Annotated in this window: 43 protein-coding genes and 3 tRNA genes (1 of these 46 running past the window's edge); 34 read left to right on the top strand and 12 right to left on the bottom strand. The window is 74.8% G+C overall.

Features of this window, described 5'->3' with window-relative positions; all coding sequences use genetic code 11:
- The 3 genes from ACFVFR_RS14475 to ACFVFR_RS14465 form a co-directional block, all read left to right on the top strand.
- A protein-coding gene (locus ACFVFR_RS14475; RefSeq protein ID WP_383701157.1) for a TauD/TfdA family dioxygenase crosses the window boundary here: on the top strand, positions 1 to 981 show its 3' portion. The gene continues 114 nt to the left of window position 1, outside the view; the window shows 981 of its 1095 coding nt (coding positions 115-1095); its start codon lies off the left edge, out of view; the stop codon is at positions 979 to 981.
- 70 nt (positions 982 to 1051) lie between these two features.
- Complete coding sequence (locus ACFVFR_RS14470; protein WP_383701155.1) at positions 1052 to 1831, top strand: sulfite exporter TauE/SafE family protein; 780 nt, start codon at positions 1052 to 1054, stop codon at positions 1829 to 1831.
- 473 nt (positions 1832 to 2304) lie between these two features.
- Positions 2305 to 2667, top strand: a complete 363-nt coding sequence (locus ACFVFR_RS14465; RefSeq protein WP_383701153.1) for an ATP-binding protein — start codon at positions 2305 to 2307, stop codon at positions 2665 to 2667.
- A gap of 262 nt (positions 2668 to 2929) precedes the next feature.
- On the opposite strand, the gene ACFVFR_RS14460 is transcribed toward ACFVFR_RS14465, so the two are convergent.
- Positions 2930 to 3793 (bottom strand): NAD(P)H-binding protein, encoded by an 864-nt coding sequence (locus tag ACFVFR_RS14460; RefSeq protein WP_383701151.1) that lies wholly within the window; start codon positions 3791 to 3793, stop codon positions 2930 to 2932.
- A 149-nt stretch (positions 3794 to 3942) separates the two neighbouring features.
- Here ACFVFR_RS14460 and ACFVFR_RS14455 point away from each other — a divergent pair, with 149 nt between their 5' ends.
- Entirely contained in the window at positions 3943 to 5025 is a 1083-nt protein-coding gene (locus tag ACFVFR_RS14455; RefSeq protein ID WP_383701149.1) for an AraC family transcriptional regulator, read from the top strand.
- Positions 5026 to 5236: 211 nt separating this feature from the next.
- Here the strand turns inward: ACFVFR_RS14455 and ACFVFR_RS14450 are convergent, their stop codons facing one another.
- Positions 5237 to 6205, bottom strand: a complete 969-nt coding sequence (locus ACFVFR_RS14450) for a helix-turn-helix domain-containing protein (protein WP_383701147.1) — start codon at positions 6203 to 6205, stop codon at positions 5237 to 5239.
- A 331-nt stretch (positions 6206 to 6536) separates the two neighbouring features.
- On the opposite strand from ACFVFR_RS14450, the gene ACFVFR_RS14445 reads away from it, so the two are divergent.
- Entirely contained in the window at positions 6537 to 6971 is a 435-nt protein-coding gene (locus ACFVFR_RS14445) for an ATP-binding protein (RefSeq protein WP_383701145.1), read from the top strand.
- A gap of 730 nt (positions 6972 to 7701) precedes the next feature.
- On the opposite strand, the gene ACFVFR_RS14440 is transcribed toward ACFVFR_RS14445, so the two are convergent.
- On the bottom strand, positions 7702 to 8070 hold the full coding sequence (locus ACFVFR_RS14440) for a DUF4259 domain-containing protein (RefSeq protein ID WP_383701358.1): 369 nt from the start codon (positions 8068 to 8070) through the stop codon (positions 7702 to 7704).
- A gap of 171 nt (positions 8071 to 8241) precedes the next feature.
- The gene (locus ACFVFR_RS14435; RefSeq protein ID WP_383701143.1) at positions 8242 to 8604 is read right to left on the bottom strand and encodes a cupin; all 363 of its coding nucleotides are present in this window, start codon (positions 8602 to 8604) and stop codon (positions 8242 to 8244) included.
- Between the two features lie 283 nt (positions 8605 to 8887).
- Between ACFVFR_RS14435 and cutA the strand changes: the two genes are divergently transcribed.
- The 8 genes from cutA to ACFVFR_RS14395 all read left to right on the top strand — a co-directional run bounded on the left by cutA (position 8888) and on the right by ACFVFR_RS14395 (position 18568).
- Positions 8888 to 9214: a divalent-cation tolerance protein CutA gene (gene cutA, locus ACFVFR_RS14430; protein ID WP_383701355.1), complete on the top strand. Its 327-nt coding sequence runs from the start codon at positions 8888 to 8890 to the stop codon at positions 9212 to 9214.
- Between the two features lie 574 nt (positions 9215 to 9788).
- Positions 9789 to 10844 carry an adenosine deaminase gene (locus ACFVFR_RS14425; RefSeq protein ID WP_383701141.1) on the top strand — a complete coding sequence of 352 codons (1056 nt, stop codon included), beginning with the start codon at positions 9789 to 9791 and terminating at the stop codon, positions 10842 to 10844.
- A gap of 62 nt (positions 10845 to 10906) precedes the next feature.
- On the top strand, positions 10907 to 11362 hold the full coding sequence (locus ACFVFR_RS14420; protein ID WP_383701139.1) for a MarR family winged helix-turn-helix transcriptional regulator: 456 nt from the start codon (positions 10907 to 10909) through the stop codon (positions 11360 to 11362).
- A 206-nt stretch (positions 11363 to 11568) separates the two neighbouring features.
- Positions 11569 to 12987 (top strand): deoxyguanosinetriphosphate triphosphohydrolase, encoded by a 1419-nt coding sequence (locus ACFVFR_RS14415; RefSeq protein WP_383701137.1) that lies wholly within the window; start codon positions 11569 to 11571, stop codon positions 12985 to 12987.
- 276 nt (positions 12988 to 13263) lie between these two features.
- Positions 13264 to 14553, top strand: coding sequence for an NAD(P)/FAD-dependent oxidoreductase (locus tag ACFVFR_RS14410; protein ID WP_383701135.1), 1290 nt, complete (start codon positions 13264 to 13266; stop codon positions 14551 to 14553).
- A gap of 65 nt (positions 14554 to 14618) precedes the next feature.
- Positions 14619 to 15146 (top strand): GNAT family N-acetyltransferase, encoded by a 528-nt coding sequence (locus ACFVFR_RS14405; protein WP_383701133.1) that lies wholly within the window; start codon positions 14619 to 14621, stop codon positions 15144 to 15146.
- A gap of 45 nt (positions 15147 to 15191) precedes the next feature.
- Positions 15192 to 17135, top strand: coding sequence for a DNA primase (gene dnaG, locus ACFVFR_RS14400; protein WP_383701131.1), 1944 nt, complete (start codon positions 15192 to 15194; stop codon positions 17133 to 17135).
- A gap of 80 nt (positions 17136 to 17215) precedes the next feature.
- Positions 17216 to 18568, top strand: coding sequence for an RNA polymerase sigma factor (locus ACFVFR_RS14395; RefSeq protein WP_383701129.1), 1353 nt, complete (start codon positions 17216 to 17218; stop codon positions 18566 to 18568).
- Positions 18569 to 18602: 34 nt separating this feature from the next.
- On the opposite strand, the gene ACFVFR_RS14390 is transcribed toward ACFVFR_RS14395, so the two are convergent.
- Both ACFVFR_RS14390 and ACFVFR_RS14385 read right to left on the bottom strand, forming a co-directional pair.
- On the bottom strand, positions 18603 to 20045 hold the full coding sequence (locus tag ACFVFR_RS14390) for an FGGY family carbohydrate kinase (RefSeq protein ID WP_383701127.1): 1443 nt from the start codon (positions 20043 to 20045) through the stop codon (positions 18603 to 18605).
- A 675-nt stretch (positions 20046 to 20720) separates the two neighbouring features.
- Positions 20721 to 21020: a YtxH domain-containing protein gene (locus ACFVFR_RS14385; RefSeq protein WP_383701125.1), complete on the bottom strand. Its 300-nt coding sequence runs from the start codon at positions 21018 to 21020 to the stop codon at positions 20721 to 20723.
- Between the two features lie 236 nt (positions 21021 to 21256).
- Between ACFVFR_RS14385 and ACFVFR_RS14380 the strand changes: the two genes are divergently transcribed.
- The 3 genes from ACFVFR_RS14380 to ACFVFR_RS14370 all read left to right on the top strand — a co-directional run bounded on the left by ACFVFR_RS14380 (position 21257) and on the right by ACFVFR_RS14370 (position 21667).
- A tRNA-Asn gene (locus ACFVFR_RS14380) sits at positions 21257 to 21329 on the top strand.
- 5 nt (positions 21330 to 21334) lie between these two features.
- A tRNA-Asn gene (locus ACFVFR_RS14375) sits at positions 21335 to 21407 on the top strand.
- A gap of 186 nt (positions 21408 to 21593) precedes the next feature.
- Positions 21594 to 21667: transfer RNA gene (locus tag ACFVFR_RS14370), tRNA-Ile, on the top strand.
- 931 nt (positions 21668 to 22598) lie between these two features.
- Here ACFVFR_RS14370 and ACFVFR_RS14365 read toward each other — a convergent pair.
- Positions 22599 to 22964: a winged helix-turn-helix transcriptional regulator gene (locus ACFVFR_RS14365; RefSeq protein WP_383701352.1), complete on the bottom strand. Its 366-nt coding sequence runs from the start codon at positions 22962 to 22964 to the stop codon at positions 22599 to 22601.
- Between the two features lie 50 nt (positions 22965 to 23014).
- Between ACFVFR_RS14365 and ACFVFR_RS14360 the strand changes: the two genes are divergently transcribed.
- The gene (locus tag ACFVFR_RS14360; RefSeq protein WP_383701123.1) at positions 23015 to 23920 is read left to right on the top strand and encodes an NAD(P)-dependent oxidoreductase; all 906 of its coding nucleotides are present in this window, start codon (positions 23015 to 23017) and stop codon (positions 23918 to 23920) included.
- 221 nt (positions 23921 to 24141) lie between these two features.
- On the opposite strand, the gene ACFVFR_RS14355 is transcribed toward ACFVFR_RS14360, so the two are convergent.
- Entirely contained in the window at positions 24142 to 24999 is an 858-nt protein-coding gene (locus ACFVFR_RS14355) for an aminoglycoside phosphotransferase family protein (RefSeq protein WP_383701122.1), read from the bottom strand.
- A gap of 336 nt (positions 25000 to 25335) precedes the next feature.
- Between ACFVFR_RS14355 and ACFVFR_RS14350 the strand changes: the two genes are divergently transcribed.
- Positions 25336 to 25515 carry a hypothetical protein gene (locus tag ACFVFR_RS14350; RefSeq protein ID WP_383701120.1) on the top strand — a complete coding sequence of 60 codons (180 nt, stop codon included), beginning with the start codon at positions 25336 to 25338 and terminating at the stop codon, positions 25513 to 25515.
- Positions 25516 to 25691: 176 nt separating this feature from the next.
- Here ACFVFR_RS14350 and ACFVFR_RS14345 read toward each other — a convergent pair whose 3' ends face one another.
- From ACFVFR_RS14345 to ACFVFR_RS14335, 3 genes are all read right to left on the bottom strand, one after another.
- Positions 25692 to 25889 carry a hypothetical protein gene (locus ACFVFR_RS14345; RefSeq protein WP_383701118.1) on the bottom strand — a complete coding sequence of 66 codons (198 nt, stop codon included), beginning with the start codon at positions 25887 to 25889 and terminating at the stop codon, positions 25692 to 25694.
- A gap of 166 nt (positions 25890 to 26055) precedes the next feature.
- Positions 26056 to 26508, bottom strand: a complete 453-nt coding sequence (locus ACFVFR_RS14340) for a MarR family winged helix-turn-helix transcriptional regulator (RefSeq protein ID WP_383701116.1) — start codon at positions 26506 to 26508, stop codon at positions 26056 to 26058.
- Complete coding sequence (locus tag ACFVFR_RS14335; RefSeq protein WP_383701114.1) at positions 26505 to 27983, bottom strand: MFS transporter; 1479 nt, start codon at positions 27981 to 27983, stop codon at positions 26505 to 26507. Before ACFVFR_RS14335 ends, ACFVFR_RS14340 begins: the two co-directional genes overlap by 4 nt.
- A 564-nt stretch (positions 27984 to 28547) precedes the next feature.
- Here ACFVFR_RS14335 and ACFVFR_RS14330 point away from each other — a divergent pair.
- The gene (locus ACFVFR_RS14330; RefSeq protein WP_383701112.1) at positions 28548 to 29036 is read left to right on the top strand and encodes a MarR family winged helix-turn-helix transcriptional regulator; all 489 of its coding nucleotides are present in this window, start codon (positions 28548 to 28550) and stop codon (positions 29034 to 29036) included.
- A 191-nt stretch (positions 29037 to 29227) separates the two neighbouring features.
- On the opposite strand, the gene ACFVFR_RS14325 is transcribed toward ACFVFR_RS14330, so the two are convergent.
- A complete protein-coding gene (locus ACFVFR_RS14325; protein WP_383701110.1) occupies positions 29228 to 29962 on the bottom strand; it encodes a D-Ala-D-Ala carboxypeptidase family metallohydrolase in 735 nt (244 codons plus the stop codon).
- Between the two features lie 606 nt (positions 29963 to 30568).
- On the opposite strand from ACFVFR_RS14325, the gene ACFVFR_RS14320 reads away from it, so the two are divergent.
- The 15 genes from ACFVFR_RS14320 to ACFVFR_RS14250 all read left to right on the top strand — a co-directional run bounded on the left by ACFVFR_RS14320 (position 30569) and on the right by ACFVFR_RS14250 (position 57532).
- Positions 30569 to 33931: a hypothetical protein gene (locus ACFVFR_RS14320; RefSeq protein ID WP_383701108.1), complete on the top strand. Its 3363-nt coding sequence runs from the start codon at positions 30569 to 30571 to the stop codon at positions 33929 to 33931.
- Between the two features lie 2437 nt (positions 33932 to 36368).
- Positions 36369 to 38426 (top strand): BTAD domain-containing putative transcriptional regulator, encoded by a 2058-nt coding sequence (locus ACFVFR_RS14315; protein WP_383701107.1) that lies wholly within the window; start codon positions 36369 to 36371, stop codon positions 38424 to 38426.
- A gap of 181 nt (positions 38427 to 38607) precedes the next feature.
- The gene (locus tag ACFVFR_RS14310; protein ID WP_383701105.1) at positions 38608 to 38793 is read left to right on the top strand and encodes a hypothetical protein; all 186 of its coding nucleotides are present in this window, start codon (positions 38608 to 38610) and stop codon (positions 38791 to 38793) included.
- A gap of 163 nt (positions 38794 to 38956) precedes the next feature.
- Complete coding sequence (locus tag ACFVFR_RS14305) at positions 38957 to 39832, top strand: alpha/beta fold hydrolase (RefSeq protein ID WP_383701103.1); 876 nt, start codon at positions 38957 to 38959, stop codon at positions 39830 to 39832.
- 208 nt (positions 39833 to 40040) lie between these two features.
- A complete protein-coding gene (locus ACFVFR_RS14300; RefSeq protein WP_383701101.1) occupies positions 40041 to 41204 on the top strand; it encodes an SDR family oxidoreductase in 1164 nt (387 codons plus the stop codon).
- 99 nt (positions 41205 to 41303) lie between these two features.
- A complete protein-coding gene (locus tag ACFVFR_RS14295) occupies positions 41304 to 41591 on the top strand; it encodes a hypothetical protein (protein ID WP_383701098.1) in 288 nt (95 codons plus the stop codon).
- A complete protein-coding gene (locus ACFVFR_RS14290; RefSeq protein WP_383701095.1) occupies positions 41588 to 43138 on the top strand; it encodes an AMP-binding protein in 1551 nt (516 codons plus the stop codon). The genes ACFVFR_RS14295 and ACFVFR_RS14290 overlap by 4 nt, the downstream gene beginning before the upstream one ends.
- 22 nt (positions 43139 to 43160) lie before the next feature.
- Complete coding sequence (locus ACFVFR_RS14285; RefSeq protein ID WP_383701093.1) at positions 43161 to 44147, top strand: transglutaminase domain-containing protein; 987 nt, start codon at positions 43161 to 43163, stop codon at positions 44145 to 44147.
- A gap of 74 nt (positions 44148 to 44221) precedes the next feature.
- Positions 44222 to 46450, top strand: coding sequence for an MMPL family transporter (locus tag ACFVFR_RS14280; RefSeq protein WP_383701090.1), 2229 nt, complete (start codon positions 44222 to 44224; stop codon positions 46448 to 46450).
- 263 nt (positions 46451 to 46713) lie between these two features.
- The gene (locus ACFVFR_RS14275; RefSeq protein ID WP_383701087.1) at positions 46714 to 48591 is read left to right on the top strand and encodes a class I adenylate-forming enzyme family protein; all 1878 of its coding nucleotides are present in this window, start codon (positions 46714 to 46716) and stop codon (positions 48589 to 48591) included.
- Between the two features lie 5 nt (positions 48592 to 48596).
- Positions 48597 to 50234, top strand: coding sequence for an FAD-dependent monooxygenase (locus tag ACFVFR_RS14270; protein WP_383701085.1), 1638 nt, complete (start codon positions 48597 to 48599; stop codon positions 50232 to 50234).
- Between the two features lie 56 nt (positions 50235 to 50290).
- Entirely contained in the window at positions 50291 to 52513 is a 2223-nt protein-coding gene (locus ACFVFR_RS14265; RefSeq protein ID WP_383701082.1) for an anthranilate synthase component I, read from the top strand.
- A 157-nt stretch (positions 52514 to 52670) separates the two neighbouring features.
- Entirely contained in the window at positions 52671 to 54677 is a 2007-nt protein-coding gene (locus ACFVFR_RS14260) for an FAD/NAD(P)-binding protein (protein ID WP_383701080.1), read from the top strand.
- A gap of 93 nt (positions 54678 to 54770) precedes the next feature.
- Entirely contained in the window at positions 54771 to 56267 is a 1497-nt protein-coding gene (gene pcaB / locus ACFVFR_RS14255) for a 3-carboxy-cis,cis-muconate cycloisomerase (protein WP_383701077.1), read from the top strand.
- Positions 56264 to 57532, top strand: coding sequence for an acyltransferase family protein (locus ACFVFR_RS14250; protein ID WP_383701074.1), 1269 nt, complete (start codon positions 56264 to 56266; stop codon positions 57530 to 57532). The genes pcaB and ACFVFR_RS14250 overlap by 4 nt, the downstream gene beginning before the upstream one ends.
- Positions 57533 to 57671: the final 139 nt, after the last annotated feature.

The raw sequence follows: 57671 nt of genomic DNA, 5'->3' as shown, positions 1-57671 counted from the left end.
TCGGCCACCTCCCGCGTACCGCTGCCCGACGAGGACCCGCGCTACTACCTGGAGCGGGGCGCCACCCTGCTGCGGGCCCGGCTGCCCGCCGCCACCCTGGAGCGCCTGGCGCGCTGGCGGGAGGCGCCCACCCCGTGGCTGGAGCTGACCGGCCTGCCCCAGGCCGAGGACGAGGTGCCGACCCCGCGCACCGGGTTCTGCGACGAGTCGCTGCTGACCGTCCCCAACCTGGTCCACTTCGGGCTGCTGCGGCTGCTCGGCCTGGACCCGGTCGCCTACCGCTGGGAGAACGAGGGCCGTCTCGTGCGCAACGTCGCACCGAGCCCCGACGCCGCCCACAGCCAGACCTCCTGGGGATACGCCGCCGGCCTGGACTGGCACACCGACGACTCGGTCCTGGACCACCGGGCGGACGGCGCGGCTGAAGAATCCATTCCGCACTTCCTGTCCTTCTACGGCATGCGCAACACCGAACGCGTCCCCACCTGGCTGTTGTCCGTGGACGAGGCCCTGTCCGGCCTGTCCGCCACCACGGTGGCCGCGCTGCGCCGACCGGACTTCGACGTGACGGCGCCCGAGTCGTACGCGGCGGCTCCCGTGGCGGGCGCGCGGCGCGCCGTCGACCAGGGCGCCGACGCGGATGCCGGGGGCGCGGCCCACGACGGCGGGCGGGCCGCCGCCGCCGACCGGCCGCCGCTGCGTACCGGAGTGCCCCTGCTGTGGACGCTGCCGGGCGGCGCGATGGGCCTGCGGTACGGGCCGGGCCGGATCACCGGCCGCACCGGGGCGGCCCGGGAGGCGCTGGCCCGGTTCGCGGAGCGGGTCGCCGGCTGCGAGGGCGAACCGATCATGGTGGAGGCCGGCGGCTTCCACGTTTTCGACAACCGTAGGGTGATGCACCGGCGGCTCCCGTTCGAGCCCGCCGCCGCGGACCACGCGCGCTGGCTGCGCCGCTGCTACGCGCGATCCGGCGCGGCCTGAGCGAGGCGCGCGAGGGGAGCGGGGGCGGACCGTGGCCCGACGCGACGGCTCGACGGCCTGAGAGGCGACCATGCACGACATATCCCTGCTGACGCTGGTCCTGCTGTGTCTGGCGGCGGCCATGGCCGGCTGGATCGACGCGGTGGTGGGCGGCGGCGGCCTGCTGCAACTGCCGGCCCTGCTGGTGGGGCTGCCGCACGTACCGGCCGCGCACGTCCTCGGCACCAACAAGGCGGTCGCCGTCGTCGGCACGACGGCCGCCGCGATCACCTACACCCGCAAGGCGCCGGTGGACGTCCGCACCGCCATCCGCATCGGCGTGGCCGCCGTCGCGGGCTCCTTCGGCGGCGCGTTCTTCGCCGCCGGCATCAACAGCGCGGTCCTCCGCCCCCTGATCATGGTGGTGCTGTTGGCGGTGCTGGCCTTCGTGCTGCTGCGCCCCACGTTCGGCGCGAGCTCCGGCGCGGGCCCGGTCACCCGCCGCCGCGTCCTGGTGGCCATCCTCGTCGCCGGCCTCGGCATCGGCTTCTACGACGGTCTGATCGGCCCCGGCACCGGCACGTTCCTGGTCATCGCCTTCGCCGCGATCCTGCACATGGACCTGGTCACGGCGTCGGCCACCACCAAGGTGGTCAACACCTGCACCAATCTGGGCGCCCTGGCCATGTTCACCGCCCAGGGCGCGGTCCTGTGGTCCATCGCCGCCCCCATGGCCCTGTTCAACCTGGGCGGCGGCCTGCTCGGCGCCCGCATGGCCCTCAAGCGCGGCAGCGGCTTCGTCCGCGTGGTCCTCGTCGTGGTCGTCGTCACCCTCGTGTGCAAACTCGCCTACGACCAGTGGCTGGCCTGACCCCACGCTGGACCACCGCCCCGCACACCGTCGCAAATCGGGCCCGACACCCTCGTGTTGGGGCCGGCCTCCACGCCCTCGGCCCACCGCGTTGACCAGGGACGCGAGCGTCGCGCGACGGGGCGCGGGCCGGGCCCGCCGCGCGGTGCCGGTCGCGCCGGGTCAACCTCGTCGTAGCGAGCGGAAGTAGCACGACAGAGGGGCACACTCCGCCACTAGCGGCTGAAACGGAGGTAATCGCTCCGTGCGCGAGTAAAAGGATCAATCGCGTGGCACTACTTTCCGTAGTTGATCGCTGGCGCGGTGGCCGGCCCGGCAGGAACGTCGGGCGGCCGTGCCGGCGTGCGCAAGACGGTTCTTCCTGGAGGTGTGTGGTGACCTTGGCGCCCCAAGGCCCGTCCGGTCTAGACAGCGATACGGATCAATCCGCCGTCGCATACGACCGATTTGATTACACGCCGTATCCGAAAAGCGTGTCGCAGGCCCGCAGGCGCGCCGCGCGCGTCGTCGCGGACTGGGGGCAACCCGCCCTCGCCGACGACGTGGCGTTGATCGTCTCGGAGCTGGCCAGCAACGCCGTGCTGCACGGGGCGCTGCGTGGACGCCTGTTCCGCGTGCAACTCACCCTGAGCCGGGCGGCGCTCCGGGTCGCCGTCAGCGACCCGAAGGGCGAGCGGCTGCCACGCACCCGGGAGCCGGGACCCGACGACAAGTTCGGCCGCGGACTGCTCATCGTGGACGCCGTGGCGGCGCGGTGGGGCGTGCGGGAGCGCACCGTCGGCAAGGACGTGTGGGCCGAACTCGACCTGGAGCGGGCCGCGCACTCCCGCCCTTGACCGGCAACGGGCCCCCGCCGTGTGGCGGGGGCCCGCCCGTTTCCGTGCCCGTCTCGTCCGTTCCGCGCCACCGGCCAGGGGGCACGCGGGCCGCCCCGCGTGAGGCGTACCGCGCGGGCCGCCCCGCGCGCGGCGTCGATCCGTGCGGGTCGGCGTACGCGCGACGTCGTCCGCACGCGGCGCACGCGCCGTGTGGCGGCGCGAGCTCCTCCGCCGCCACACCGCGCGGCCCCGTCCGCTCACGCGACGCGGGCCGCCCCGCTCACGCGGTGGGGGCCGCCCACACGCCGGTCGCCGCCGTCGCGTTGACGTAGTCGGTGATGTCGCGCGGCTCGCGGCCGAGGACGCGCTGGACGCCGTCGGACAGGTGGGCGTTCTTGCCTTCCCTGATCAGGGCGAACAGTCGACGCAGCACCTCGACGAGGTGCGGCGGCACGCCCGCGGCCGTCCACTCGGCGACGAACTGCTCCTCGTCGAGCGGGGTGTAGGTGATGTCCCGGCCGGTGGCCCGGGCGATCTCCGCGACGGCCTCGCCGAACGTCAGCAGCCGGGGCCCCGACAACGCGTACGTCTGCCCCGCGTGACCGTCCTCGGTCAGCGCCACCACCGCCACGTCGGCGATGTCCTCGACGTCGATGAACGGCTCCTGGCCCGCTCCGGTGGACAGCCGCAGGTGGCCGCCCACGACGGCCGGGTGGAAGAAGTCCTCGCTGAAGTTCTGCGCGAACCAACTCGGCCGCAGCACCGTCCACTCGGCCACCCCGGAATCGCGGACCGCCCGCTCCCCGTCGAGCAACTCCGCTTCCTCGCGCGCCGACAGCAGCACGATGCGCCGCACCCCGGCGGCCACCGCGCGGGCCGCGAACGCCTCGACCGCGCGCGCCGACTCCGGGCTGGTCAGCTCGCCCGGCGGCACCAGGTACACCGCGCCCACGCCCGCCAACGCCGGGCCCCAGGTCTCCTCTTCCTCCCACACGAAGCGCTGCCGCCCGCCCTCGGCGGACCGCGAGGCCACCCGCACCCTCAGGCCGCGCTCCCGCAGCCGCTCCACCACGCGGCGACCGGTCTTGCCGGTACCGCCCAACACCAGAAAGTCGCTGTCCCGCAGGGGGCCGTTCTCTGTCATGACTCCAGTCAAGCGGTACGCACGCCGGCCGACCATGGTCGAAAGGCTCGCCGGCATGTCCGTTCGTCCACCCCGCGCGCCCCACCCGCCACCTCCGGCGTCCGAATATCCCGCCGCCCCACGCACGGATGTCCGTTTACGCTGGCGCCATGGACGCGCTCGCCGATCTCCTGAACGGGGCACGGGCCCGCGGGGCCCTCTTCCACCAGTCCGTTCTGGCCCCGCCCTGGTCGCTGCGCTTTCTGCACGGCACGCCGCTCGCGCTGGTCACGATGGTGCGCGGGGACGCGTGGATCGCGGTCGGCGGCGCGGCCCCGGTGCCGCTGCGGGCCGGTGACATCGCGATCGTGCGCGGCCCGCAGCCGTACACGATCTCGGACCGGCCCGGGCTCGCGCCCCAGGTGCTGGTCCACGGCGGTGACGCCTGCACCTCGCCGACCGGGGAGGACCTGAGCCAGTCGCTGACGCTGGGGGTGCGGACCTACGGGCGCAGCCGCGCCGGCTCGGCGTTGCTGCTCAGCGGGGAGTACCCGCTCTCCAGCGACGTGGGTGAACGGCTGCTGGCCGCGCTGCCACCGCTGGTCGTGCTCACCGAGGAGTGCTGGGACTGCCCGCTGATGCCGTTCGTCGCGGAGGAGGTCGAGCGCGACGCCCCGGGCCAACAGGTCGTCCTGGACCGGCTGCTGGACCTGCTGCTCATCTCGACGCTGCGGGCCTGGTTCGCCCGCCCGGAGGCGCAGGCCCCCGCCTGGTACCGGGCATACGACGACCCTGTGGTGGGCAGGGCGCTGCACCTGTTGCACGACGATCCGGCGCACCCGTGGACCGTGGCCGCGCTCGCCGCCAGGACGGGCGTCTCCCGTGCCGCGCTCGCCCGGCGCTTCACACAGCTGGTCGGCGAGCCGCCGATGACGTATCTGACCGGCTGGCGGATGGCGCTCGCCGCGGACCTGCTGCGCGAGCCCGACATGACGGTGGAGCGCGCGGCGCGCCGGGTCGGGTACGCCAACGCCTTCGCGCTGAGCGTGGCGTTCAAACGGGTCCGTGGTGTCAGCCCGAGCGCCCACCGCGCCCGCGCCCAGCGCTCCCGCCCCGCCCCGCCGTCCACCCCGACTCCCGCCCCGGCCCCGACCCTCGCCCCGGCCCCGCCACTGCCCCCGGCACCGCTCGTGCCCGTCGGGCCGGCCCGGCCGCCCGCGACCCGCCGCGCCGCGCCCGCGACCAGGAGCTGACGGCCCTGGCAGCCGAGCCGCGCGGGCCCGGGCTGGCCGGGCCGCGGCCAGGGTCGTACGGCGAGGGCGAGGGCGTGGGCGACGGCGGCGGCGCGCGGCGGCGCGCGGCGCGTGCCGGGGAGGTACAGCGGGGGCGGGGCGCACGCCGGCGGCGGCGTACGGGTGGCGGGTGGTGCGCCGGGGGGAAGCGCGGGCGGGCCTCGTCCGCGTGCTACAGCCAGCCGCGGCGGGCCGCCTGCAGGCCGGCCTGGAAGCGGGTCTGGGCGCCCAGCAGCGTCATGAGCTGGGCGACCCGGCGGGTCATGGTGCGCTGGGTGATGCCGAGTGAGCGGATGATCGTCGCGTCCTTCATGCCGCTGGCCAGCATGCTCAGCAACTCGCGGTCACGCTCGTCCAACGGGCTGTCGGACGGGGCGCTGACGCCGATCGGCGCGGCCCGCTCCCACATCAGGTCGAAGCAGGTGACGATGGCCGTCAGCAGGGGCGAGGGGCGTACGGCGATCGCGGCGGAGGTCTCGCTGGCCTCCAGCACCAGCGGGATCACGGCGCTGGAACGGTCCGCGATGAGCATCTTGAGCCGGGCCGACGGCAGACTCCGCGCCTGCTCGCCCTTGGCCACGCACGCCCACACGAAGTCCATCCGACCAGGCATCTCCAGGGCCGCGGCGTCGTAGATGACCCGGCACTCCACGCCGCGCCGCAACAACTGGTCCTCGATCGGGTTGTCGTTGGCCGTCGAGCTGAAGTACGGCGGGGCGTCGACCACGAGCATCTCCCGCTCCGCGCCCAGTTGCAGCTGCTCCACCCGGTCCCGCATCGCGAGCGGGCCCTCGATCAGCTCGATCAGGTCCCCGGGACTGCTGGCCGTCGCCCCCTGGTACCGCACGGCCAGCTCCCGCAGGTGCTCCCGGAGTGCTTCGAGTTCCTGGTGGCGCCGCTCGGCGAGCACGTCGAAGGCGGCGCCGGGCGGGGCGGCGGTGTAGCGGGCGGGTCGGCCCGCGATGCGGGCGATCAGGCCCGACTCCACGAGCCGGCGCAGCGCGGGGCGCACCTGGGCGGGGGTCGCGCCGACGGCCTCGGCGAGCTGGGCCGTCGTACAGCGGGGAGTGGACAGCACGTGCGGATACAGGGCGCTCTCGGTAGCGCCGAGACCCACGGGTTCCAGCAGCGCATCCGGCATCGGCCCAGCATAGGAAGGGCGGACGCCGGCGGCTAGTTGTGGCCATCGTCTAGCTTTCGGCATTCCGGGCGAGGGGCATCCGCGCTACGGTGCACCCGAATCCAGCTGCCCGATTCATCCTGGCCGACGAAGTCTGAGCCAACCATTCGGTGACTGGTCTGGACCGCCGGAAGCGCCGCACCGTCCGACCGACGTGTACCGCGCAGTGCGGGCCCCGGGCCCGGCGCCCGTCACCGCCTGACGGACGCCGGCCGTACGCAGGAAGGGACGCGTGAGGTACGTGATGCCGACGTGGACGACGGGGGGACGTGAAGGACGTGAACCCGGCGTGATGACCGTCGCGACGACGCCCGTCCTCGCGCGACGCCGCCTCACCCTGCCCACGGTGGCCGCCTCCGTGCCCGCCGCGCGGCGGGCGGCGCGCGTCCTGCTGGCCGACTGGCTGGCGGAGGAGGAGCGGGACCTGGCCGACGCCGCGCTGCTCGTCCTCAGCGAGCTGGTGACCAACACCGTCCGACACGCCGCCCCGCGTTCGCCGTTCTCCGACGTCGCGCTCACCCTGACCCGTGAAGCGCTGGTCATCGCCGTGCACGACCGGCATCCGGTCATCCCCGCCCCCCGGTCCGTGGCGCACGCCGACGGTTGCGGCGGCCGGGGGCTGGCCATCGTCGCCGCCCTCGCCGACGAGGCGGGCGGCGAGTTGCGCGTGGTCGCCGACGCGGACGCGCTGGGCAAGACGAGCACGGTCCGCCTACCCCGCCCCTGACGCGCGACCCGGCCACTCCCATGGCCTCATCGCCGTCTGGCCACCACCTTCGTGGCCTGCCGTCCCCGCGGCCTCCCCGCCCCGACGGCCCCGCTCGACCACCTCGTAGGGCCACCCCCCCGCCCGCCCTCGACGCGCACCGGCACGCCTCGCCCGCACCCGACCCCCCGGCCCGGCGGGCGGTCACGGACCGCCCCATCCGGCCCACCCGCCCCCGGCCCCACCTGATCCGGCCGCGTCACCTCGCCCGACCTTGTCCAGTCCAATGGCGCTCGCCGCTCGCCGCTCGCCGCTCGCCGCCCGCCGCGCGCCGCAGCGCCGGCCCGCCAGCGGCACCGGCGGTCACCACGGCGAGCCCGCGCCCGACCGACGCCGCCGACCGATGCCCCCCCGCCCGACGCCCACGCCCGACGCTCCCCACGGACCACCCGCCCCGGTCGCCCCGGCGGGGGCGACCGCCGCCCACCAGCACCCGCCAGGCCCGGCCCGACCCCTCGCCCTGGTCCAGCTCACCGCGCGGACTCCGACCCCGACCGGACGGTGCCCCGGCCCCGCGCCCCGCCGCACCTCACCGTGCCAGCTCCAGCCCCGCCCAGCTCCAGCCCGCCCAGCTCCAGCCCGCCCAGCTCCAGCCCCGCCCAGCGCCGACCCCACGCTCCCGCCTCCGGCGGCCCCCACCCGCCCCCGGCGATCCGCCCGGCACGGCACCCCGCCACCGCGGGGCGCGCGGTCAGTGCCGCGTGGCGACCTCGGCCAACTGGTCGAAGGTGCGCACCAGCACCGCCCGCCGCTCCTCCCGGAACTCCGCCGACGGCTCCAGGTCGTCGATCGTGCGCTCCCATATCGCCAGGAAGTCGGCCTTCCAGCTCGCGATCACGCCGGGCTCCGGGAGGTGGTGGGTGGCGTACCCCGCGCGTGCCAGGGCGTACAACAGCTCCAGGTGGCAGGGCACGGCGTTGCCCCAGTACTCGTCCGCCTCCAGCTCCACGGGGTCACCGGACATCGCGTCGGCGACCTCGGCGACGAGCCGGCCGATGACGTCCGCGAGATGATCGGCCGCCGTGTCGCTGTCGAAGTTGCCGCTGCCCCACGTGCCCATGACGCTCCCCGCTCCCGTGCCCTCGCCCGCGTACGTGTCCACCTCACCACAGGGGTCTGACAACGGCCCCGACCGGCCGAGGCGGCGTCGCGGCGGAGAGGGCCACGGGGGGAGACGGGCCGGGGCGGGCGCGCGGGAGACGGGGCCGGCGCGGGAGGGGCGGGCCCTTGGTCAGGGGGCGGCGGTCGGGCGGGGCGCGGGCTCGCAGTCGGGGGTCGCGGTCACCGCCGTGAGGAGGACCACCGAGTCCTCGACGGCCAGCAGCGAGTTCCGCTCGTGCGGGATGGCCTGCATCTGGCCGGCGATCAGGTCACGGGCGCCGCTCTCGTTGCCGATCAGCCGTACATGGCCGTGCAGGACCTGGAGGCTCGCCGCCGGCGGGGCGTTGTGCTCGTCCAGTTCCGTGCCGGTGACCAGCGCGATCAGGCTCTGCCGCAGGGGTCCGTCGTGCAGGAACAGATGGGCGCTGCGTCCGTGCGACTCCATCCGTGCCGCGTCCAGATGCTCACGGGCCAGTGCGGTGAGGTCGTCCATGGGCCGTCCTTTCGCTGCGCTCCACGTGACCGCTTCGCAGCTTTTAGTGGGGTTTGACGGTACCGCGGGCCCGGGTGGCCCGCGCGGCTACCGTGGTACCCCGTGTGTGCGTCCGCATGCCGCGTTCCCGACCGGGCCCTCGGGGCGTACGGGCGGTGGACGGCGGGTAGTCGGACGGCCAGCCCGAGCCGAAGGAGCCGTAGCCGTGGTCCCCGACCCGTCAGACGCAGTCGCCCCCACCACCCCCGTCGAGCGACCCGGCGCCACCGCCGCCGTCCTCACGGTGCTGACCACCACCGACGCCGGCGAGAAGGCCGACGCGCTGGCGCGCGGCGCGGTCGCGGCCCGGGTGGCGGCCTGCGCGCAGATCAGCGGTCCGGTGTCCTCGGTCTACCGGTGGCGGGGCGAGGTGGTCGCCGAGCGGGAGTGGCAGGTGCTGTTCAAGACGACGGCCGCCCGGTTCGAGGCGCTGGCCGCCCATCTGCGGGCCGCGCACGGCTACGACACGCCGGAGATCGTCGCGACCCCCGTCACCCACGGCGATCCGGCGTACCTGGCCTGGGTCGTCGAGGAGACCACCCCCGAGCCGCCCGCGCCCCCCGCCGCGTAACCCCGGATCGGCCAGCCCCGCTCGCGCCGCCCCCGCGACCACCGCGCCCGCGTGCCCCGCCCGCGCCCTGGGCACGCACACGGCCGGGCCGGGGAAGCGGCTGCCGTACCCACGGCACGCCGCTCGCCCGGTGACCGCCGCCACGCCTGGGCGCCGCGTGGCCACGCGCGCGCACGCGCCGGGCCCGCCGTCGCACGCGGAACCGGCCCCCCGCGCGCCGTCCAGGTCGACGCCACGCACGCGCCGAGGCGCCCCGCCGGCCACGCCGCGCGCGAGCCCCGCTGGGCCCACGGCGACCCGGTGCCCCCCACCGACGCGGCGCACGCGGACACGACCCGCCCCGGACGGGCTGGCGCAGCACCGGCCAGGCCACCCCGACAGCCTCCGCGAGCGAGGCCGCGCGCCGCGCCCGACGCGCCGGCGGCGCGCCCACGCGGGCCCGGGGCCGCCTGCCCGGCGCCCGCCTCGCGGCCCGGTCACGGGCGCGCGTCGCGCTGGTCATCGGAGCCGACCGGCACCGGCACGGCGTTACGCTGGGAGCTTCTTTCCGCAGCTCAGAGCGAGACTAGGTGTCATGTCCGACCAGCTCCACCGGCCCGCCCCCGCCGACCGGCCCACCCCCACCGACCGGCCGGACCGGCCCGCGCCCGCCCTGCCCACGGCCGAGCTCCACCTGCACATCGAGGGCACGTTGGAGCCGGAGCTGGCCTTCGCGCTCGCCCGGCGCAACGGCGTCGCGCTGCCGTACGCCTCCGAGGACGAGCTGCGCGCCGCGTACTCCTTCACCGACCTCCAGTCCTTCCTCAACCTGTACTACGCGCTGATGGCCGTCCTGCGCACCGAGGAGGACTTCGCCGAGCTGGCGCACGCCTACCTCGCGCGGGCGCGGGCGCAGGGCGTGCGGCATGCCGAGATCTTCTTCGACCCGCAGGCCCACACCGCGCGCGGGGTGCCGATCGGGACGGTCATCGACGGCCTCACCCGCGCGCTGGACCAGGCGCCCGAGACCTACGGCATCACCACCCGCCTCATCATGTGCTTCCTGCGCGACGAGAGCGCCGAGTCGGCCCTGGTCACATTCGAGGCGGCCCGCCCCTGGCTGGACCGGATCACCGCCGTCGGGCTCGACTCGGCCGAGGTGGGCAACCCGCCGGCCAAGTTCCGCGAGGTCTTCGAGCGGGCCCGCGCGGCCGGCCTGCGGTGCGTGGCGCACGCGGGCGAGGAGGGCCCGCCCGGATACGTCTGGGAGGCGCTCGACGTCCTGCGCGTGGACCGGATCGACCACGGCGTGCGCTGCCTGGAGGACGAGGCGCTGGTCGCGCGGCTGGTCGCGGAGCAGGTGCCGCTGACCGTGTGCCCGCTGTCCAACGTGCGCCTGCGGGTGTACGAGGACCTCGCCGACCACCCGTTGCCGGCCATGCTCGCCGCCGGGCTGCGGGTCACGATCAACTCCGACGACCCCGCGTACTTCGGCGGCTACGTCGGCGACAACTACACCGCCGTACGGGACGCCCTCGGGTTGGACGCGGAGGCGCTGCGCACGCTCGCGCGCAACTCCTTCCTCGCCGCCTTCCTCGACGAACCCACCCGGGCCGGCTACCTCGCCGAGGTGGACGCGTACCCGGGCTGAGGCCCCCGGGTCGAGGCCACCGGCTTGACCTCACCATTGGTTCAACTTCTAGCGTCCTCGTCATGAGCTACTCACACAGCGACGAGGACCTGGTCAAGCAGCCCATCGGCTACTGGGGTTGGGCCGCGAGCAAGGCGGTGGTCGACTTCATCCGGGCCGGCCTGCGCGACGTCGGCCTCACCCAGCCGCAGTGGTGGACGCTGCACCAGGTGGCCGAGCACCCGACGGGCCGCACGCGCGCGGAGATCACCGCCGTGCTCGGCGGCTACCTGGACGTCGGCGACGACCTGGCGACGGAGATCGACGCGACGCTGGAGCGGGGGCTGCTGGCCCCCGACGCGTCCGGGCGGCTGCGGTTCACCGAGGCCGGCGAGGCGCTGTACGCGCGGGCCGCGGCGGTCCAGCGGGCGAACCGGGCGACCATTCACGAGGGCGTCAGCGACGCGGAGTTCCTGACCACGATGAAGGTGCTCCAGCGGATGATCCACAACACCGGCGGCACGGCCTGGCACCACTGACCACCGGTAGGGCGGGGCCGGCGCCCCGCCCGGCCGCCGCCCGCCGCGCCCGGCCGCCGCGCCGCCGCCCCGCCGACGAGGCGGGCCCGGTCGGCGTACGGCGCCGTCCCCGTCGCCAGGCGGAGGCCGTCCCCGTGCCCCGCCCCATCCGGCCGCCGCCCGCGCCCGCTCCGACCCGTCCGTGGTCCGGCGGTTACCGTCGGGGTATGAACGGCACACCACCGCCTTCCCCCGGTCAGTCCGGACAGTTCGCCCCCACCGGCCGACCCGACCGGCTCGGCGACGGGGACCAGCCCGGCCACGGCGACCGGCACCGCCAGCCCGGCCAGGGCGCCCCGCGCGACCAGCCCGACGTGCCCGGCTACTCCGCCGCCGACCTGGAGCGGTGGGAGCCCGAGCCCGACAAGCGCCCCGGGCGCACCGCCTTCCAGCGCGACCGGGCCCGGCTGCTGCACTCCGCCGCGCTGCGCCGGCTCGCCGGCAAGACCCAGGTGGTGACCCCCGACACGAGCCCCCAGGCGTGGGACGCCAGCCCCCGCACCCGGCTCACGCACTCCCTGGAGTGCGCCCAGGTCGGCCGGGAGCTGGGCGCCGCGCTCGGCTGCGACCCGGACCTGGTCGAGGTGGCCTGCCTCGCCCACGACCTGGGCCACCCGCCGTTCGGTCACAACGGCGAGCGCGCCCTGGACGAGGTCGCCCGGGAGTGCGGCGGCTTCGAGGGCAACGCCCAGTCGCTGCGCCTGCTCACCCGCGTCGAGCCCAAGCGCTTCCGTACCGACGCGGAGTCGGGCGAACCCGTCAGCGTCGGACTCAACCTCACCCGCGCCGCCCTGGACGCCGCCACCAAGTACCCCTGGCCGCGCGGCGCGCACCCCACCGACCCGGCCTCGCCCAAGTTCGGCGCGTACGCGGACGACCTGCCCGTCTTCCACTGGCTGCGCCAGGACGCGCCGGCGGGCGGCACCTGCTTCGAGGCCCAGGTCATGGACTGGTCCGACGACGTCGCCTACTCCGTCCACGACGTCGAGGACGGCCTGCACGCCGGCCACCTGGACCCGGGCGTGCTGCTCGCCGAGCCCGAGCGGCGCGAGGTCTTCGCCGTGGCCGCCCGCCGCTACGCCCCCGGCGCCGACCCCGAGGAGCTGGCCGCCGCCCTGGACCGGCTGCTCGACCAGGAGTGGTGGCCGCACGGGTACGACGGCTCCGCCCTGGCCCAGGCCCGCCTCAAGGACGCCACCAGCCAACTCATCGGCCGCTTCTGCCAGGCCGCCGAGGACGCCACCCGCACCGCCCACGGGCCGGGGCGCCTCACCCGCTACCGGGCCACGCTGGTCGTCCCGCGCCCCATACGCCTGGAGTGCGCCGTCCTGAAGGCCGTGGCCGACCGGTACGTCATGCAGCGCGCGGACCAGGAACGGCTGCGCGCCGACCAGCGCGTGGTCATCGCCGAACTGGCGCAGGCGCTGCTCGCGCGCGCCCCGCACGGCCTCGACCCGCAGTTCCGCGCGCTGTTCGCGGCGGCCCACGACGACACCGAGCGGCTGCGCGTCGTCGTCGACCAGATCGCCTCGCTCACCGACGCCTCCGCCCGCTCCCTGCACGCCCGCCTGACCGCCCCCCGGTGACCCGCGCCCCGGCGCCCGCCCCGCGCCCGCGCGCCCCGGGCCACGGGGCGCGCGGGCCGGTCCGGCAACTGGACCGTCCGGCGTAGTGCCCCTTCCCGCGGGCCGCTGGTTGCGGGACCCTCCCTGTGGCTGAGCTGGACCGAACTGGACCGACGTGGGCGGTTGGGCGTACACCAGACGTTCACGGGGGGTGCCCGCATGGGCATACACCCGCACAGGCGTACCGGGGTACCCCCCGGGGCGCGGGCGTACCGCGCGTGAGCGAGGAGGCGACAAGTGGTCGACGCACATCAAACGTTCGTCATCGTCGGAGGAGGGCTCGCGGGGGCGAAGGCCGCCGAGACACTCCGGGCCGAGGGCTTCACCGGCCGAGTGATCCTCATCTGCGACGAACGCGACCACCCCTACGAACGCCCGCCCCTGTCCAAGGGGTTCCTCAGCGGCAGCCAGGAGCGCGACAGCGTCTTCGTCCACGAGCCGAGCTGGTACGCGCAGGCCCACATCGAACTCCACCTCGGCCAGCCCGCCGTCCACCTCGACCCGGCGGCCCGGTGCGTACGCCTGGGCGACGGCACCCGCATCCACTATGACCGGCTGCTGCTGGCCACCGGCGCCGAGCCGCGCCGGCTGGACATCCCCGGCACCGACCTGGCCGGCGTGCACCACCTGCGCCGCCTGGCCCACGCCGAGCGGCTGCGCGGCGTGCTGGCCGCGCTGGGGCGCGACAACGGGCACCTGGTCATCGCCGGTGCCGGCTGGATCGGCCTCGAAGTCGCCGCCGCCGCCCGTGGCTACGGCGCCGAGGTGACCGTCGTGGAGCCCGAGCCCGGCCCGCTGCACACCGTCCTCGGCCCCGAACTCGGCGCGCTCTTCACCGACCTGCACGGCAGCCACGGCGTCCGCTTCCACTTCGGCGCCCGGCTCACCGAGATCACCGGGCAGGACGGCATGGTCCTGGCCGTGCATACCGACGACGGCGAGGAGCACCCCGCGCACGCCGTGCTCGCCGCGATCGGCGCGGCCCCCCGCACCGCGCTCGCGGAGGCCGCCGGCCTGAAGATCGCCCCGTCCGTCGGCCCCGCCCGTGGCGGCATCGCCGTCGACGCCGGCCTGCGCACCTCCGACCCGGACATCTACGCCGCCGGCGACGCCGCGGCCTTCCCCCTGTCCCCGCTCTCCGCCGCCCTGCCCGAGGGCGAGCGGCTGCGCGTCGAGCACTGGGCCAACGCCCTCAACGGCGGCCCGGCCGCCGCGCGCGCCATGCTCGGCCAGGACGTGACGTACGACCGGGTGCCGTACTTCTTCTCCGATCAGTACGACGTGGGCCTGGAGTACTCCGGCTACGCGCCCCCCGGCAGCTACGCGCAGGTGGTGTGCCGGGGCGATGTCGGCAAGCGCGAGTTCATCGGCTTCTGGCTGGACGCCGACGGGCGGCTGCTGGCCGGGATGAACGTCAACGTGTGGGACGTCACCGAGCCCATCCAGGCCCTCATCCGCGCCGGCGTCCCGCTGGACCCGCAGGCCCTGGCCGACCCGGCCGTCCCGCTGGCCTCGCTGCTCCCCTAGCCGGCCGACCCCACGCCGTGGGGCGGCGCGCGCCCCGGCGTGGGCCGCTCCCGTAGCGTGGCGGTATGTCGATCGTCACGTTCGTGGTCCCGGTGGCGGAGATCTTCGACCTGCGCTGGTCGGTTCTCCGCCCCGGGCTGCCCCGCGCGACCGCCGCCTTCCCCGAGGACGCCGCGCCCGGCGTCTTCCACCTCGCCGCCTATCCGGCCGCCGCCCCCGCCACCGCGACGCCCGCGCCCGCCGTCGCCGCCGCGACCCCCGCCGCCGGCGGGCCGCCGCTGGCCTGTGTGACCCTCTTCCCCGACCCGATGCCGCCCGCCGCGGCCGAGCTGGCCGGGCCGCCCGACGAGGCCGGGCCCGCCTACCGGTTCCGGGGCCTGGCCAGTGCCCCGGCGGTCCGGGGCCGGGGCTACGGGGCGGCCGTGCTGCGCGCGGGACTGGCCGAGGCGGCCTCCCGAGGCGCCCGCTGGGCCTGGTGCAACGGCCGCGCCGGGGCCGGCGACTTCTACCGGGCCCAGGGCTTCACGGCCGTGGGGGAGGAGTTCGACCTGCCTCCCGCCGGCCGACACCTGGCCTTCGTGATCAAGCTCTAGGCCCGCGTGGGCGGGAGTGTCAGGGGGCAGCCGTAGAATTCACGCGTGGCAGGACGGATCAATGACGACGACGTGAAGGCGGTCAGGGACGCGGTCCCGATCGACGCCGTCGTGTCCGAGTACCTCCAGTTGCGCAACGGAGGCGGCGGCAACCTCAAGGGCCTGTGTCCCTTCCACGACGAGAAGTCCCCGTCCTTCCAGGTCAGCCCCTCCAAGGGCCTCTTCTACTGCTTCGGCTGCCAAGAGGGCGGCGACACCGTCGACTTCGTCATGAAGATCGACCACCTCTCCTTCGCCGAGACCATCGAGCGCCTGGCCGCCATCGCCGGCATCACCCTGCGGTACGAGCAGGGGGGGTACACGCCGGGGCGCCAGCAGGGCGAGCGCACCCGCCTGGTCGAGGCGCACAAGGTCGCCGCGCAGTTCTACGCCGAGCAGCTCGCCAGCCCCGAGGCCGAGATCGGTCGCGCCTTCCTCACCCAGCGCGGCTTCGACCAGGCCGCCGCCGAGCACTTCGGCGTGGGGTACAGCCCGGCAGGCTGGGACCACCTGATCCGCTTTCTGCGCGGCCGGGGCTTCAGCGACAAGGAACTCCTGGTGTCCGGGCTGGCCCAGGAGGGCCGCCGCGGCCCCATCGACCGCTTCCGGGGCCGCCTCATGTGGCCCATCCGCGACATCACCGGCGAGGTCGTCGGCTTCGGCGCCCGCAAGCTGCGCGACGACGACAACGGTCCGAAGTACCTGAACACCCCCGAGACCCCGCTCTACCGCAAGTCCCAGGTCCTCTACGGCATCGACCTGGCCAAGAAGGAGATCGCCAAGACCAACCACGCCGTCGTCGTCGAGGGCTACACCGACGTCATGGCCTGCCACCTGGCCGGCGTCACCACCGCCATCGCCACCTGCGGCACCGCCTTCGCCAGCGAGCACATCAAGATCCTGCGCCGGCTGCTGATGGACAACTCCCGGGGCAAGGTCGTCTTCACCTTCGACGGCGACGCCGCGGGACAGCGCGCCGCCCTGCGCGCCTTCGAGGACGACCAGAAGTTCGCCGCCCGCACCGCCATCGCCATCAGCCCCGGCGGCATGGACCCGTGCGACCTGCGACTGGCCAAGGGCGACGAGGGCGTGCGGAGTCTCGTCGAGCACAGCACCGCGCTCTTCGAGTTCGCCATCCGCTCCGTCACCGACAAGTACGAGGTGGAGACGCCGGAGGGGCAGGCCGCCGCCCTGGAGGAGGCGGCGCCCATCGTGGCGAACATCAAGGACGCCGCCATCCGCCACCGGTACGCCGTGATGCTCTCCGGCCTGCTCGGATACGTCATCGACAACCAGTTCGTGGTCAACCGCGTCGCCCAGCTCGCCCGCTGGAACCGCGAGCGCGGCCAGCGCGGCGGCCCCGACACCCGTGGCAACGGCTCCCACGGCCGCGAGGGCGGCCCCCGCCAGCCCGGCGCGGGACTCGCCGCCGGATCGCGCCCCGCCGCGCCACCGGGGCTGCGCGGCCCCGCGCTGAACCTGCGCAGCCCCGCCCACCGCGTCGAGCGCGAGCTGCTCAAGCTCGCCCTCCAGCGCCCCGACCTGGTGGCCCCGGCCTTCGACGCGTACGGCGCCGACGAGTTCACCGCCCCGCCCTACGCCGTGGTCCGCGAGGTCATCGAGGAGGCCGGGGGCGTCTCCTCGGCCGACGGGGACTACGTGGCGCGGGTGCGCGAGGCCGCCCCCGACGACACGGTGCGGGCCCTGGTCACCGAGCTGACCGTGGAGCCGCCGCACACCCGCCGCGACGCCGACGAGGTGTACGCGGGGGTGCAGCTGGTGGCCGTGCGGCTGGCCGCCGTCAACCGGCGGATCAGCGAGATCCGAGGCACCCTCCAGCGCCTGGGCCCGCACGCCGACCCCGCCCACCTGGCCGCCGTCCAGAACGAACTGTGGGTCCTCCAGCAGTACGGGCAGTCGCTGCGCGAGCGCGGAGTCGCCGCGCTGTAGCCGTCCGGTCACGCACCGGTCCCAGAAAGTGCGCGCACGCCCCTCGTGGCGGAAGTGTGTCGTGCCCCACACTGGACCCGGTGCCTGAGCCTTCGGAGCGTGGTGGTGCCGGCCGGACAGGCCCACATTCCCCCGCATACCCACTCACGACGTACGGGACGGGTGGCGGTCAGCCCGCAGCCGCCCCGCCGCCGAACGCCGCCCACGATCCGGCGGCGATCACCCTGGAGGTCGCCCCCGTGCAGACCCGGACCCGCACCCCCGTGGCCCCCCCGGTGCCACCGCAGAGCCCGCCCTCCTGTCGCCCCAGCACCGACGACGAGGTCGAACCGGGTACCGCCCCCGCCGCCCCGGACCGCCCCGCCCCGCCCGACGCGACACGGGCCGACACGACACGAACCCGTACGACCCGGCCCCCCACGGCGAGGACCGGCCCGCCGGAGTCCATCGCGCCCGCGCCCCAGCCCGCTCCCGGGCCCACCGTTCCCGCCGCGCCCCGGCCGCCCCGACCGGACGCCGCCGGCCCCTCCTCCGACCTCTTCCGCCAGTACCTGCGCGAGATCGGTCGCATCCCGCTGCTGTCGGCGGCCGACGAGGTGGAGCTGGCCCGCCGCGTCGAAGCCGGTCTCTTCGCCGAGGCCAAGCTGGCCGGCGCCGCCGACCTGGACACCCAACTCGCCCTGGACCTGGACCGGTTGGTGGTCCTGGGTCGGATGGCCAAGCGGCGCCTGATCGAGGCCAACCTGCGGCTGGTGGTCTCGGTGGCCAAGCGGTACGTGGGGCGCGGGCTGACCATGCTCGACCTCGTCCAGGAGGGCAACCTCGGGCTGATCCGCGCGGTCGAGAAGTTCGACTACGCGCGCGGCTACAAGTTCTCCACGTACGCGACCTGGTGGATCCGCCAGGCCATGTCCCGCGCCCTGGCCGACCAGGCCCGCACCATCCGGGTGCCGGTGCACGTCGTCGAGCTGATCAACCGCGTGGTGCGCGCCCAGCGCCGGATGCTCCAGGAGAACGGCCACGAACCCACCCCGGCCCAGGTCGCCGACCACCTCGGCGTCCCCGAGGAGCGCGTCAGCGAGGTGTTACGCCTGGCCCAGGAGCCCGTCTCGCTGCACGCTCCGGTCGGTGAGGAGGACGACGTGGCGCTCGGCGACCTCATCGAGGACGGCGACGCCACCTCCCCGGTGGAGTCCGCCGCCTTCCTGCTGCTGCGCGAGCACCTGGAGGCGGTCCTGTCCACCCTCGGCGAACGCGAACGCAAGGTCGTCCAGCTCCGCTACGGCCTCACCGACGGCCGCCCGCGCACGCTGGAGGAGATCGGCCGCATCTTCGGCGTCACCCGCGAGCGCATCCGCCAGATCGAGTCCAAGACCCTGGGCAAGCTGCGCGACCACGCCTTCGCCGACCAGCTCCGCGGCTACCTCGACTGACGCGCCCCCGGGCGGCGCCCGCCGACGGCCGCCGCTAGGCCGTCGCGTTCCAGCCGAAGGCGTCGGGGTGGATCTGCTCGCGCACCGTCCCGAACTGCTGGCGCACCGACTGCCCCACGGCCAGTTCGTCCCCGGGCTCGAAGAGCTGACTCGCCGCGGCCGGCCACTGCGGCGGCGAGTGCGGCGCGAGCGTGCCGTGCTCGACCCCCAGCGCCCACGCGGCCTGCCTGGCCGCGCCGATGGCCGCGTAGTCCGCCGGCTCGGGGACCACGATCTGCGCCCCCAGCACCGACGGGGCGATGGCCTGCACGGCCGGCAGCCCGGCCGCTGGCCCCAGCAGGAACACCCGCCGCACCTCGACGCCGCGCCCGCGCAACACGTCCAGCGCGTCGGCGAGCCCGCACAGCATGCCCTCGAAGGACGCCCTGGCCAGGTGCTCGGGCTTCATGCTCTCCCGGCGCAACCCCGACAGCGTGCCCGCCGCGTGCGGCAGGTGCGGGGTGCGCTCGCCCTCCAGGTACGGCAGCAGCACCAGGCCGTGCGAGCCGGGCGTGGACTTCGTCGCCAGCTCGGACAGCCCCTCCAGGTCCGTGCCGAGCAACTCGGCGGTGCCGCGCAGGGCCCGTACGGCGTTCTGCGTGTGCACCACGGGCAGGTGCATGCCGGTGGCGTCCGCGTACGAGGTGATGGTGCCGGTGGGGTCGGCGAGGGCCTCGTGGTGCACGGCGAACACCGACCCCGAGGCGCCCAGCGAGACCACCGCGTCACCGAGGGAGACCCCGAGACCGAACGCGGCGGCCATCGTCTCGCCCGTACCGGCCGAGATCAGCAGCCCCTCCGGGGTGTGCCCGGCGGGTGCGGCGGGCGCGATGAGCTCCGGCAGTCGCACCGGGTGGCCGAGCGCGAGTTCGGCCAGGTCCGACCGGTACTGGCCGGTCGCGGCCGACCAGTAGCCGGTGCCGGACGCGGCGCCGCGATCGGTGGTCCGCCGCGCGGGGCGCCCGAGCAGCTGCCACACGAGCCAGTCGTGCGGCTGGAGCACCTCGGCCACCCGCCGCGCCGCCTCCGGCTCGGCCCGCGCCAACCAGCGCAGCTTCGCCACCGCCTGTCCGGCGTGCGGGACGGACCCGACGGCCTCGGCCCACGCGGGGCGCCCGCCGAGCGCGTCCACCAGGTCGGCGGCGGCGGTCTGGGCCCGTTTGTCGTTGCCCAGCATCGCGGGGCGTACGAGCACCCCGCCCGCGTCCAGGACCAGCACCCCGTTCTGCTGGGCGGAGACGCCGATGGCCTGCACACCCTCCAGCAGCCCGCCGTCCGCGGCCTCTCCCAACGAGAGCAACCACGCCTGCGGGTCCACGTCCACCCCGGTGGCGGGGTGCGGAGCGTAACCCTGCTTGAGCACGGCGCCCGTGTCCGTGTCGCAGACGACGACGCGCGTGCTCTCCGACGAACTGTCCAACCCGGCGACTATCCCCATGGGCCCCGATAATGCCTCATCCCACACCCCCCACCGCGCCACGGTCCGCCCCCCACCTCGCCCACCCCTCGACAACCCGCCCCTGACCTGCTCGGATCACGGCTCCGTGGCAACCCTGAAAAGCGCCCTCCCCGCCCCGCGACCCCGCCGGAGCCCGCGCGACCGAGACCGCCCGACGCCGCCCGACCCCACGCCACCCGCGCGTGCGCGTGCCCGGCCGGTACGGCTGCCCGGGCCAGGGTGCCCGGGCGCGGTGGTCGGGCTCGCGCGGCTGGTGGCACGTGCCGGGTGCGGGGTGCCGGCGCCCAGACCGTGGGTGGTGGCGGGGGAGAGCCCGGCGCGGGCGGCGCGGGGGCGTACGCGCGGAAGCCGAGGCGGTACGTGGGGGAGCCGGGGACGGCGATGAGGGGGGCGGCGCGGGGGGTGCCGCCGGTCTGTGCCGCACGCCCGAGCCGCGCGCCGAGGGCCGCGAACGACGGGAAGCGCGCAGGTGGCGGCGCGGGAGCTGGTGCGTGCGGGCGCGCGCGGGGGCGCCGGCGCGCGAGGCCCGACGGGTGAGCGGCGTGGGGCCCCACGGGTGGGGGCGCGGCGTGCGGCCACGGGTGCTGGCGGTGGGCGTACGAGGCGGGGCGGGCCCGGAGCGTCGCCCCCAGCCCGCCCCGACGACGAACAGACCTAGGTGTTGCTCGTACCCCAGTCGTCCTCCGTGGCGTTGCGCTGCTCGCGCAGCGACTGGACCCGGGCCGACACGGAGTCGGGGAGCCGGTCGCCGAACCTCGCGCTCACCGCGTCGAACGCCTTGCCCGCGGCCTCGCGCCCGCTGTGCGCGGCGGCCTCGGCCGTGTTCCGGACCGCCGGGTTCTGCGAGACGCGCTGCGCGCTCTTGCGCAACTGTTCGTACCGTTCGCGCCCGGCCCGTGCGCCGAGCACGTAGCCGACGGCGACTCCGGTGATGAACGTCAGCCGGTAGCGCATCACTCCACCTTTCCTGGCTTCTCCGCTGCCGCTGGAGCACGCGGAGGACAACAGCCCCGCTGGGTCGTGCTGCCCGCCTACCCGCGGCGGCCGGTGATCACCCTCTGATCACTCCCTGATCATCCACGGGGAACCGATTGGCGAAGCACCCCCCTGCTTGCGCTAATGTATGTGTCGCAGCGAGCGCGCGCCCCCCGGGAAGCCGGAGGGGAGCGCAATCGAGGCACACGGAGCAATCCCCTGTAGCTCAATTGGCAGAGCAGCCGGCTGTTAACCGGCAGGTTACTGGTTCGAGTCCAGTCGGGGGAGCGCGGTCCCCTGTAGCTCAATTGGCAGAGCATTCGGCTGTTAACCGGAGGGTTACTGGTTCGAGTCCAGTCGGGGGAGCTGAAAGAAGAGCCCCGTCAGGGGCTTTTTTTATGCCCGCGGACACGGATTCCCCCACCAGGGAACCGCTCACCCGCTGCCCGCAGTCCTCATGCATGCGCGATGCGGACCCTCAGGGGCAGCAGATCGTATGAGCGGCTATGCTGCGGCAGACGACGCGCACAGATGTGCGCGACGCGCCGTTACGGGGCGGTAGCTCAGCCGGTTAGAGCAGCGGACTCATAATCCGTCGGTCGTGGGTTCGAGTCCCACCCGCCCCACTCGGCACATTCGAGTTGACCTGCAGAAACGCTCCCTCAGGAGCGGTCCGCTGGCACTTCTGCCGCACGGATTCCGCCCGCGCACGGTCATGTCGGCACGTTCATGCGGTGGCCTACCGGGGCGTGGGAAACCGTTCCACGGGCTTGCGTGGGCAAACGGTCGGGCGGGCTGTTTCCTGGCGTTCCTGTGGTGGTCCGTGGCACCCGGGCCGCTTCTTCGCGTACGGCTGGAAGCGGGCGCGCCGCGTCTGACGGAAGCTCTCTCCTCGGCTCGTTCATCGCCGTGCGCGGCGCGGCATGGGGACGGGCGTTCTCTTTGATCTCGGCGGCGCGATCAGCGCTGTTCGCGACCTGATGATCCGCCATGGTCGGATCGCGCGCGGTCGGGGGAATGGCCCGGCCGTCGGCGCGTGTGTGGATGTGCGCCAACCGCTGACGGGTCTCTCGCTTCGGCCCGCGACGCGGCGTACGGCACGGCCCCGCGTCTACCCGGGCCGGGGCGCGCTCTTGAGGGCGTTCCAGCCATGGGGCGGGTCCTGCTCGGTGCGCGCGCGGGGGAGGTCGCACGCGGGGCCGTCGCCCGCCTCCTGTCTCGATCGTTCGGGCGCGCCCGTGTGGCCAGCCGGGCGGGTCGCCGCGCCGCGCACGGTGGACGGGTGTCGCGGCGACGCCTCAGGGGGGGCCGACGTTTCTCTGGCGGGGCGGCGGGCGGCGCCGCGCCGCCGCCGTCGGGTCCGCGAGGCGTCAGCGCGTGCCGCACGCGGTGACGGCCGTGTGCCGGGTAGCCCTGTGGGGCGGGTGGTCGGGGGCGAAGGCCGGAGCCCGGGGCGGGTAGCCACCTTTTTGTGGGTACTAGGCGGCGGGGGGCGGGTGGGGGAACCTGGTGGTGCGAGGCCACGGGGTCGGGCGAATCGAGTGCGGGAGGCGCGGGTCAGGAGGCCGCGTGCGTGTCGGCGGGGGGCTGGGCGGCGAGGAGGTCCAGGCGGCGGTAGCCCCAGTCGGCCACGGGGGCCAGGGCCCTGGAGAGGTCCATGCCGAACTCCGTCAGGGTGTACACGGTCTTGAGCGGCAGGACGTCGTGCACCTCGCGGTGCACCAGGCCGTCGGTCTCCATCTCGCGTAGCGCCTGAGTCAGCACCTTCTCGGTCAGCCCAGGCAGCTCTCGGCGCAGCTCGCCCGGTCGGCGCGGGCCGGATTCGAGCAGCCAGAGCAGCGCCGTCTTCCACTTGCCGTCGATCACCGCGATCGCGGCGGTCACCCCGCACACGTTCGGGTCCTGCGCCCGCGTACGCGCCACCGTCACCACCCCATCCATCGAGATCTTCACTTCTGTACGGGAGCTCAAGCATGTCCGCACACCTTCACACCACCCCCCAGTCTGCCGTCACGGTGATCGGGCTGGGCCCGATGGGGCGGGCGCTGGCCGGCGCCTTCCTGGCGGCCGGCGTGGCCACCACGGTCTGGAACCGTACGCCGGGGCGGGACCGGGAACTGGTCGCCCGTGGCGCGACCAGCGCGGGGTCCGCCGCCGAGGCGGTCGCCGCGAGCGGGCTGACCGTCGTGTGCGTGGTCGACTACGACGCCACGGACTCCGTCCTGCGGCGCCCCGAGGTCACCGCCGCGCTCAGGGGACGTACGTTGGTCAACCTGTCGGCCGACGTCCCCGACCGCGCCCGGGAGGCCGCGACGTGGGCGGCCGAACACGGCGTGCGGTACCTCGACGGCGCGATCATGACGCCGACCACCACCATCGGCACACCGGACGGCGTGTTCCTCTACAGCGGCTCGCGGGAGCTGTACCACGAGCACAAGCCGGTCCTGGACGCGCTCAACGGTGCCCACAGCCATCTCGGTGAGGACATCGGCCGGGCGGCGGCGTACGACATCGCGTTGCTGGACATCTGGTGGACGGCGATGACCGGATACATGCACGCCCTGGCCGTCGCCCGTGCCGAGGGCATCAGCGCGCGAGAGCTGGCCCCCTTCGCCCAGGGCATCGGGAAGATCCTGCCGCCGGCCTTCGACGAGGCCGCCGTGGAGGTGGACAAGGGCACCTACGCCGCCACGGTCAACCCGCTCACCTCGGCGGCCTCGACGATGGCCCACATCGTCCACACCTCGGAGGCGCACGGCATCGACGCCAGTGTCATGCGCGCGGCGGAGGGGCTGGCCCGGCGCGCCATCGGGCTGGGTCACGGCGGCGACGAACTGACGCGGCTGGCCGAGCTGATGGGGCGCCCGCTGGCGGGCTAGCGTTCCCTCCCGCCAGGCCGACGCCTCGCGTCGCGACAGGTCACCACCACGGTCGCCGGCGCCCGAGGCACGGTGCCGTGCTGCGGTCCCGCCTCGGGCGAGGCGGGGCCGTGGTGCGCGGCGGCGGGCGGGACCGGTGTGCGGGCTCACCCCGTGTGGGGCGCAGGGGCGGCGGGGTGGTCGCCGGCTTCGGCCACCCCGGCGCCGACCCTCACGCGACGTCAGAGTCGCCAGCCCCGGCGGTCCGCCAGCCAGCGCAGGGTCACCTCGCCGCACCAGGTCTGGTGTTGGCGCAGGTGCCGGGACCAGGCCGCCGGGGGGTGCGCGCCGGAGGTCAGGAAGAAGCCGGCGAGTGCGGCGAGTGCGGCGTCGAGTTGCTCGTCCGCCACGCCCCGGGCCGTGGGATGGGCCCGGAAGAGGGCGGTGGCGTCGTGGCCGTCGGCGAACGCGGCGGCCAGCAGCAGCACGAGGTCGAACCAACTGGCGCCCAGACAGGGCCAGTTCCAGTCGCAGATGGACGCGGTGCCGTCCGCGTCGATCAGCACGTTGTCCTGCCGTAGGTCGTGGTGCAGGACGGCGTCGCCCGCCACCGCCGCCCGCCATCCGGCCTCCAGGTCGGCCAGCGCGTCAAGCCTGTCCAGGGGCATCCAGTCGGGGAGCGGGAGGGCGTCGGGGCCGTCGGAGCGCCGGGTTCGCCAGTCGTCGAAGTCGCCGCTGTCGCCGACCGGCCTGAGGTCGACGTGTCGGAGTTCCCCGGAGGGGGTGGCGAGCGCCTCGGCGGTCAGCGCGTACGCGTCCAGGGTGGCGGTGAGCTCGTCCGTCCGCCACGGCGTGGCGGGCATACGGCCCCCGTCGACCGCGTCGAAGCCGAGGACGAGCCACCCCTCACGCTCCTCCTGCCAGCGCAGGCGCGGCGCGGGGACGGCATCGGGGAGTGCCCGGTTGATCAGCGCCTCCCGTCGGTAGGAGTCGGCGACGACGGTGTTGGCCGAGGTGTCGACCGTCCCCGCCATCGGCGCCGACACCGTGACCGTCGAGGCGTTCGCCTCGGTCTGGCGGCGGTGCGCCGGCGCCGGCATCCCCGTCCCTCCACGCGTGCCAGCGGCTGTGCCGGCTGGGCACGCTCGCCGTGCCGCAGCCGCGCTCCGAGGGGCGGTGTCGGCTGGCCGGCGCGGCGGGCCGTGGCCAACTCGCCTGCTGGTGCCGGTAGTTCGCCGAGGTCGTCGGCGGGGTCGCGCTCTCCGACGGTCATGCCCGGGCCGACGCCCTTCTGGCGCATGGGCGTTCGGGTTCTGGGCGGTCCCGGACGGCACTCCTCTCGCCACGCGGGCGCGACGCCGATGATCGCTGGCCAGGTCCGGGTGCCCCCCGTCCACACGCCGGCCCACCTGCGGGATCGGGGGTACGCGGGGGCCGTGACGGGCGAGGTCGGCCGGGCGGCGCTGGCTGGTGGCACGGCGCACGTGCCGTTCTTCGCCGACCTGGCGAACGCCACCAGTGACAGCCGGTACCAGCGGATCGGCTTCCGCCCGGTGACGGACTTCGCCCTGTACGCCCTCCCGGACCCGGACCCGGACCCGAGCCCAGGCCGCTGACCTGGCCGGGTGCCGTGCCTGACCTGGCGCTGTGTCTGCCCGGGTGACATGCCCGAGCGGCGGCGTGCCCGAGCTGGTGGCGTGACCGGGCCACGGCGGGTGGGGGCCCGTCCGTCGGCGCCCGGGGGCGGGTGCGTCGGGTGGTGGGGCCCGGCGGGCGCCGTGTGGCGCGCTGGTCAGGCGGGTGGGCTGGTTGAGGTCGGTGGTGCCGGTGGGGTTGTGGTGGGGGCGGCGCCCGGGGTGATGACGGCCAGTGTGGCGCGGGCCTCGTGGCGTCGCGACGCCGTGCGCGCGAACGTCGCGGTGAGGGCCAGGAGGGAGATCGTCGCTCCGTACGAGGCGACGCCTATGGCGGACAGGAGCCCGACCGACATCGGGCACGCACCCTTCTTCCCCCCGCTCGACACACGCCCGGCCCGACTCGGGGCGGGCCCGTGCCCGCACTCTAGGACAGCTACCAACGGCTCCGCCAGGGACGGGCGTTGGCCGTCTCCGGTGTGGCCGGCCGGGAGGTCGGGGCCGGACTCGGGCCGGGGCCGGTCAGTCGAGGAGCCGGCCGACCACGCGGTCCAGGGCCTCGACGTCCTCGCGGGGCAGGGCCAGCAGGGCCTCGGGCGGAGTGGAGAGGATGGCGGTGGCCCGCTCGGCGGCGGTGCGGCCCTCGGTGGTGAGGCGGACGAGTTTGGCGCGTCGGTCCACCGGGTGCGTGACCCGCTCGGCCAGGCCGCGTCGTACGAGGTCGTCCACGATGACGGTGGTGTACGGCGGGTCGGTGCCCAGGCGCTGCGCGAGCTCTCGCAGGGTGAGCGGGCCGGGCGCGATGCGGCGCAGGGCGCGTACCCGGCTGAAGCTCATGCCGAGCGCGTCGGCCACCTCCTTGCGGCGGTTGTGCCGGTCCAGCAGGAGGGTGTGGAGGCCCTGCCAGGCCCGGGTGGCCGCCTGGCGGGTGGCGTCGTCCACCCGGTGGTCCGTCTCGTGGGGGCGCTGCGTCATGCCTTCACCGTCGCTGGGGTCTGTTCGTCAGCCAACCGCCGCGCGGTGCGCTGGGCCGTGGACTGGGCCCAGCGACCAGAGGTGAGCGTACCGATCAGCAGGATCGCGCCGCCGCAGCCGGCGATGAGCCACCAGGCCGTGCGGCCCGCGTCGGTGAAGGCCGCCGCGTCCACGGCGGTGTCGGCCGCCCCCGTGCCGGTGGTCGCCGGGTGCGCGCCGGTCGCCATCAGCGCGCCGATGACCGCGACGCCCAGCGCCTGACCGAGTTGGCGGCTGGTCGAGGCCATCGCGGCGGCCACGCCGGCCTGGGAGCGCGGCAGCGAGCCGACGGCGGTGTTGGTGATGGGGGCGTTGACCATGCCGAAGCCGATGCCGAACAGCGCGTACGCGGAGAAGAGCACGGCCAGCGAGAGGTGGGCGGAGTAGGTGAGCGCCTGGAGCGTGGCACTCGCGGCCAGCGCCGCACCGGCCGCCACCAGGGGCAGCCGGGGCCCCCGGGCGGCGACGATCCGGCCCGACAGCGGCGCGCAGACCAGCGCCATGGCGGCCATCGGCAGCAGGAACAGGCCGGCGCGCACCGGTTCGAGCTGTCGTACGTTCTGGAGGTAGAGCGAGCTGACGAACAGGAAGCCGCCCATCGAGAAGAACGCGGCCACCGCCGTCACCGTCGCCCCCGAGAAGGGGACGGAGCGAAAGAGTCGCAGGTCGATGAGGGGGTCGGCGCGCCGGGGCTCGTGCCAGAGCAGTGCCAGCAGCGCGCCCAGCGCGGTGATCGCGCACGTGGTCACCAGCGGCGAGCCCCAGCCTCCGGTCGGCGACTCGATGATCGCGTACGTCAGGGTCGCGAGGAGGACGATGACCAGGAGCTGCCCGAGCGGATCGACGCGGCGGGGGCGGGCGGCGCGGGACTCGGGGACGTAGCGCTGGGTCAGGGCGAGGGCGGCCAGACCGATCGGCAGGTTGATCCAGAAGACGGCCCGCCAGCCGGCCGCCTGCACGAGCGCGCCGCCGATGATCGGCCCGGCCGCCATGCTGATGCCGACGACGCCGCTCCAGACGCCGATCGCGCGGGCGCGCTCGCGGGAGTCGGCGAAGACGTTGCTGATGATCGACATGGCGACGGGGTTGAGCATCGACCCGCCCACGGCCTGGAGGACGCGCGCGGCGACCAGCCACCCCAGTCCGGGAGCCAGGCTGCACAGCACCGAGGCCGTGGTGAACACGACCAGTCCGGCCTGGAAGACGCGCCGCCGGCCCACCCGGTCGGCGAGCGAGCCGGAGAACATCAGCAGGCTGGCGAGCACCAGGGTGTAGCCGTCGACCGTCCACTGGAGGCCGGAGACCGAGCTGCCCAGGTCGTCCTGGATGGACGGCAGGGCCACGTTGAGCGCGGTGACGTCGAGGCTGACGATCAGCAGGCTCAGGCAGCAGATGGCCAGCACCAACCAGCGCCGGTGGGGAGTGGGGTGCGGCATGGCGGCTCCTCGGACTGATTGTGTCCCTACAATCATTACGTCGATACAACTAGTTGTCCAGGGGGGCCCGCGTCCATCGGTCGGCGACGGGTGGCCGTCCCGCCCGCGCGTGGCACCGAGCGCGTGTCGCCGGCCCCCGAGGTGGGCTCGCCTCGGGGGGCGGCGGCTGCCGAGTCGTGGTGGGCGGGGGTGCGTCGCACGCGTTCCGGCTGGTGGCGCGCCAGCCGTCGGCCGTGTCGCGCGGTGGCGTGGCGCGGGACGGCGAGGCGTCGGGGTGGCGAGGCCGCCGGGTGCGCGTCGCCGTGGGCGCGCGGGGGGTCGCTGGCGCGCGGATCGTCGTACGGGGGCGTCGGGGTCGAGCGGGTGGCGTCAAGTCGCCGCCGGCGTAACCCCGTTGGCGCACCGGGCTGGGCGACGCGCGGTGTCCGTCTCTCGGTAAACTCCGGGGAAAGCGCGCGACGGGAGCTGGGGTTGCCAGCGTCCGCGGTGGTTGCGTACGCGCTCAGTTGCGCGAGCGGGATACCGCCCCGTGGCAGCGGTCCATGGCAAGGTGGTGAGGTGTCCGTGTCCGTCGATGACAGTTCTGTTGAGCTACGCGCCCAGGGCTGGCGTACCTTGGCCGCTCTGTACGCACTGATCGAGGACGCGTTGGAGCGCGCCCTTCAGCGTGAACTCGACCTGTCGGTGAGCGAGTACGGGGTTCTCGACGTCCTGTCGCGGCAGAGCGAGCGCCTCATGAGGATGAACGAGCTCTCCAGGGCCGTGGTGCTCAGCCAGTCGGCCACGACCCGGCTGGTGGGCCGGCTCGAACAGCGCGGACTGCTCTCGCGTTCCATCTGCGTGGAGGACCGGCGGGGCATCTACACCGAGGTCACCATCGCGGGCCGGGCCCTGCTGGACCAGGCGCGCCCCGTGCATGACGGCTCGCTGGCCGACGCGCTGCGCCAGGCGGAGGAACTGCCCGAACTCGCGCCCCTGGTCGGTGCCCTGGCCACGCTCCGCCCCGTCGGTGCGCCGCGCCCGGAGCTCGGCGCCACCGCCGCGCGGTCGTAGGTCGCAGCCCTGCCCTCGCCCGCCCGCCCGGACGCGGCGCGATGGGGCACGGGCCGGGGCGCCGGGTGGCCCGGCGGTGTGCGGCGGGATGACGTGTACCGGTCGCGGGCCCGGGCGCCGCGACCGGTACGTGCCACGCCGCGCTGCCCGGGGCTACGGCGTCGGCGCGCCGGTCCCGGGCTCCGGCGGCCTCAGATGCCGCAGGTCGGGGCGGACCAGTAGGGCGACGGGTCGAGGGCCACGTGGGTGTGGTCGTTGTGGCCGGGGTACCCCGGGCCGAGGATCTCCGAGAAGCCGTGCGTCCTGGACTGCTGCGCGAGACGGCAGAAGCTCGGCGAGCCGACCAGGTCGGCGGCGTCCCCGTAGAGGTGGCGGCTGTTGGACGCGCCCCCGACCGCCTTGTTGCACGCGTACGAGCGGAAGCCGCTGGAGATTCGGAGCGGGACGTCGCCCATCGCGTGCCGCATCGCCTCCAGCTTCCATAGCGTCTTGAGCGCGTTGGCCTTGGCGGTGGCCGCCGGGACCGCGCCGCCCGCCCAGGTGGAGTTGCACGTGTTGAGCTCGCCGTAGGTGAAGTGGATCGGCGTGCAGTCCGCGTCCTGGAGGGCGTAGATCTTGGCGAAGGTCTTGGGGCCCGCCACGCCGTCCGCGGCCAGTCCGTACGCGGCCTGGAACTTCTTCACGGCGGCGGCGGTGCGCGCGCCGTACTGGCCGTCGTACGAGAGCCGTTCGCCCGAGGTCACCCAGCCGGCCACCCGGATCTGCAGCTGCGTCACGTCGGCGCCGGACGAACCCGGGGACAGGGTGCGGTTCCAGGTGTAACACGAGGCGGCCTGTGCGGTGCCGGACGTGGCGCCCACGCCGATCACTGCGCCAGCCATGACCATGACAAATGAGACAAGCAAGCGTGTCGTTCGTCTGAGCATTCCGGCCTCCCGACCGTCCGTGCCTGAGTGAGCCGTCCATCCCGGCGCGTACGGCCCGGTGCGGCCGTCGCCGTGATCGCGCCCCAGCCTGTGGGCAGTGAGCTACGCGCGTCAACTCCGCGTACGGGGGGTCGTGAAAGTTCGCCTCGGCGTCGCGTCACCGCAAGGAACCGGCCGCGATGGCTCGTTCCCCCGGCGGCGGAACGGGGGAGCGCTCCCGGATCGCGGTCCGGCGGTCGGGCGCGGGCGGCGCGGGGAGATGCGGGGCGTACGCCGGCGTGGGGCGTTCCCGGGCGCGCGTGCCGCGTCGGCGGCCGGCGACCGCTCGCGAGGCGGGTCGAGGTCGGGCGGAGCCGGGAGGCGACGCGGGGCGGACCGTCGGGGCGGGGCGGCGGTGGCGGCCGACGTCCTTCGCGGCGGGCCCCTGGCGTGCGCCGGTGGCGGGCAGCGTGCGCGGGGCGTGCGGGAGTTGTGGGCGCTGCCGGAACCCGTACGCGTTCCTCGCTGCCTGCATATATCACGAACTGCGACCAAATGAATACTCAGCGAGGTGGTCGGGTAACTCGGTGACCCCCTTTCCGACGTGAGCAGCAGAGGGAGACACGGATGAACTCAACAGCGCGCGACGAGACCGCCATGGCCGCCGTGGCCCATGTGCAGGTGTTGGACGTGACGATGCAGGACGTGCTCCGCGCGGCGGGCATCCCGGTGGACACCTCCTCCGCCCGCCCCGTCGCACCCTTCTACGCGTGGGGCGAGGTCGCCCCCACCGGGGGCTCGCTGCCCGAGCGGCCGACCGCCGGCGCTACGCCCGCGGGGTGGGAGCTGTTGCCGCAGGCGGTGGTGGTCAGCGCGGTCGACGGGCTGCCGCGCCGGGCCCTGCACGTCGTACGGGACCCACGGGTGCCGCACGGCTGGCGGGTGACGGAACTCGACCTCGGGGCCGGGGTGGAGCCGGTCGAGGTGGTCGTCCTGCGCCACGCGCTGCGCTGCGTGGTGCTCGACGCCCGGGGCGCGCTGTACGCGTGCGAACTCGACCCGACGGACGGCGTCTTCGGCCCGGCCCGACGGCTGAGCGCCGACGACGGGAGGCGGTGGGAGGAACTGCGCACCGACGGCGGCGGGTTGGCGTACGCGCGGCACGGGGCGAGCCGGTACTGCCTGATCAGGGCCGGGCGGGCACAGGAGGCGGAATTCGGCTACGTCGGGCGCGGCAGCACGCTGACGGACGTCACGGTGGGCGGCGACCAGTACACCTGCGCCGCGCGCGTGACGCCCACGGACGAGCACGCCGTACGGGTCGAGTGCCACGGCGCCGACGGCGTCGGGGGCGGACAGGCGTACCTCACCGCCGAGGACGGCAAGCGGGTGCGACAACTCGTGGCGCTGTACCCGGACGGCGACGGGGCGCGGCTGCTCGTCCTCAACCGTGACGGCTCCTTCTCGCACGCCCAGCTCGACTGCCGCTCGCCGCGCTCCGGGGGGCTCACGCCGGCGCCCGTCCCGCCGCTGCCGGCCGACGTGGAGTTCGCCGACGTCGTCCCGCACCGTGGCCGGGAGCGGATCGCGGGCGGCGAGTGCGAGGTCCGCGACGTGTACGCGCTCGACACCGAGCAGCGGGTGTGGGTGATCCGCGAGAGCCGCGAGCGGCCCGGCCACTGGCTGGCGCCGGTGCCTGTCGACCACGAGGTGGGCCATATCGCCGTCGCCAGCCGGGAGCACGGGGAGCGCAACGTGGCCCTGTTCTCCTGCCACCGCGACGGCCCGCTCCTGCGGCTGCACGTCCAGCAGGCCGGCACCCGGCGCTGGCGCTCGGTCGAGGTGCGCCGGGTCGCCACCGACGGCGAGATGTTCACGGCGGACTTCCACCACGTCGAGCTGAGCGTGCTCGACGCCACCAACACCCCACTGGCCCTGCACGAGGTGCACCTCACGCGGGCGGCAGACGCCGGCGACTGCGAGATCTACTGGCGTCGGCCCGGGGTGACCGGCGCGGAGCCCACGCTGCACACGCTGACCACGGAGCCCCAGCCGTTTCGCACCGACCACGCGGGCCTGCTGCGGTTCATGGTGCGGGCCACCACGCTGGCCAGGTCGGAGGTGGTGCTGAGCGATCCGGGCGGGTCCGCCACGGCCACCATCCGGCCCGGCACCAAGACGCTCGCCTACCTCGCCGGCACGGGCACGCTGCGCGAGAGTGACGCCCGGGGCCGGCTGCCCGTCTTCGACGCCGAGGGCACGGCGCTGGCGGCGCTGGTCCCCGGCGCCGCCCCCGACCAGGTGGCCCGCACCGCCCACACCATCCGCGAGATCGCCCTGCACGCGCTGCACGGGACGCCGCCCGGCTCCGTCGCGAACCCGCTCGCCGTCGGTGACCTGTGGTTCGGCGTGGAGCGGGGCGTGGTCGGCGTCGGCGCCCTGACCACCGACGGGGCGAGCTGGTCGGCGACCGGGCTGACGTGCGCGGGACGGGCGGTCGCCGAGGGCGTACGGCTGCCCGTGCGCGGCATGGAGGAGGGCGGACGGGCCCTGGTGGCCTGCTTCGCCGGGGTCGGCGTCACCGCCCCGGAGGTGCTGGGCTGGCTGTCCACCGCGACCGACTGGAAGGCCGTGTGGGAGGCCAAGTCGGCGCTCCAGCGGGCCATGAGGCTCTCCGCGAAGGTGCTGGACGCCGACGGCTTCGCCCGGCTGGACCGGGCCGCCGACGCCTGGCTCGACGCGCGGGAGCGGGACCTCGACCGGCTGTTGGACACGCTGGCCCACGGCCTGCTCAAGGACAAGACGTTCCAGGCGAGCATCGCCGTCGCGGTGCCCCACTCGGTGGTCTTCGAGGCGCTCAACGACCCGATCGCCGGCTGGCTTGAGGAGAAACTGCAGCAACTGGGCCCGCTGACCTTCCCCGCCTCCCGGCTCGACCCGGCCCTGGAGCAGGCGTTCGCGGCGGAGCTCGGCCCGGTCCGCGAGCGCGTCCTGCACCACCTGCACGCGCTGTGGGACGCGGTCGGCGGCCTCCTCGGCACCAAACGGCAGGTGTACGGGCAGGATCTGGCCCACCTGCTGACCGTGGCCAGGGAGCACCTGCGGGTGGTCGTCGGATGCCTGCGGGAGATCGCGCACAGCCTGCTGCGGGTCCTGCACGGCGCCGTGGAGGCGATCACCAGCGTGCTCAACACACCGCTGGACGGCTCACGGCTGACCCCGCTGTGGCAGCTGGCCGCGCGTGCCGCCCGGCACGAGGAGGACGACGTGCCCACCGTCGGCGGCCTGCTGGCGCTGATGGCCGCCTACCCCGCGACCATCGCGTACAAGGTCACCGTGGGCGACGCCCAGGCCAGCATGTTCCCGCGCGGCACCTGGCCCTTCCACGGGCCCGACCGGGTCCCCGGCGGCGAGGAACAGGCCCTGGCACTGGGCGTGTTGACCAGCATGAGCACCTGCTACCAGGCGTTCGCGCTGGCCGGCATCGACCTGTGGGCCCCACGCGAGCCCGACCAGCCGCTGCTGCGCCACTTCCACGGCGGCGTACTGGTCTCGGGGCTGGCCGTGCTCGGGGCCGGCTTCGGCGACTGGACGCTGGCCACCATTCCCGGCGAGGACGTCCCCTATCCGACGCTCGGCGAGGTCGTGGCGAGCATCGGCAGCCTCCTCGGCCTGCTCGGACACCACACCCCGGCGGGCCGGGTGCTGGTCGAGGCGGCCCCCGTGGTGACCACGCTGGCCGCGCTGTGCGCCCTCCCGTTGGCGGTGCACGCCTGGGAGGACGGGCGGTTGGTCGGAGGCGCCCAGGCGTGGGGCGACACCCAGGAGTGGGCGGCGGCGCTGGGCCCGCTCTCGCCGCTGTTCTCCTTCCTCGGTCTGCCGGAGTTCGCGGGGGTGCCACACGTGCCCGAGGCACACGCGATGATCGACCTGGGGGCGCATGTCGCCGCCGCGATCGCCCAGTTCGTCGACGCGCTCCCGGCGCGGTAGCGCCACCGGTACCTCCTGCCCACCGGCCCGTCGCCGGGCGCCGTCGGCGTGTCGACCCGCTCCCGCCCGGGTGGGCCGAGGCCCGTGGCCGGGCGGGGGTGGGCGCGGGCCGGACCCCGGCGGGGTCCGGCCCGGTGTCCGCATCGCGCAGCAGCCAGCAGCGTGGATTGGGACGACTCCCACGCTACGACCGACCACTGACAACGGCCGCCCGACCAGGGCACCACCGGCCCGACCCGACAGCCACCAGTGTCAGGCCGGCGCCCCCTTCCACCACGGCGCCGGCCGACTTCGAGCGGTCACGGGCCCGCCGCCCGCGCCCCGCTCACCCCTCGCTCCCGCCCCGCTCGCCCCTGGCTCCCGCCCCGCTCGCCCCCTCGCCCCCGCTCGACGCGGCGCTCCGCCTCGCCCGTCGCCCCGCTCGGCCACCGGCACGCGACGCCGACGCCGGAGGAGGCGGGCGACGGCGGTCCGGGCCGCGCGGCGCGCCCCGTCCCGTGGCCCGGTCCGGTGCGAGGCGCCGGAGCGCTCGCGTACGCCGCCCCCCGCGCACCACTGATCGGCCACCGCGCCGTCCCCGTGGAGCACCTGATCGCCCCGCGTCGCCGACACGCGGTCACGTGCGGGGCCCGCCCACCGACTTCGCGCCCGCGACCCTCGGTCAGCGCGCACCCGCGTGCGGGGCGCCCCGGCCGTCGGGGGCGTTCCGCCCGGGGTGGTGACGAGGCGGGTCCGGCACGTTTCGCTTGCGTCCTTTCCGGGTGCCATGCATTCGTTTTCGCGGGCCCGGGAGCGGGAAGTGAGGGCGGGTCGTGGCGGAGTGTGGGGGGAAATGCGGGAAAGCGTCGGCGATACGTGTGTGGTGAGGCGACGGACATTTCCTCCCGTCTACGTGTCCGGGTGAACTCCGTACGCCGTGCACGCGGTTCGCTTCCCTCGCTCGGCGTTCCGTTACCGGTGTCCCCCGGTTCGCGGGGAGTGGTGGCAGAGGCAGCGAGAATAGGGTCGCGGGCTGCCGCGCGCGTGCCCGCGTCACCCGCGCCCCGTCGCCCGTGAAGCCGCTTACGGGAATCACGAGAAAGGGCTTCGCCGGTGCCCGCCGGGAGGCTCGGAGACGGGTGGGAACAGCGAATTCGACCGGCCCCGGGGGAGGGTCCGACGGATTTCCGGTATGCGCCCCGTACGGCCCCCTGTCGCCGGCCGGCGGGGAAATGCCCGCCGCGTACCGGTCGATTCGGCGCGGCCTTCGGCGGGCTGCCGCGCACATCGGGAGCACGGGCGGCCGGGCGCCCCGGTCGATGTGGGGCGGATGTCCCCGGCCGGGCCGGGCGGGGACGACGCGGCGGGGTGGCGCCGCCGGTGCGCGCGTTCGCCCTGGTGGCGTGGCCGGCTCCACGGCGTACCCCGGGGGCGGGCCCTGGCGGGGGCGGGCGCGCCGGGCGGGGTGGGGGGCCGCCGGGGTCGGAGGTGGGGCCGTGGGCCTGGTCGGCTGGCCGGGGGCGCGGGGGCGCTGTGCCGATGCTCACACCGGACGCACCGGAGGGATGGCACTCATATGTCTCGGCAATGAACAAGGCGTTGACCGGTGCGAAGGGAGAACGGCGGGGCCAAATCACCATGGAAATCCGGTGTGCTCGTATGCCATGATTCACCGGCGCGACGCACTGGACGCGATCCAACTGCCCACGGGGGCAACGGGATCGCTGGGAACATACTCGTCAGCATGAGACATGGAGGGTCCAGGGATGCGTGTCGCCGCACCGGGCGGTCGCCGTTCTCCTTTCTCTCTTCCGCTCGCTCGGGCGAAGGCGGTCGGCGTGCGCCGTCCTCGGACGCGATCGGCCGAATCCGTCCTCTCGGTCCACAGCCGGGCCCACCCCGATCCGCGTCGCCCGCACGCCCCAGGGAAGAACGGCGGGGATTTCTGCCAGTCGTTTCACTCGACCAATGACAAGGTCGCGGAAGGCAACGGCAGATTCCTGCTAGTCGCCCGATTCCGATTGCCCTCCTGCGCCGATCTTCGAGGCGCCGTACGGTCGGCCCCATGAGCACCCGGCCACCTCGTCCGCGGTTAGCGGCCCGCCCCCCGACGGAACGCGGTGGCCCGGCCCGCCCGGGACACGACAGGAGGCCGGCCCCCACCCGGATGCCCGCCTGCCCCCACCCGGCCGCGCCGCTCCCCACCACCACGCGAGCCACCACCACGCGGCCCACCCTCACGTGGCCGCCCACCACGAAGCCGCCGACCGTCGCGCCGCGGCCGGCCACCGGCCCGCGCCCTGTCGCCGCGCCGCCGCCCGCCCCCGCGCCCGCGTCCGTGCCCCGGCCCGGGCGGCTGGCCGGTCGGGCTCCGCCCGGATGAGGCGGCGGGGCCAGGTCGCCCCGCGAGTCTCGGTGGGAGCCAAGCGCGATGTGACGACGCAACACGGGGGAGAACATGAAGGACGGCGCGCTGCCCGACGCGGGCACGCTGGATACCGAGCCATCGGCGCTGCGCATCGGCGTGCTCGGCCCGATGGAGGTCAGGGAGCGCGGCGAGAGCCGTACGCCGTCGGCGCCCATGGCCCGGCGGGCCCTGGCCGTGCTGCTCATCCACGCCAACCGGCTGGTGACCACGTCCGCGCTGATCGAGGAGCTGTGGGAGGACGAGCCGCCCCGGCTGGCGCGCAAGACCGTACAGACCTACGTCTACCAACTCCGGCGGGCGCTGCAGAGCGCGGCGGGCCCCACCGACCGGCTGGAGACGTGCCCCAACGGCTACCGGATCAACCTGCTGGTGGACGAGCTGGACCTGTGGGAGTTCGAGCGGCGTGTCACCCAGGCGCGGCGGGCCCTGGGCAAGGGGGACGCGCTCAACGTCGTGGCCACCCTGCGCTCCGCGCTGGCCCTGTGGCGGGGCGACCCGTTCGCCGGTCTGGAGGCCGGTCCCGTGCTCGCGGCCCGTATCACCCAGATCTCCGAGGCCCGCATCAGCGCCCTCGAACTGCGCATCGAGGCCGAACTACAACTGGGCCGGCACCGTAGCCTGCTGGGTGAGCTGCGCCAGCTGACCGCCGCGCACCCGGTACACGAGGAGTTCACGGCCCAGCTCATGCGCGCCGCCTACCGGGCCGACCAGCGCAGCATGGCCCTCGACGCGTTCACCCGGCTGCGCCGCAACCTCGTCGAAGACCTGGGCATCGACCCCTCGGAGCGGTTGCAGAAGCTCCAGTGGGACGTCCTCAACGAGACCCTCGAACTGGACCAGCCGTCCGTACGCCCCGAGCCGGCCGTGCTGGCCGCACCCGCCCCCGCCGCTCATCCGGAGCCCGCCCACCCGGGCCCACCCCACCCGGCCGGCCACCCGCTGCCGGCCGGGCATCCGCTCGCGGCGGGGCTCGCGCCCCCGGTGGGCCTGTCGGGCGCCGGGCCCGCGGGGCATCGGCCGCCGGCCCAACTTCCCGTGGACACAGCGGACTTCACCGGACGCCGGGTCGAGCTGGCCCGCCTGGAGGAGCTGCTGCGGCCCGAGGCCGGCACGCGCACCGCGCCCCGGCTGGTGACCGTCCTGGGCGGCGCGGGCGCCGGCAAGACCGCGCTGGCCGTGCACACCGCGCACCGCTCCCGGGCGCTCTTCCCCGACGGGCAGGTGTACGCGCGCCTGCACGACGAGGACGACCGCCCGGTGCGGCCCGCGCTCGTGCTGCGCGCGCTCCTGCGGGACCTGGGGCACCCGGTGACCGACCTGCCGAGCGACACCGAGGAACTCGCGCGCATCTTCCGGAACTGGAGCGCGGGACGCCGGCTGCTGGTCCTGCTCGACGACGCCACCGCCACCGACCAGGTGGCGCCGCTGCTGCCGGGCGGCCCCGACAGCGCCGTGCTGATCACCTCCCGGGTGCGGCTGCCGGGCCTGCCGGGCGCGGCCACCGTGGAACTGGGCCCGATGGAGACCGACGAGGCGGCCGAGCTGTTCACGTCGCTGGCCGGCCGTGGCCGGGCCGGCGCGGACTCTGCGGTGGCCCGCCAGGTGGTGCGGCTGACCGGCAACCTGCCGCTCGCGGTGCGCGCCGCCGGCGAGAAGCTGGCCGCCCGGCCCATGTGGTCGGTCACCGACCTCGCCGCGAGATTGGCCGAAGAGGGCCACCGCATCGCCCAGTTGCGTACGGGTTCCTTCGACATCCTGGCCCGCCTTGCCAGCGCTTGCGCGCGCCTTGACCAGACCGCGTACGAGGCGCTGACACTGCTGTCGGCCGCCGGCGGCGAGCCGTTCACCATCGCCCGCGCCGCCACCCTGCTCGGCGTGGACGCCTGGAGCGCGGAGATGCTGGTCGGGCAGCTTCTCGACCACTGCGTGGCGGAGATCTGGCGCGACGGCGCCGACGCCGTGCCGCTGTTCCACATCCCCGTGTTGATCCGACTTTCGGTGCCCGTTCACACGCCGGCGACCGCCGCGTTGCACGTACTGCCCGGGGCGCGCGAGCGGGCCGTGGTGGCCGCCGGTACCACCGCGTAAGTCAACCCCTATCCCTTCGGCGCCCCTTTTCCACGCCTTGAACGCGCCTTGGCCGCCGGCCCGCAGGATCGTTCCCGGAGCGGACGCACAGCGCTCCGACATGCCTCCCCCACCGGCCGCGCCGACCGCGCCGAAGCGGCGTGCCCGGGGCCGGTGGGCGAAGCGGACAAGGGGGTGCCCGATGGGACACGGCGGATGGCCGCTGGTGCCCGCAGGGCTTGACGTGGAGATCGTCGCAGCGGGCCACGGTGACATCAGCGCATGTCGCTTCGAGGTGCACTGCGCGACCGCCGACGCCGCCGACGCCGGCCCGCGCGCCGGAACCGGCACCGACCCGGCCGGTGACGGCCGGGAGTCCCGCCACTGAGGCCACGGCCCCGCCAGGGCCGAGCGGCCGGCCGGGTCACGGCCCCACCGGGAGCCACGGCCCCACCCCCGCACGGCCCGGCCGCGCGGGCCGGCAGGACCACCTCGCACAGCACACCCACGCACCCGCGCGGTCGTGCGACGACAACGGAGGACGAACCGACATGGCAGACCTGGAGTTCGGACAACTCGACGTCCGGTACGCCGATCACGAGACGCTGGTGCTCGACGGCGGTGTGGAGCTGAGCTACGAGGTGCGCGGCGAGGGCCCCGCGATCACCATGCTCAACAACTTCGCCATGGTGAGCCCCTTCTGGCACGGTTTCACCACCCAGCTCGAAGGCGACTTCCAGCTCGTCAACTACGACCTGCGCAACCAGGGCAACTCCAAGCCCGGCACGGAGAAGGTCCGCTTCGTGGACCACGTCGAGGACCTCAAGGCCCTGCTCGACCACCTCAAGATCGACAAGACGTACCTGGTCGGCACCTCCATCTCCACCCTCATCGTGCGCGACTTCGCGCTGAAGTACCCCGAGCGCGTCGCGGGCCTGGTCCTGGTCGGCCCCGCGTTCTCGCCCAACGGCGGCCTGCGCCGCCAACTGGTCACCCGCTCCTGGGTGGCCAGCCTGGACTCGGGCGGTCTGCCGCAGTTCTTCAACCACCTGTACGCCATGGCCTTCTGCGACCAGACCATCAACGGTGGCGGCCTGCCCGCCTACCTGGCGCTGCGCGACAGCTTCGCCTCGCTGTTCACCGTCGAGGGCATCAAGGAGAACTTCCTGGCCTCCCTCGAACTCGACGACGACCCCGAGCTGCTGTCCCAGCTCGCCGCCCCCACCCTGCTCATCCTCGGCGACGGCGACTTCTCCTGGAGCGAGTCGGTCGTCGAGGACGCGCTGGCCCGCATCCCCGGCTCGCGCGCGGTGACCCTGCCCCGCGCCGGCCACGTGCCCTTCTTCGACGACCCGGACGGCTTCCAGAAGGCCACCGGCGAGTTCCTGCGCGAACTGGTGGCGGCCGACCGGGCGACCTCGGCCTGACCGCCCACCGGCGGGGGAGCGGTCCGGCGCGCGGCCGACCCGCCCGGCGCGCACCGGCCCCCGCGCCGGCCACCCCGGGCCCCGGCCACCCCCCGGACTTCGGGTGCCGCCCGGCCGCGACCCGTTCCCCCGCCGCCCCACCGCGACCCTCCGACAGCCACCGCCGCCCCGGCCGGGCGCGCTGTCACCACCCCTGGGAGACGTACTGATGACGATCCGTCTGCTGACCGGTGCCACCGGCTTCGTCGGCGGCACCGTGGTCCTGGAACTGTTGGAGCGCACCGAGGGCGTCCTCTACGCCATGGTGCGCGGCGACGACGACGAGGGAGCGACCAAGCGCCTGCACGCGGCGCTGACCGGCCTGGCCGAGGGGTACGGCCGCCCCGAGCTGGCCCCCGCCATCGTCGAGCGCACCCGGGCCATCCGCGGCGACATGACCGTGCCGGGCGGCGGGGTCGACCTGGCCACCGCGCCCCGGATCGACGAACTGTGGCACTGCGCGGCCTCGCTGCGGTACGAGGAGGAGTACCGCGAGGAGATCGAGGCACAGAACATCGGCGGCACCCGCAACATCCTCCAGCTCGCCCAGGACCTCGGCGCCACCACGTTCAACTACGTCAGCACCTCCTACGTCGCCGGCGCCCAGCGCGGCGTCATCCGCGAGGAGCGCGCCACCGACACCTCGGTCGCCAACAACAGCTACGAGCGCTCCAAGATCCAGGCCGAGGCGCTGGTGCTGGCCGCCACCGACCGGATGCGCGTCCGCGTGCTGCGCCCCAGCATCGTCATCGGGCACAGCGTCACCCGGCACGGCATCAACTGGTCCGGCATGTACGGCTTCGCCCGCCAGGTGCTGCTCTTCAAGCGCGTGGCCGGCCGCCGGCTGGGCGTGGAGATGATGCCCGACACCCGGGTGCGCCTGCTGGCCGACCCCGCGTCGCGGCTGAACTTCGTGCCGGTGGACATGGTGGCCCGCAACGCCGTCACCATCGCGCTCTCCGACTCCCCGGAGACCTTCTTCCACCTCGCCAACTCCGAGCAGCCCACCACCAGCGACGTGATCACCACCGTCATGGACCTGGTCGGCCTGCCCGGCCCCGTCTGGGCCACGGACACCGCCGACTTCACCCCGGTGGACGACGTGTTCGACAAGGGCATGGACTTCTACCGCCCGCACATGAAGAACAGCAAGTCCTTCGACCTCACCCACACCGACGCCGTGTGCGGCGCGGACGCCTCCCGGGCGCCGATGGGCATCGAGGACCTGGCCGCCTACCTCCTCTACTTCCTCCGCCAGCAGCGGGGGTTCGACGAGAGCGCCGGCCTGGGGCGCGTGGTCAAGCCCACCTCCCAGCGCCTGCGCGTGGCGTAGGCCGCGGCGGTCGCGGCCCGCACACGGCGGTCGCGGCCGTCGCCCACCCCGTACCACCCGAACCTGCCAGCGGATGCGGGCAGTGAATGGAGGACCCCAATGCACAGCCCGGAAGCGGTAGCCGAGAAGCTGCGCGCCCTGCTGGAGGACATCGTGGGCGGCGCCGTGCCGCTGGACGAGGCGGGCGCCCGCACGGTGCCGCTGTGGAACCTCGGTCTGACCTCGACCGGCTTCATGCGCCTGCTGGACGCCATCGACGAGACCTTCGGCGTCGAGTGGGACCTGCTGGACTCGGTCGACGCGGTCTCCTCGTTCGACAACCTCGTCGCGCACATCGCCGCCGAGCCCGACACCCGCGCGGCGCTCCGCGAGGGAGCCGACCAGTGAGCCGGCGCACCATGGCGCTGGCCACCGCGCCCACGGAGGCCGCGCGCCGGCACCCGAGCGCCAGCATCCACCTCGACCGGCCGCTGGACCTCTTCCCGACCGCCGGCACCGAGCTCAGCTTCGTGGACTTCCGCGACCGGGTGGAGACGGCCGCCGGCCTGCTGGCCGCCGCCGGGATCACCGCCGGCGGCCGGGTCGTCCTGGTCAAGCGGCCCAACTTCGACGTGCCGCTGCTGGCCTTCGCCTGCGCGCGGATCGGCGCCGTACCGGTCCTGGTGCACCACGCGGTCGGGGCCGCCTCACTGGGCGCGCTGGTGCGTACGGCCGAACCCGTCGCGCTGATCACCGACGCGGCCACCGAGACGGCCGGCGTGCTGGCCGAGGTGCCCGCCGACACCGCCCCCCGGTGGTACGTCGGGGACGCCGGCGCGCACGGCCGCTCGCTGGGCGAGCTGAACGCCACCACGCTGCCCGCGCCCACCGTCCCCCCGCAGGACGCCCCGCAACTGGTCACCCACAGCTCCGGCACCACCGGGGTGCCCAAGCTGGTGGTGCACTCGGTCAGGAGCTTCGCCGGGCACGCCAAGCCACAGGTCATGATCGGCCGAGTGCTGCGCGTCCACGACCCGCTGCTGATGTGCCTGTCCCCGGTGCACGCCCGCAGCATGTCGGGGATGCTCGCCATTCTCGCCCTGGGCGTGCCGCTGGGCTTCATGATCGACCCCGCGCCGGAGAACGCCGCGGCCATGATGGCCCGGGTGCGCCCCGGGCTGCTGGAGACCGTGCCCAACGTGTTCATCCGCTGGGAGGAGGTCGCCGAGAAGCGTCCCGAACTCTTCGCGGGCGTACGGATGTTCCTCAGCTCCTTCGACGCCGCCCACCCGCGCACCATCAACGCGCTGCTGCGCGTGGCGGCGCCCAAGGCCCGCTACCTCCAGGCGTACGGCCAGTCCGAGACCGGTCCCGTCACCGTCAAGCTGCACCGGCTCGGCGGCGGCTGCGAGGACGGCCGCTGCGTGGGCAAGCCTGTCTTCGGGCACACCAGGATCCGCGTCAGCGACGAGGACGGCGACACGCCGCTCGGCAAGGAGCGCCCCGGCGCGATCTTCGCCCGCTCCGGCGGCATCACCCCCAGCTACATCGGCTACCCCGACCAGCGGAAGAACGGCTGGTGGGCGATGGGGGACTACGGAATGGTCAGCAAGAAGGGCTGCCTGCACCTGTACGACCGACTGGTCGACCGCAAGGACGGCGTGGAGAGCCTGCTCGCCACCGAGGACCACATCCTGGAGGCCGTCCCGCACCTCACCGAGGCCGTGCTGATCCCGGTCGCGGACGGGCCGCCGGTGCCCCTGGTGTGCACGCGCGGCGACCTGCCGCTGGATGCGGCGGCCTGGGCCGCGGCGACCGCGGGACTACCGCCGCTGGCGGACCCGGTGCACTGCCGCTGGGACGACATCCCGCACACGGCCACCTGGAAGGTCAAGCGAGGTGAGGTCGCCCGCCGGCTCGCCGCCGGCGAACTGACCCGGCTCGCGGAACGGTAGACGGCGACAAGGAGCGCGCACGATGACCACCGATCACCGCGACGCGGCGGGCGACCCGCTGGCCTCGCGGCTGGCCGCGATGAAACGCGGCGTGGAGAAGATGATCCCGGTACCCGCCGGACACCGGGAGCCCCGGCTCGGGGTGACCGAGGCGGCCCACCAGCTCGGCTGTGACGAACACCTGGTCGAGCTGCTGGTGGCGGCCGGCCTCCCGGCCGAACCGGGCCCCCAGGGGCCGCTGTTCGACTACCACGACGTGATGAACCTGGGGCTGACGTCCGGCACCGGCCGCTCGGTCGCCGAACTCGGCGAACGCTCCTGCATGCGCCTGGCCACCGGCAAGCCGCAGAGCTGGACGGCGACCCGCAACTGGCGGGTGCGGCTGGCCGCGTCCGTGGCGGGCTCGCCCGAGGCGGTGGTGGCGCCGCTGCCGCCGGCGCCCAAGGTGCTGGGCGGCGAACTCGTCGAGTGGCAACCGGAGATCGACGGCCCCGGCACCGCCGAGGCCCGGCTGACCACCCAGGGCTCGGTGGACAGCCCACGCACCGACGCCGTACGCGACATCCACGACCAGCTCCTGGACGAACTGGCCACCGGCGTCTACCAGTACGGCTGGATTCCCGGCACGCTGCGCGCCGACCCGCGCACCGCGCTGGCCCACCGCATGGCCGACTGCGTGGTCTCGGCCTGGCTGATGCGCGAGCGCGCCCAGGAGGCGGGCCTGCGCGCCCGCACCCGCAAGGGGTTCCTGCTCGGCCTCATCGGCGTCGAGCACGCCTGGACCGAGGTGTACGAGGAGGGGCGCTGGCTGGTGCTCGACCCCGTTCTCGCCTATCTCGGCGGACGGCAACGCAATACCGCCGCCGAGTTCGCCGACTTCTGCCGTGGCTCCGTCCACAACCGCGTACTCGCCTGGGACCGGACGGCCGAGGAGCCACTGGCCGACCACGTCCCCACCAATGGCGAGCGAATTCTGGTCGACTGCCGCCCGCTGCCACTCGCCGACTGATCTGATCGTCTCCGAGACCCCTTCTCGGCGGAACCGAATCGGCCGGTTCCGAAAGCTCCACACTGGAGGATCTGATGTTCAACAGGCTGGCGGCGCTGGGGACCGACCGCAGAAAGCTGGTGCTCGTTTTGTGCCTGCTTTTCTGCGTGGTCGCCGGAGGCTTGGGCGGCAGCGTTTCGAGCAAGTTGTCGTCGGGTGGATACGAGGTGCCGGACGCGGAGTCGACCCGGGCGAGCAAGGCGCTGACCGACCGCTTCGGCACCGGCGAGCCCAACCTGGTGCTGCTGGTGCGAACCCCCGGGGGAGCGGACCGGGCCGAGACCGCCCGCAAGGGCGCGGAGCTCACCCGCAAGCTCGGCGCCGAGCCCGGCGTCCAGTCGGCCGGCTCCTACTGGACCCTGGGCAAGGACCCCGCGCTACGCGCCGAGAAGTCCGACTCCGCGCTGGTCCTGGCCCATCTGAAGGGTGACGAGGACACGGTCGAGGACCACCTGGAGAAGCTGCTCCCGCACTACGAGGACGGCTTCGACGGCCTGGAGATCCTCTTCGGCGGCCGGGCCGAGGCGTACCGGGAACTGAACGTCCAGACCCAGGACGACCTGCTGCTGGCCGAGACGATCATTTTGCCGATCACGCTGCTGCTGCTGATTCTGGTCTTCCGTGGCGTCATCGCCGCGCTGTTGCCTCTGGCGCTCGGAATTGTCGCCATTATCGGCGCGATGCTGGTGTTGCGGATTCTCGTCTCGTTCACCGATGTCTCGGTGTTCGCGATGAATATGACCACGGGACTCGGACTCGGTCTCGGTATCGATTACAGCCTCTTTGTGGTCAGCCGCTACCGCGAGGAACTCCGAAAAGGCGTGACGGTCGAGGAAGCGGTCGCCACCAGCATCGAAACCGCCGGTCGTACGGTGCTCTACTCGGCCATCACCGTCATTCTGTCGCTTTCGGCGCTGCTGTTGTTCCCGATGTACTTCCTGCGGTCCTTCGCCTACGCCGGAATCGCCGTCGTCGCGTTCGCCGCGCTGGCCACGCTGGTGATGCTGCCGGCCCTGCTGGCCGTCATCGGGCCGCGCGTCAACACGTGGTCGTGGAGCAAGCGGAGGACCAGGGCGGTCGAGGACGGCTTCTGGCACACGGTCGCCACCCGGGTGATGCGCCGCCCGATCCCCTTCGCCACCGGCGTCGTGGTCGTCCTCCTCGTCCTCGGCGGCCCGTTCCTCGGCATCAGCTTCAACCTCGCCGACGAGCGCACGCTCCCCCAGGACGCCGAGGCGCACCGGGTCAACACCACGCTCGCGCGGGACTACGCGGCCCACGAGATGGAGCCGGTCATGGTCGTCGCCGAGGGACTCGGCGACCCCGCCGACAAGCGCTCCGAGATAGCCGACTACGCCACCGCGCTCTCCCGGCTCGACAACATCGCCCGGGTGGACGCGCTGACCGGCTCGTACGCCAAGGGCCGCCAGGTCAGCCAGGCGAGCGCCACCTCCCAGCGCTACGCGGGCGAGGACGGCACCTGGATCTCGGTGGTGCCCTCCGTCGGGTCCTACGGCGACGCGGGCCAGGACGTGGTGCGCGACGTGCGCGCCACCGACGCCCCCTTCGACGTCCAGGTGGGCGGCACCGGGCCGGCCTTCCGCGACACGATGGACTCGCTGGGCGACCGCCTGCCCTACGCCGTCGCGCTGATCGCCCTGTCCACCTTCGTCCTGCTCTTCCTGCTCACCGGCAGCGTCCTGGTCCCGATCAAGGCCCTGGTACTCAACCTGCTGAGCCTGACGGCCACCTTCGGCGCCATGGTCTGGATCTTCCAGGACGGGCATCTCCAGTGGCTGGTGGGGGACTTCACGGTCACCGGCGGCATCGTCGCCACCACCCCGATCATGATGTTCTGCGTGGCGTTCGGCCTCTCCATGGACTACGAGGTCTTCCTCCTCTCGCGCATCAAGGAGGAGTACGACGCCACGGGCGACAACACCCGCTCGGTGGCGCTGGGCCTGGAGCGTACCGGCGGCATCGTCACCGCCGCGGCCGTGCTCATCGCGGTGGTCTTCCTGTCCTTCGTGGTCTCGGGCATCACGTACATGAAGATCCTGGGCCTGGGCATGGCACTGGCCGTCCTGATGGACGCCACCCTGGTCAGAGGCGTGCTCGTGCCGGCCTTCATGCGGCTGGCCGGCAGGTGGAACTGGTGGGCACCGGCCCCGCTGGCCCGCGTGCACCGGCGCCTTGGGCTCAGCGAGGGCGGCGAGGCCGCCCCGGACCCGGCCCGCGCCACCGACGCGGAGGCCAGCCGGTAGCCCACGGGGCGCCGGCGCGTAGCCCACGGGGCGCCGGCGCGCCCACGGCGGCGGGGCCCGACCAGACCCACGGGCTCCGCCGCCCGCCCACACCACCACCCGTACCGAGCGCCACCGCACCAGCGCACCACACGAGGGGAAGCCGTGACCGACCAGCCCACACCGGTTCACCGACCGCCGCTGGACTTCGTCGACCCGCCGGAACCGCTCGCCGCCGGCGCCCGCGCCACGGGCCGGACCACCGCCGGCGGGGAGGCCCCCTGATGTGGATGGCCCACTTCGTCCGCCGCCACCGCTACCAGCGCCCCGACGCGCCGGCGGTGGTGGACGGCGCGCGCGAGCTGAGCTGGCGCGCGCTGGACGAGCGCACCGACGCGCTGGCCAGCGCCCTCCTGGACCGGGGCGTGCGGCGCGGCGACCGGATCGTGGTCAGCTCCCCCAACCGGGCCGAGGTGCTGGAGGTCTACCTCGCGGCGGGCAAGGCGGGCGTGATCGTGTGCCCCGTCAACCACACCTTCCCCGCGCCCGAGGCCCGGCACATCGTCGCCAACGTCGAGCCGGTGGGTGTCTTCGCCGAACAGGCCGTCCTGGACCGGCTCGACCCCGCGTTCGGCGACGGCTGGCGGGTACCGCTGGACTCGCCCGCGTACGAGACCATGGCCACCGGGCGCGTACGGCCGCTGGCGATGCCCCGCCAGGACGACGTCTACGCCGTCCTGCACACCTCCGCCACCACCGGCCGCGCCAAGGGCGTCACCGTCACCCACCGCTCCCTGTCCGCCTGCTACACCGGCATGGCCGCCGAACTGGGCCTTGGCCCCGACGACGTGATGGTCCACCCGTGCCCGCTCTTCCACGGCAGCATGGTCATCGGGCTGGCCGTGCTGGCCGCCGGCGGCACGCTGGTCCTGGAGCGCGGGTTCACCCCGCAGCGCTTCCTGGCGGACGTGGCCCGCCACCGCGCCACCCGCGCCTTCCTGGTCCCCGCCATGGTCCGCTTCGCGCTGCGCACCCGGGCGTTCGCGGCCTCGGACCTGTCCAGCCTCACCGACGTCATGTTCGGCGGCGCGCCCATGCCCGACGAGGTGCTGCGCGAGGGCCTGGAGCGCTTCCCCTCCCCCTTCCGCAGCATCTACGGCATCACCGAGGGCGGCGGCCCCGTCGCCACCATGCTCTTCGACCGCTCCTACCTGAGCGAGCCGGCCGCCGTCGACGAGTTGCGGCTGCGCGCGGCCGGCCGGATGCTGCCCGGCGCGCACATCGAGATCCAGGGCCCGAGCGGCCAGCGGATGCCGCCGGGCGAGATCGGCGAGCTGTGCGTGCGTGGCGACGGGCGGATGGTCGGCTACTGGCGCGACGAGGCCGCCACCGCCGAGGTGGTACGCGACGGCTGGCTGCGAACCGGCGACGTCGCCTACGCCGACCCCGACGGCTATCTCTACCTGGTGGACCGGCTCGGCGACGTCCTCATCCGGGGCGGTCAGAACGTGTACCCGGCCGAGGTCGAGCGGGTGCTGGCGGCCCAGCCCGGGGTGCGGGACGTGGCCGTGGTGGGCGAGGCGTCACCGGAGTGGGGCGAGGTGCCCGTCGCGTTCGTCGCGGCCGACGAGCCGGCGCCCCGGGCGGCCACGCTGCTGACGGCCTGCGTGAGCGAACTGGCCAGCTACAAGCGCCCGGTGCGCGTCGTGTTCGTCCCCGAGGTGCCGCGCGGCACCGCGGGCAAGGTGCTCCGCCGGGTGCTGCGCGAACAGCTCACCAGGCGGCCCGACCCCGAACCAGACCCACCACCGACCGCTGGCCCACCACCCGTGGCCGCCGCGCCACCGACCGCCGCGCCGCCACCGGCCGGGGCACGCGGGCCCGTCGCCGGGGCGTCACCCGTCGCGCCACCCACGGCCCCGGCCACGGCCCCGGCCCGTACCGAGGTCGGCCCGGCGACGGACCGGGGCGCGGGCCCTGCCAGGCTGACCGACGGCGCGGACACCACCGCGCCGACCGACGGCGCGCGCGCCACCGCGTCGGCCGGCCCGGCGGACACCGCCGCGCCGGCCGGCCCCAAGGCGCCGACCGACGCCGTACCGCACACCAACGGGAGCGGCGAGGCGAACACCCCGCCCGCCGCCCCGGCCAAGGGGGAATGAGGACGATGCGAGTCGCATGTGTGGGCGCCGGACCCGGCGGGCTGATGCTCGCCCTGTTGCTGCGCCGGCTGGGCGACCACGAGGTGGACGTCTTCGAACGCAGCCCGGCCGACGCCACGTTCGGCTTCGGCGTGGTCTTCTCCCGACTGAGCCTGGCCCGGCTGCGACAGGCCGCCCCTGACGTGGTCGCCGCCCTCCTCGACCAGGGTGCCCGCTGGGAGGACGTGGAGGTCCGCCGCGCGGGCCGGGCCGTACGTTCCTCCGGGCACGGCTTCGCCGCCGTGGAGCGGCGCGCGCTGCTGCTGAGCCTGCAGAAGCTGGCCCGCGAGTCCGGCGCCCGCCTGCACTACCGCACCGAGGCCGACGCCGTCGACCTCCTGGAACGCTACGACGTGGTGGTCGCCGCCGACGGCGCCGGCAGCCGCACCCGCGCCGCCCAGGCCGAGCACTGGGGCGCCCGCCAGGTCACCGGCGCCAGCCGGTACGCCTGGTTCGGCGTGGAGCGCGCCTTCGACGCGATGACCTTCCTGTTCGCCGACGGCGGCCACGGCCCCGTCGGCGCGCACGTCTACCCCTACACCCGGGACAGGTCCACCTTCCTGGTGGAGATCAGTGCCGAGACCTTCGCCGCCGGCGGCTTCGTCGACGGCCACACGCGGCCGCCGGGCTGGAACGACGAACAGGCCATGGCGTACTGCGCCACGGTCTTCGCCGACGACCTGGCGGGCGCGCGGCTGATCGGCAACGGCTCGCGCTGGCTGACGTTCTCGCACGTCGACGCCGACCGCTGGTCGCACGGGCGCCTGGTCGGCATCGGCGATGCCGTGCACACCGCGCACTTCTCGGTCGGCTCCGGCACCACCATGGCCCTGGAGGACGCCACCGAACTCGCCCGCCGCCTGCACGACGCGTCCGGGACCGGCCTGGCGGAGGCCCTCGCCGGCTACGAGCGGGCCCGCCGACCGATCGTGGCGGGCATCCAACGGGCGGCGTGGGCCAGCCGGCGGATGTGGGAGCACCAGGAGGAGCACGCCGACCTCGACGTCGGCACGCTGATGCTGCGCCTGCTCAGCCGCAGCGGGCAGTCCCCGGCCGATCTGCTGCTGCGCCTGGACAAGGGCCTGGCCGAGCGCTGCGGGCACCCGTGGACCGCCAGGCCCACCGAGCCGGTGCCGGCCCTGGTGGCCGTGGGCGAGCCGGCCGACCCGGGCGACGTCGTGCTCGTCGGCGTGGACGACCCCGTCGCCCCGTCGCCCGACGCCGCCACCGTCGTGGTCGAACTGGGCGACGACCAGGACCCGTTGGCCGAGGCCGAGACCCGGGTGCGCGCCGCGCGCGCGGCGGCGCCCGGCGCCCGGGTCGGTGTGCTGGTGCGGGCCACCGCGCCCGCCGACGCGCCGGTGGCCGCCGCCGTCGCGCGGGTGGTCGAGCTGGCGCGCGAGGTGGAGCTGGACGTGGTGGCCGTCGCCCCGGGCGAGGGCGAGGCGGCCGACAACCGCGCCGCCCAGATGGCGCTCGCCGAACGGGTCCGCGCGGCCACCGCCGGGCCCGTCGCCTACGCCTGCCCGCCGGCGGAGCTCAGCCAGGGCTGGACCCATGTGCAGTCCGCTCGGGCGGACCTCCTCTGGACCACCACCGCGTGACCCGGTGACCGTCGTGGGGTGCCCGCGCGGCACCCGGGCTTGAAAGGAGCCGGGAGATGACCCTGCTGGAAGCCGCCCAGCCGGCCGCCGACCGGGCGGGCGAGACCACGCGGTGGACCACGCCCGCCGGTGTGGAGATCGTGCGCACCACCGAGCACGTCGGCAGCGCGAGCGCCATCCGCGGCGTCCTGGAGGAGGGGCTGTGCCAGCGCCGTGGCCTGCTCCAGTTCCGCGAGGGCGACCGGGCGATCGGCTACCTCGACCCGCCCGTCGAGGTCACCGCCTCCGGCGCGCGGGTCACCTTCCGGGCCCTGGGCGAACGCGGCCGACTGCTGCTGCCGGTGCTCGGCGCGCTGCTGGCCACGGCGCCGTCGCTGACCGACGTCAGCGACGGCGAGGACAGCGTGCGCGCGCGGGGCACGCCGCCGGCCGGGCTGTTCGCCGAGGAGGACCGCACCCGCCAGGTCGGCGTCTTCGCGGCCGTCCGGGCCCTGGTCGAGGGTCTGGCGGGCCCGGACCCGCTGCTGGGCCTGTACGGCGCGTTCGGCTACGACCTGATCTTCCAGGTCGACCCGATGGAGCGGCACCAGCGGCGTACGCCCGGCGAGCGGGACATGGTGCTGCACCTGCCGGACGCGCTGTACGAGCTGGACCTGCACAGCGACGAGGCGTGGCGGCACGCGTACGAGTTCCGGACGCCGGGCGGCGCCACCGACGGCCTCGAACGCGCCACGCCCGCCTGCGCGTTCACCCCGGGCCGCCGCCCGGCCCGGGAGCGGGACCTGGAGGTGGGCGAGTACGCGCGGGTGGTGGACGCGGCCATGCCGCTCTTCCGCTCCGGGGCCCTGTTCGAGGCCGTCCCCGGTCAGGTCTTCCGGCGCGCGGTCGACAGCGACCCGGCCGCGCTCTTCCGCCGGCTGCGGCACACCAACCCGACCCCGCACAGCCTGCTGATGAACCTGGCCGACGGGGAGTTCCTGATCGGCGCCTCGCCCGAGATGTTCGTCCGGGTCCGCCGCGACCTGGGCGCCGAGGGCCCGCGCGTGCTGGTCGAGTCCTCGCCCATCAGCGGCACCATCCGGCGCGGCGGCGACGCGCTGGAGGACGCCGAGCACATCCGGACGCTGCTCAACTCGGCCAAGGACGAGAACGAGCTGACGATGTGCACGGACGTGGACCGCAACGACAAGTCCCGGGTGTGCGTGCCGGGCACCGTACGCGTCACCGCCCGACGCCGCATCGCGATGTACTCCAGCCTCATCCACACCGTCGACCACGTGGAGGGCGAACTGCGGCCGGGTCTTGACGCGTTGGACGCCCTGATGGCGCACCTGTGGGCGGTCACCGTCACCGGCGCGCCCAAGCTGGCGGCGGTCGAGTTCATCGAGCGGCACGAGCGCTCGCCGCGCCGCTGGTACGGCGGCGCGGTCGGCCGGGTCGGCTTCGACGGCTGCCTGGAGACGGCCCTGACCCTGCGGACCATCGAACTGCGCGACGGGGTGGCCACCGTACGGGTGGGCGCCACGCTGCTCCACGACTCGCGGCCACAGGACGAGGAGCAGGAGACCGAACTGGGGGCCAGGGCGCTCCTTGAGGTCCTGGAGGAGGGCGTGGAGCGGCCGGCGGCCGGCCGGGCGCACGTGCGCGAGGCGCCGGGCGCGGGCCGCGACGTCCTGATCGTCGACCACCGCGACTCGTTCGTGCACTGCCTGGCCGGCTACCTCCGCGAGACCGGCGCCCGGGTGCGCACCTACCGCAGCGGCGGCCACCTGCCCCTGCTCGGGGAGCAGCGGCCCGATCTGGTCGTGCTCTCACCCGGCCCCGGCACCCCCTCCGACTTCGCCACCGCCGCGACGCTGGCCGAGGCCGAACGCCTGGGCATCCCCGTCTTCGGGGTCTGCCTGGGCCTCCAGGGCCTGGTGGAGTACTTCGGCGGACGGCTGGCCACGCTGCCCGCGCCCGTGCACGGCAAGCGCTCGCGCATCCTGCGCACCACCACCGACTCGCTGCTGCTGGACGGGCTGCCGCCGGCGTTCGAGGCGGGCCGCTACCACTCGCTGTACGCGGTGCCCGAACTGCTGCCCGAGCAGCTCAAGGTGACCGCGACCACCGAGGAGGGGCGGGTGGCGATGGCGGTGGAGATGCCCGCCCGCGGCTTCGCCGCCGTGCAGTTCCACCCGGAGTCGATCCTGACCGTGGCCGGGCACACCGGCCGGACCGTCATCGCCAACGCCGTGACCCACCTGATGCGGCGTACGCCGCGCGGGGCCGGCCGATGAGCGACCCCGTCCCCGCGCGCCCCCACCGGCCGGCCCGTGCCGACCGCCCGCGCCTGTCACCCGAGCACCACCGGTGTTCAGGCCCCTCCCCACTCCCATAGCGTTCCACCGGCACCTTCCGCCAGCACCTTCACCTCTATTCGCAGGACGGACGCGCATGACCTCCAGGCAGCAAGCCGTGTGCGTAGTAGGCGCGGGGCCACGTGGCCTCTCCGTGCTAGAGCGCCTCTGCGCCGCCGCACGCGAAACGTTTCGCGGCACCCGACTCCACATCCACCTCGTCGACCCCTTCCCGCCCGGGCCCGGCCGCGTCTGGCGCGTGGACCAGTCCCGGCAGTTGCTGATGAACACCGTCGCGGGGCAGATATCCCTGTTCACCGACGACAGTGTCGAGCTCGCCGGCCCGCTCGAACCCGGCCCGAGCCTGTACCAGTGGGCCCGCTCGCTGCTGGCCCCCGGCGGCGAGCGGGACCTCGGCGAGGGAGCCCACCGCGCGGCCGCCCTCGCCGAGGCGCGCGAGCTGGGCCCCGACTCGTACCCCACCCGCGCCTTCTACGGCCAGTACCTGACCTGGGTCTACCAGCGGATCGTGGCCACCGCCCCGGCCACGGTGACCATCACCGCGCACGCCACGCGCGCGGTGGCCCTGGACGACCAGGGCACGCGACCCGTCGCCGGGGGGCCGCCGCAACAGGTCACCCTGGCCGACGGCACCGTGCTCGGTGACCTCGACGCCGTGGTGCTCGCCCTGGGCCACCTGCCCGCCGACGCCGGCGCGGGGGAGCGCGCGATCGCCGAGCGGGCCCGGGAGCACGGCCTGACCTACCTGGCCCCGGCCAACCCGGCCGATGTGGACCTGGGCGCGATCGGCCCCGGCGAACCGGTGCTGCTGCGCGGCCTTGGACTCAACTACTTCGACTACCAGGCCCTGTTCACCGCCGGCCGTGGCGGCGTCTTCGCCCGCGAGGCGGGACGCCTGGTCTACCGCCCCTCGGGCCGCGAGCCGCTGCTGTACGCCGGGTCCCGCCGGGGCGTCCCGTACCAGGCGCGCGGCGAGAACGAGAAGGGCCCGCACGGCCGGCACGAGCCGCTGCTGCTCACGCCGGAGAGGATCGCCGCGCTGCGCGGCGGGCCCACCGGCGCCCTGGGCGCGGACTTCCGCGTCCAGGTGTGGCCGCTGGTGGCCAAGGAGACCGAGACCGTCTACTACAGCGCCCTGCTCGCCGGGCGCGGCCGGGCCGCCGACATCGAGGGCTTCCGCAAGGAGTACCTGGACCGGCCCTGGGGCAGCGCCGAGGAGTCCCAGGTCCTGGACGCCTACGGGCTGACCGGCGCCGACCGCTGGGACTGGGAGGGCCTGGCCCACCCCTACCGCGACCAGGAGTTCACCGACCCGGACCACTTCACGCGTTGGCTGCTGGAGCACCTGCGCACCGACCTGGAGCAGGCCCGGCTGGGCAACGTCAGCGGCCCGCACAAGGCCGCCCTGGACGTCCTGCGCGACCTGCGCAACGAGATCCGACTCGTGGTCGACCACGGCGGGCTGCACGGCGACAGCCACCGCGACGACCTGGACCGCTGGTACACCCCGCTCAACGCCTACCTCTCCATCGGCCCGCCGGCCCGCCGCACCGAGGAGATGGTGGCGCTCATCGAGGCCGGGGTGCTGCGCGTGCTCGGCCCGGCCCTGCGCGTGGACGTCACCGCGGACGGCTACCGCGCCAGCTCGCCCCACGTCCCGCACTCCACGGTGCGCGCGCGCACCCTCGTCGAGGCCCGGCTGCCCGACATCACCCTGCGCCGCACCGGTGACGCGCTGCTGCGCCATCTCCAGGACAGCGGCCAGTGCCGCGCGCACCGCGTCGCCCGGCGGGACGGCGGCTGGTACGAGACCGACGGCCTGGCCGTCACCGCCCGCCCCTTCCACCTGCTGGACGCGGCCGACCGCGCGCACCCGCGCCGCTTCGCCTTCGGCGTGCCCACCGAGGCCGTGCACTGGGTGACCGCGGCCGGTATCAGACCCGGCGTCGGATCGGTGACCCTCACCGACTCCGACGCCATCGCCCTGGCGGCCCTCGCCCTGGTCGCCGGGGCGGCGCCCGACACGGAGCCGGCCCAGCCGGCCCAGCCGACCGAGCCCGACCTGACCGAGAGCGCGGCCTAGCCACCGCCACGGACGGCCCGCGCGGGCACCGGAGCCCGACCAGCCCGCCGGGCCGCCCAGTTCACGAGCCCACGAGAGGACGCGTAAGACGAGATGACAGCCCACCGTAGGGAACCCGCCGGGGCACTGGACGCGGGACTGCTGTCCCCGGTCAGAGCGGCCACGCCCGTCGAAGCGGAGGTCGACGACCAGGCGTGGCTGCGCGCCATGATCGAGGCCGAGGTCGCCCTGGCCCGCGCCCAGGCGCGCCTTGGCACGGTCCCGACGGAGGCGGCCGAGACCATCGCCGCCGTCGGCGCCGACGCCGAACTCGACCTGGTGGCCCTGGCCCACGCCGCGCGCGAGACCGCCAACCCCGTCGTCGGCTTCGTCCAGGCGCTGACCGCGGCCGTCGCCGACCGGGACGCGCTGGCGGCCGACTACGTCCACCGGGGCTCCACCAGCCAGGACGTGCTGGACACCGCGGCCATGCTGGTCACCCGGCGCGCGGTGGGCCTGATGCTGGCCGACCTGGCGCGCTGCTCGGCCGCGCTGGAGCGGCTGGCGCGCGAGCACCGGGACACCCCGATGGCCGGCCGCACCCTGACCCTGCACGCGGTCCCGACCACCTTCGGCCTCAAGGCGGCCGGCTGGCTCGACCTGGTCCGCCAGGCCACCCACCGGCTGCGCGCCCTGGAGGCGTCCCTGCCGGTGGAGCTCGGCGGCGCCGCCGGCACCTTGGCCGGCTACCTGGAGTACGCCGGCCACGGCGACACCGGCGACGGGACGGACCGCCAGGAGCGACGGGAGCGGGCCGCCGCGTACACCGAGGCCCTGATCGCCGCCTACGCCGACGAACTGGGCCTGGCCGTACCGCTGTTGCCCTGGCACGTGCTGCGCACCCCGCTGGCCGACATCGCGGCGGCCACCTCGTTCCTGGCCGGCGCGCTCGGCAAGATCGCCGTGGACGTGCAGTCGCTGGCCCGCACCGAGGTCGGCGAGGTCAGCGAGCCGGGCCCGGCCGGGCGCGGCGCCTCCTCGGCCATGCCCCACAAGCGCAACCCGGTCCTGGCCACCCTCGTGCGCTCGGCCGCCCTCCAACTGCCGCAACAGGCCGCCGGGTTGTACGCCTGCATGCTCACCGAGGACGAACGCTCGGGCGGCGCCTGGCACGCCGAGTGGCAGCCGCTGCGTGAGTGCCTACGCCTGGCGGGCGGCGCCACGCACACCGCCGCCGAACTCCTGGCGGGCCTGGAGCCGCACCCCGCGCGCATGCGGGCCAACCTCGACCTGACCGGCGGCCAGATCGTCTCCGAGCGGGTGGCCGCCGTCCTGACCCCTCAGCTCGGCAAGGCACGGGCCAAGGCGCTGCTGGGCGCCGCCGCCCGGACCGCCGCCGAGCGCGGCCTCGGGCTCGGCGAGGTCCTCGCCGGCCTGCCCGAGATCACCGCCCACCTCACCGAGGAGGAGATCCGCGCGCTGCTCGACCCCGCCCGCTACACCGGGGCGGCGGCGGCTCTCACCGACCGGGCCCTGCGGGCGCCGGACCGGGGCACCACCGACACACCGGCCCGGCCAGACGCCGGGCCGCGAGGGAGCGCCACACCATGACCCCCACCCCCCACCACCCGTCCCGCCTGCCGTCGCTGACCGGCCTGCGCTTCGTCGCCGCGCTGATGGTCTTCGCCTTCCACGTCGCGTGGGAGCGCTTCTTCCGCGACCCCGGAGTACAGGGCGACTACGCCGACGTCGTGAACAAGGCCGGCTGGATCGGCGTCTCGTTCTTCTTCGTGCTCAGCGGGTTCGTCCTGGCCTGGTCGCGCCGTGCGGGGGACACCGCGCCCCGGTTCTGGCGCCGCCGCCTGGCCAAGGTCTACCCGGGCCACCTGGTGACCGCGCTGGTGGCCTTCTGGCTCATCTCGCGCACCGACGGCGCGCTGGCCGCCGCCGGCACGGTCGACGCCGACGAGGCGCTCACCAACCTGCTGCTCGTCCACTCCTGGTGGCCCGAGTACGACATCTTCCTCAGCGGCAACGCCGTCAGCTGGTCGCTCGCCTGCGAGATGTTCTTCTACCTGGCCTTCCCGCTGCTGTGGTGGGGCGTCTCCCGGGTCCGCGCCGCGCACCTGTGGCCCTGCGTGGCGGTGGTGACCGCCGCGATCATCTGCGTGCCGCTGGTGGCCAGGCTGGTCACGGCCGAGCCGGTGATGACGCTCCCCGACGGCGTCGCGAGCCTCAAGCAGTACTGGTTCGTCTACGTCTTCCCGCCCGCGCGCGCCCTGGAGTTCGTCCTCGGCATGCTGCTGGCCCGGGTGGTGGCCGAGGGCAGGTGGTTCCGGCTGCCGCTGGTCGTGCCGATCGCGCTGTTCGGCGTCGGCTACTACCTGGCCTCGCAGGAGGTCCCCTACCTGTACAGCCTGGTGGCGGCCACCATCGTCCCGATCGCGCTGCTGATCCCGGCCGCCGCCGACGCGGACGTGCGCGGTGGCGGGAGCTGGTTCGCCAGCGGGCCGATGGTCTGGCTCGGCGAGCGCTCGTTCGCCTTCTACCTCGTACACCTGCTGGTGCTGCTGTACGGCCACGACTGGATCGGCCGTGGCAGGAACTGGGACACCGGCCAGGCCGTCCTCGTCATCCTCGGCTTCCTGCTGGTCAGCCTGGCGCTGTCGGCCGTGCTCCACGCGCTGGTGGAAAAGCCCGGCACGCGCTGGCTCAGCGGCTCCCGCCCCCGGCCGGCCCCCCAGGGCGACGCCGGCACGCGGCCGAACGCCACCGGGGACGCGGCCCCGACGCCGGACGCGGCCCCCGCGCCAGGCGTGGCCGGCACCCCGCGGGCCACGGGCCACAGCGACGAGCGGGTCCCCAGCACGACCTGACCGCCCGGCTCGCCCCCGGCCCGCTGGCCCGGCCCCATCAGCCCCGCGCCCGCGCCGTGGCGGGCGCGGGCCCGTCGACCGGCGCCGCGCGGGGGGGGGCGGCCCGCGGGGCGGGCCCCCCCCCGCGGGATAAAAAAAA

It is taken from the genome of Streptomyces sp. NPDC057702 (genome assembly GCF_042799315.1).
GTDB lineage: Bacteria > Actinomycetota > Actinomycetes > Streptomycetales > Streptomycetaceae > Streptomyces.
Note: the sequence above shows the minus strand (reverse complement) of the source record. Positions and strands in the feature narration are given on the sequence as shown.

Excerpts from the sequence above, each read along its gene's own strand:
- ACFVFR_RS14295 (WP_383701098.1), top strand. The coding sequence starts at position 41,304 with ATGCACAGCCCGGAAGCGGTAGCCGAGAAGCTGCGCGCCCTGCTGGAG.
- ACFVFR_RS14420 (WP_383701139.1), top strand. The coding sequence starts at position 10,907 with ATGAGCTACTCACACAGCGACGAGGACCTGGTCAAGCAGCCCATCGGC.
- ACFVFR_RS14285 (WP_383701093.1), top strand. The coding sequence starts at position 43,161 with ATGACCACCGATCACCGCGACGCGGCGGGCGACCCGCTGGCCTCGCGG.
- ACFVFR_RS14310 (WP_383701105.1), top strand. The coding sequence starts at position 38,608 with ATGGGACACGGCGGATGGCCGCTGGTGCCCGCAGGGCTTGACGTGGAG.
- ACFVFR_RS14335 (WP_383701114.1), bottom strand. The coding sequence starts at position 27,983 with ATGCCGCACCCCACTCCCCACCGGCGCTGGTTGGTGCTGGCCATCTGC.
- ACFVFR_RS14460 (WP_383701151.1), bottom strand. The coding sequence starts at position 3,793 with ATGACAGAGAACGGCCCCCTGCGGGACAGCGACTTTCTGGTGTTGGGC.
- ACFVFR_RS14445 (WP_383701145.1), top strand. The coding sequence starts at position 6,537 with ATGACCGTCGCGACGACGCCCGTCCTCGCGCGACGCCGCCTCACCCTG.
- ACFVFR_RS14455 (WP_383701149.1), top strand. The coding sequence starts at position 3,943 with ATGGACGCGCTCGCCGATCTCCTGAACGGGGCACGGGCCCGCGGGGCC.
- ACFVFR_RS14425 (WP_383701141.1), top strand. The coding sequence starts at position 9,789 with ATGTCCGACCAGCTCCACCGGCCCGCCCCCGCCGACCGGCCCACCCCC.
- ACFVFR_RS14300 (WP_383701101.1), top strand. The coding sequence starts at position 40,041 with ATGACGATCCGTCTGCTGACCGGTGCCACCGGCTTCGTCGGCGGCACC.
- ACFVFR_RS14270 (WP_383701085.1), top strand. The coding sequence starts at position 48,597 with ATGCGAGTCGCATGTGTGGGCGCCGGACCCGGCGGGCTGATGCTCGCC.
- ACFVFR_RS14325 (WP_383701110.1), bottom strand. The coding sequence starts at position 29,962 with ATGCTCAGACGAACGACACGCTTGCTTGTCTCATTTGTCATGGTCATG.
- ACFVFR_RS14405 (WP_383701133.1), top strand. The coding sequence starts at position 14,619 with ATGTCGATCGTCACGTTCGTGGTCCCGGTGGCGGAGATCTTCGACCTG.
- ACFVFR_RS14250 (WP_383701074.1), top strand. The coding sequence starts at position 56,264 with ATGACCCCCACCCCCCACCACCCGTCCCGCCTGCCGTCGCTGACCGGC.
- ACFVFR_RS14360 (WP_383701123.1), top strand. The coding sequence starts at position 23,015 with ATGTCCGCACACCTTCACACCACCCCCCAGTCTGCCGTCACGGTGATC.
- ACFVFR_RS14260 (WP_383701080.1), top strand. The coding sequence starts at position 52,671 with ATGACCTCCAGGCAGCAAGCCGTGTGCGTAGTAGGCGCGGGGCCACGT.
- ACFVFR_RS14320 (WP_383701108.1), top strand. The coding sequence starts at position 30,569 with ATGAACTCAACAGCGCGCGACGAGACCGCCATGGCCGCCGTGGCCCAT.
- ACFVFR_RS14435 (WP_383701143.1), bottom strand. The coding sequence starts at position 8,604 with ATGGACGACCTCACCGCACTGGCCCGTGAGCATCTGGACGCGGCACGG.
- ACFVFR_RS14280 (WP_383701090.1), top strand. The coding sequence starts at position 44,222 with ATGTTCAACAGGCTGGCGGCGCTGGGGACCGACCGCAGAAAGCTGGTG.
- ACFVFR_RS14470 (WP_383701155.1), top strand. The coding sequence starts at position 1,052 with ATGCACGACATATCCCTGCTGACGCTGGTCCTGCTGTGTCTGGCGGCG.
- ACFVFR_RS14450 (WP_383701147.1), bottom strand. The coding sequence starts at position 6,205 with ATGCCGGATGCGCTGCTGGAACCCGTGGGTCTCGGCGCTACCGAGAGC.
- ACFVFR_RS14340 (WP_383701116.1), bottom strand. The coding sequence starts at position 26,508 with ATGACGCAGCGCCCCCACGAGACGGACCACCGGGTGGACGACGCCACC.
- ACFVFR_RS14385 (WP_383701125.1), bottom strand. The coding sequence starts at position 21,020 with ATGCGCTACCGGCTGACGTTCATCACCGGAGTCGCCGTCGGCTACGTG.
- ACFVFR_RS14355 (WP_383701122.1), bottom strand. The coding sequence starts at position 24,999 with ATGCCGGCGCCGGCGCACCGCCGCCAGACCGAGGCGAACGCCTCGACG.
- ACFVFR_RS14275 (WP_383701087.1), top strand. The coding sequence starts at position 46,714 with ATGTGGATGGCCCACTTCGTCCGCCGCCACCGCTACCAGCGCCCCGAC.
- ACFVFR_RS14345 (WP_383701118.1), bottom strand. The coding sequence starts at position 25,889 with ATGTCGGTCGGGCTCCTGTCCGCCATAGGCGTCGCCTCGTACGGAGCG.
- pcaB (WP_383701077.1), top strand. The coding sequence starts at position 54,771 with ATGACAGCCCACCGTAGGGAACCCGCCGGGGCACTGGACGCGGGACTG.
- ACFVFR_RS14265 (WP_383701082.1), top strand. The coding sequence starts at position 50,291 with ATGACCCTGCTGGAAGCCGCCCAGCCGGCCGCCGACCGGGCGGGCGAG.
- ACFVFR_RS14440 (WP_383701358.1), bottom strand. The coding sequence starts at position 8,070 with ATGGGCACGTGGGGCAGCGGCAACTTCGACAGCGACACGGCGGCCGAT.
- ACFVFR_RS14305 (WP_383701103.1), top strand. The coding sequence starts at position 38,957 with ATGGCAGACCTGGAGTTCGGACAACTCGACGTCCGGTACGCCGATCAC.
- ACFVFR_RS14390 (WP_383701127.1), bottom strand. The coding sequence starts at position 20,045 with ATGGGGATAGTCGCCGGGTTGGACAGTTCGTCGGAGAGCACGCGCGTC.
- ACFVFR_RS14415 (WP_383701137.1), top strand. The coding sequence starts at position 11,569 with ATGAACGGCACACCACCGCCTTCCCCCGGTCAGTCCGGACAGTTCGCC.
- ACFVFR_RS14315 (WP_383701107.1), top strand. The coding sequence starts at position 36,369 with ATGAAGGACGGCGCGCTGCCCGACGCGGGCACGCTGGATACCGAGCCA.